Annotated in this window: 59 protein-coding genes and 1 pseudogene (2 of these 60 only partly in view); 27 read left to right on the forward strand and 33 right to left on the reverse strand. The window is 67.7% G+C overall.

From position 1 onward, the window contains the following. Positions 1-665: the 5' portion of an ATP-dependent helicase gene (locus tag RCP37_RS15330; RefSeq protein WP_308483904.1), read on the reverse strand. It extends 2,656 nt beyond the left edge of the window; the window shows 665 of its 3,321 coding nt (coding positions 1-665); its start codon is at positions 663-665; the stop codon falls past the left edge of the window. 58 nt (positions 666-723) lie between these two features. Between RCP37_RS15330 and RCP37_RS15335 the strand changes: the two genes are divergently transcribed. Next, positions 724-1,512 (forward strand): alpha/beta fold hydrolase, encoded by a 789-nt coding sequence (locus RCP37_RS15335; RefSeq protein ID WP_308483905.1) that lies wholly within the window; start codon positions 724-726, stop codon positions 1,510-1,512. Between the two features lie 11 nt (positions 1,513-1,523). Next, on the forward strand, positions 1,524-1,820 hold the full coding sequence (locus RCP37_RS15340; RefSeq protein ID WP_308483906.1) for an MGMT family protein: 297 nt from the start codon (positions 1,524-1,526) through the stop codon (positions 1,818-1,820). A gap of 101 nt (positions 1,821-1,921) precedes the next feature. Here RCP37_RS15340 and RCP37_RS15345 read toward each other — a convergent pair whose 3' ends face one another. The 3 genes from RCP37_RS15345 to RCP37_RS15355 all read right to left on the reverse strand — a co-directional run bounded on the left by RCP37_RS15345 (position 1,922) and on the right by RCP37_RS15355 (position 5,226). After that, positions 1,922-2,776, reverse strand: coding sequence for a TIGR02569 family protein (locus tag RCP37_RS15345; RefSeq protein WP_064887992.1), 855 nt, complete (start codon positions 2,774-2,776; stop codon positions 1,922-1,924). A gap of 122 nt (positions 2,777-2,898) precedes the next feature. Beyond that, entirely contained in the window at positions 2,899-4,092 is a 1,194-nt protein-coding gene (gene moeZ / locus RCP37_RS15350; RefSeq protein ID WP_308483907.1) for an adenylyltransferase/sulfurtransferase MoeZ, read from the reverse strand. 99 nt (positions 4,093-4,191) lie between these two features. Further along, positions 4,192-5,226: a DUF3152 domain-containing protein gene (locus RCP37_RS15355; protein ID WP_308483908.1), complete on the reverse strand. Its 1,035-nt coding sequence runs from the start codon at positions 5,224-5,226 to the stop codon at positions 4,192-4,194. A 204-nt stretch (positions 5,227-5,430) separates the two neighbouring features. Here RCP37_RS15355 and RCP37_RS15360 point away from each other — a divergent pair, with 204 nt between their 5' ends. Next, complete coding sequence (locus RCP37_RS15360; protein ID WP_308483909.1) at positions 5,431-6,117, forward strand: HTH-type transcriptional activator FasR; 687 nt, start codon at positions 5,431-5,433, stop codon at positions 6,115-6,117. Between the two features lie 15 nt (positions 6,118-6,132). On the opposite strand, the gene RCP37_RS15365 is transcribed toward RCP37_RS15360, so the two are convergent. The 4 genes from RCP37_RS15365 to RCP37_RS15380 form a co-directional block, all read right to left on the reverse strand. Then, positions 6,133-6,399 carry a DUF3107 domain-containing protein gene (locus RCP37_RS15365; RefSeq protein ID WP_308483910.1) on the reverse strand — a complete coding sequence of 89 codons (267 nt, stop codon included), beginning with the start codon at positions 6,397-6,399 and terminating at the stop codon, positions 6,133-6,135. A gap of 100 nt (positions 6,400-6,499) precedes the next feature. Next, entirely contained in the window at positions 6,500-6,907 is a 408-nt protein-coding gene (locus RCP37_RS15370) for a VOC family protein (protein WP_308483911.1), read from the reverse strand. Between the two features lie 5 nt (positions 6,908-6,912). After that, positions 6,913-7,356 carry a helix-turn-helix transcriptional regulator gene (locus tag RCP37_RS15375; protein ID WP_308483912.1) on the reverse strand — a complete coding sequence of 148 codons (444 nt, stop codon included), beginning with the start codon at positions 7,354-7,356 and terminating at the stop codon, positions 6,913-6,915. A 25-nt stretch (positions 7,357-7,381) separates the two neighbouring features. Then, entirely contained in the window at positions 7,382-8,077 is a 696-nt protein-coding gene (locus RCP37_RS15380; RefSeq protein WP_046285548.1) for a ferritin-like fold-containing protein, read from the reverse strand. Between the two features lie 255 nt (positions 8,078-8,332). Here RCP37_RS15380 and RCP37_RS15385 point away from each other — a divergent pair, with 255 nt between their 5' ends. Together RCP37_RS15385 and RCP37_RS15390 are read left to right on the forward strand one after the other, a co-directional pair. Continuing rightward, positions 8,333-9,856, forward strand: a complete 1,524-nt coding sequence (locus tag RCP37_RS15385) for a DEAD/DEAH box helicase (protein ID WP_308483913.1) — start codon at positions 8,333-8,335, stop codon at positions 9,854-9,856. A gap of 14 nt (positions 9,857-9,870) precedes the next feature. After that, positions 9,871-11,106 carry an Rv3212 family protein gene (locus tag RCP37_RS15390; protein ID WP_308483914.1) on the forward strand — a complete coding sequence of 412 codons (1,236 nt, stop codon included), beginning with the start codon at positions 9,871-9,873 and terminating at the stop codon, positions 11,104-11,106. Between the two features lie 7 nt (positions 11,107-11,113). Here the strand turns inward: RCP37_RS15390 and RCP37_RS15395 are convergent, their stop codons facing one another. Then, complete coding sequence (locus RCP37_RS15395; protein ID WP_373693191.1) at positions 11,114-11,905, reverse strand: ParA family protein; 792 nt, start codon at positions 11,903-11,905, stop codon at positions 11,114-11,116. Positions 11,906-11,992: 87 nt separating this feature from the next. Here RCP37_RS15395 and RCP37_RS15400 point away from each other — a divergent pair, with 87 nt between their 5' ends. Together RCP37_RS15400 and RCP37_RS15405 are read left to right on the forward strand one after the other, a co-directional pair. Beyond that, a complete protein-coding gene (locus tag RCP37_RS15400; protein WP_308483916.1) occupies positions 11,993-12,598 on the forward strand; it encodes an acid phosphatase in 606 nt (201 codons plus the stop codon). Between the two features lie 59 nt (positions 12,599-12,657). Next, positions 12,658-13,716 (forward strand): isochorismate synthase, encoded by a 1,059-nt coding sequence (locus RCP37_RS15405; protein ID WP_308487105.1) that lies wholly within the window; start codon positions 12,658-12,660, stop codon positions 13,714-13,716. Here the strand turns inward: RCP37_RS15405 and RCP37_RS15410 are convergent. Further along, a complete protein-coding gene (locus RCP37_RS15410) occupies positions 13,676-14,110 on the reverse strand; it encodes a hypothetical protein (protein ID WP_308483917.1) in 435 nt (144 codons plus the stop codon). The genes RCP37_RS15405 and RCP37_RS15410 overlap by 41 nt on opposite strands. A 13-nt stretch (positions 14,111-14,123) precedes the next feature. Between RCP37_RS15410 and RCP37_RS15415 the strand changes: the two genes are divergently transcribed. Both RCP37_RS15415 and RCP37_RS15420 read left to right on the forward strand, forming a co-directional pair. Next, positions 14,124-15,089, forward strand: coding sequence for a diacylglycerol/lipid kinase family protein (locus RCP37_RS15415; RefSeq protein ID WP_308483918.1), 966 nt, complete (start codon positions 14,124-14,126; stop codon positions 15,087-15,089). Between the two features lie 255 nt (positions 15,090-15,344). Further along, positions 15,345-15,599: a WhiB family transcriptional regulator gene (locus tag RCP37_RS15420; RefSeq protein ID WP_024443658.1), complete on the forward strand. Its 255-nt coding sequence runs from the start codon at positions 15,345-15,347 to the stop codon at positions 15,597-15,599. Between the two features lie 67 nt (positions 15,600-15,666). Here RCP37_RS15420 and RCP37_RS15425 read toward each other — a convergent pair whose 3' ends face one another. Both RCP37_RS15425 and RCP37_RS15430 read right to left on the reverse strand, forming a co-directional pair. Next, positions 15,667-17,154 carry a two-component system sensor histidine kinase PdtaS gene (locus tag RCP37_RS15425; RefSeq protein ID WP_308483919.1) on the reverse strand — a complete coding sequence of 496 codons (1,488 nt, stop codon included), beginning with the start codon at positions 17,152-17,154 and terminating at the stop codon, positions 15,667-15,669. Between the two features lie 32 nt (positions 17,155-17,186). Continuing rightward, complete coding sequence (locus tag RCP37_RS15430) at positions 17,187-17,402, reverse strand: biotin/lipoyl-binding carrier protein (RefSeq protein ID WP_308487106.1); 216 nt, start codon at positions 17,400-17,402, stop codon at positions 17,187-17,189. A gap of 263 nt (positions 17,403-17,665) precedes the next feature. On the opposite strand from RCP37_RS15430, the gene RCP37_RS15435 reads away from it, so the two are divergent. Then, positions 17,666-18,163 (forward strand): hypothetical protein, encoded by a 498-nt coding sequence (locus RCP37_RS15435; RefSeq protein ID WP_308483920.1) that lies wholly within the window; start codon positions 17,666-17,668, stop codon positions 18,161-18,163. A 93-nt stretch (positions 18,164-18,256) separates the two neighbouring features. Further along, positions 18,257-18,331: a 50S ribosomal protein bL37 gene (locus RCP37_RS22195; RefSeq protein ID WP_011728008.1), complete on the forward strand. Its 75-nt coding sequence runs from the start codon at positions 18,257-18,259 to the stop codon at positions 18,329-18,331. Between the two features lie 69 nt (positions 18,332-18,400). Here RCP37_RS22195 and rsrA read toward each other — a convergent pair whose 3' ends face one another. Further along, on the reverse strand, positions 18,401-18,700 hold the full coding sequence (rsrA, locus tag RCP37_RS15440; RefSeq protein ID WP_308483921.1) for a mycothiol system anti-sigma-R factor: 300 nt from the start codon (positions 18,698-18,700) through the stop codon (positions 18,401-18,403). Further along, the gene (locus RCP37_RS15445) at positions 18,697-19,365 is read right to left on the reverse strand and encodes a sigma-70 family RNA polymerase sigma factor (RefSeq protein ID WP_373693192.1); all 669 of its coding nucleotides are present in this window, start codon (positions 19,363-19,365) and stop codon (positions 18,697-18,699) included. The genes rsrA and RCP37_RS15445 overlap by 4 nt, the downstream gene beginning before the upstream one ends. 203 nt (positions 19,366-19,568) lie before the next feature. On the opposite strand from RCP37_RS15445, the gene RCP37_RS15450 reads away from it, so the two are divergent. Further along, positions 19,569-20,066 (forward strand): aminoacyl-tRNA deacylase, encoded by a 498-nt coding sequence (locus RCP37_RS15450; RefSeq protein WP_308483923.1) that lies wholly within the window; start codon positions 19,569-19,571, stop codon positions 20,064-20,066. Positions 20,067-20,082: 16 nt separating this feature from the next. On the opposite strand, the gene RCP37_RS15455 is transcribed toward RCP37_RS15450, so the two are convergent. The 3 genes from RCP37_RS15455 to RCP37_RS15465 form a co-directional block, all read right to left on the reverse strand. Continuing rightward, the gene (locus RCP37_RS15455; RefSeq protein WP_308483924.1) at positions 20,083-20,628 is read right to left on the reverse strand and encodes an anti-sigma factor antagonist; all 546 of its coding nucleotides are present in this window, start codon (positions 20,626-20,628) and stop codon (positions 20,083-20,085) included. Positions 20,629-20,780: 152 nt separating this feature from the next. Further along, positions 20,781-20,954, reverse strand: coding sequence for a CsbD family protein (locus RCP37_RS15460; protein WP_308483925.1), 174 nt, complete (start codon positions 20,952-20,954; stop codon positions 20,781-20,783). A gap of 81 nt (positions 20,955-21,035) precedes the next feature. Beyond that, on the reverse strand, positions 21,036-21,728 hold the full coding sequence (locus RCP37_RS15465) for a TetR/AcrR family transcriptional regulator (RefSeq protein WP_308487107.1): 693 nt from the start codon (positions 21,726-21,728) through the stop codon (positions 21,036-21,038). A 177-nt stretch (positions 21,729-21,905) separates the two neighbouring features. Here RCP37_RS15465 and RCP37_RS15470 point away from each other — a divergent pair, with 177 nt between their 5' ends. After that, entirely contained in the window at positions 21,906-22,766 is an 861-nt protein-coding gene (locus RCP37_RS15470; RefSeq protein WP_308483926.1) for an SDR family oxidoreductase, read from the forward strand. Positions 22,767-22,787: 21 nt separating this feature from the next. After that, positions 22,788-23,756 (forward strand): dimethylarginine dimethylaminohydrolase family protein, encoded by a 969-nt coding sequence (locus RCP37_RS15475; protein WP_308483927.1) that lies wholly within the window; start codon positions 22,788-22,790, stop codon positions 23,754-23,756. Here the strand turns inward: RCP37_RS15475 and RCP37_RS15480 are convergent. Further along, a complete protein-coding gene (locus tag RCP37_RS15480) occupies positions 23,753-25,171 on the reverse strand; it encodes a sensor histidine kinase (RefSeq protein WP_308483928.1) in 1,419 nt (472 codons plus the stop codon). The two genes, RCP37_RS15475 and RCP37_RS15480, sit on opposite strands and share 4 nt — an antisense overlap. Further along, positions 25,168-25,890, reverse strand: coding sequence for a response regulator transcription factor (locus tag RCP37_RS15485; RefSeq protein WP_046284925.1), 723 nt, complete (start codon positions 25,888-25,890; stop codon positions 25,168-25,170). The genes RCP37_RS15480 and RCP37_RS15485 overlap by 4 nt, the downstream gene beginning before the upstream one ends. Positions 25,891-26,091: 201 nt before the next feature. Here RCP37_RS15485 and RCP37_RS15490 point away from each other — a divergent pair, with 201 nt between their 5' ends. Next, positions 26,092-27,435 carry a PPE family protein, SVP subgroup gene (locus RCP37_RS15490; protein ID WP_308483929.1) on the forward strand — a complete coding sequence of 448 codons (1,344 nt, stop codon included), beginning with the start codon at positions 26,092-26,094 and terminating at the stop codon, positions 27,433-27,435. Positions 27,436-27,440: 5 nt separating this feature from the next. Then, positions 27,441-28,715 carry a PPE family protein, SVP subgroup gene (locus RCP37_RS15495; RefSeq protein WP_308483930.1) on the forward strand — a complete coding sequence of 425 codons (1,275 nt, stop codon included), beginning with the start codon at positions 27,441-27,443 and terminating at the stop codon, positions 28,713-28,715. Here the strand turns inward: RCP37_RS15495 and RCP37_RS15500 are convergent. After that, complete coding sequence (locus RCP37_RS15500) at positions 28,712-29,530, reverse strand: SOS response-associated peptidase (protein WP_308483931.1); 819 nt, start codon at positions 29,528-29,530, stop codon at positions 28,712-28,714. The genes RCP37_RS15495 and RCP37_RS15500 overlap by 4 nt on opposite strands. Positions 29,531-29,546: 16 nt before the next feature. Then, positions 29,547-30,279, reverse strand: a pseudogene (locus RCP37_RS15505) (class I SAM-dependent methyltransferase). An 85-nt stretch (positions 30,280-30,364) separates the two neighbouring features. Here RCP37_RS15505 and RCP37_RS15510 point away from each other — a divergent pair. The 4 genes from RCP37_RS15510 to RCP37_RS15525 all read left to right on the forward strand — a co-directional run bounded on the left by RCP37_RS15510 (position 30,365) and on the right by RCP37_RS15525 (position 34,374). Continuing rightward, the gene (locus RCP37_RS15510; RefSeq protein WP_308483933.1) at positions 30,365-31,408 is read left to right on the forward strand and encodes an LLM class flavin-dependent oxidoreductase; all 1,044 of its coding nucleotides are present in this window, start codon (positions 30,365-30,367) and stop codon (positions 31,406-31,408) included. A gap of 219 nt (positions 31,409-31,627) precedes the next feature. Next, complete coding sequence (locus RCP37_RS15515) at positions 31,628-31,927, forward strand: PE family protein (RefSeq protein ID WP_308483934.1); 300 nt, start codon at positions 31,628-31,630, stop codon at positions 31,925-31,927. Positions 31,928-31,936: 9 nt separating this feature from the next. Further along, positions 31,937-33,115, forward strand: a complete 1,179-nt coding sequence (locus tag RCP37_RS15520; RefSeq protein ID WP_308483935.1) for a PPE family protein — start codon at positions 31,937-31,939, stop codon at positions 33,113-33,115. 11 nt (positions 33,116-33,126) lie between these two features. Then, the gene (locus RCP37_RS15525; RefSeq protein ID WP_308483936.1) at positions 33,127-34,374 is read left to right on the forward strand and encodes a PPE family protein; all 1,248 of its coding nucleotides are present in this window, start codon (positions 33,127-33,129) and stop codon (positions 34,372-34,374) included. Between the two features lie 12 nt (positions 34,375-34,386). Here RCP37_RS15525 and RCP37_RS15530 read toward each other — a convergent pair whose 3' ends face one another. The 3 genes from RCP37_RS15530 to RCP37_RS15540 form a co-directional block, all read right to left on the reverse strand. Then, a complete protein-coding gene (locus RCP37_RS15530; RefSeq protein ID WP_308483937.1) occupies positions 34,387-35,805 on the reverse strand; it encodes a PE-PPE domain-containing protein in 1,419 nt (472 codons plus the stop codon). 75 nt (positions 35,806-35,880) lie between these two features. After that, positions 35,881-36,045: a hypothetical protein gene (locus RCP37_RS15535; RefSeq protein WP_308483938.1), complete on the reverse strand. Its 165-nt coding sequence runs from the start codon at positions 36,043-36,045 to the stop codon at positions 35,881-35,883. Positions 36,046-36,254: 209 nt separating this feature from the next. After that, positions 36,255-37,838, reverse strand: coding sequence for a serine/threonine-protein kinase (locus RCP37_RS15540; protein ID WP_308483939.1), 1,584 nt, complete (start codon positions 37,836-37,838; stop codon positions 36,255-36,257). Positions 37,839-37,955: 117 nt separating this feature from the next. On the opposite strand from RCP37_RS15540, the gene aroA reads away from it, so the two are divergent. From aroA to RCP37_RS15560, 4 genes are all read left to right on the forward strand, one after another. Beyond that, positions 37,956-39,248: a 3-phosphoshikimate 1-carboxyvinyltransferase gene (gene aroA, locus RCP37_RS15545; protein WP_308483940.1), complete on the forward strand. Its 1,293-nt coding sequence runs from the start codon at positions 37,956-37,958 to the stop codon at positions 39,246-39,248. Continuing rightward, positions 39,245-40,234: a ribosome small subunit-dependent GTPase A gene (gene rsgA, locus RCP37_RS15550; RefSeq protein ID WP_308483941.1), complete on the forward strand. Its 990-nt coding sequence runs from the start codon at positions 39,245-39,247 to the stop codon at positions 40,232-40,234. Before aroA ends, rsgA begins: the two co-directional genes overlap by 4 nt. Before the next feature lie 315 nt (positions 40,235-40,549). Beyond that, positions 40,550-40,855: a PE family protein gene (locus RCP37_RS15555; RefSeq protein WP_308483942.1), complete on the forward strand. Its 306-nt coding sequence runs from the start codon at positions 40,550-40,552 to the stop codon at positions 40,853-40,855. Positions 40,856-40,864: 9 nt separating this feature from the next. Then, positions 40,865-42,097, forward strand: a complete 1,233-nt coding sequence (locus RCP37_RS15560; protein ID WP_308483943.1) for a PPE family protein — start codon at positions 40,865-40,867, stop codon at positions 42,095-42,097. 101 nt (positions 42,098-42,198) lie between these two features. Here the strand turns inward: RCP37_RS15560 and RCP37_RS15565 are convergent, their stop codons facing one another. The 5 genes from RCP37_RS15565 to RCP37_RS15585 all read right to left on the reverse strand — a co-directional run bounded on the left by RCP37_RS15565 (position 42,199) and on the right by RCP37_RS15585 (position 47,502). Further along, positions 42,199-43,458: a fatty acid desaturase family protein gene (locus RCP37_RS15565; protein ID WP_308483944.1), complete on the reverse strand. Its 1,260-nt coding sequence runs from the start codon at positions 43,456-43,458 to the stop codon at positions 42,199-42,201. An 82-nt stretch (positions 43,459-43,540) separates the two neighbouring features. Then, positions 43,541-44,686: a ferredoxin reductase gene (locus tag RCP37_RS15570; RefSeq protein WP_308483945.1), complete on the reverse strand. Its 1,146-nt coding sequence runs from the start codon at positions 44,684-44,686 to the stop codon at positions 43,541-43,543. 67 nt (positions 44,687-44,753) lie between these two features. After that, positions 44,754-45,263, reverse strand: coding sequence for a DUF6912 family protein (locus RCP37_RS15575; RefSeq protein ID WP_308483946.1), 510 nt, complete (start codon positions 45,261-45,263; stop codon positions 44,754-44,756). A gap of 17 nt (positions 45,264-45,280) precedes the next feature. Next, positions 45,281-46,111, reverse strand: coding sequence for a polyphosphate kinase 2 (ppk2, locus tag RCP37_RS15580; RefSeq protein ID WP_308483947.1), 831 nt, complete (start codon positions 46,109-46,111; stop codon positions 45,281-45,283). Beyond that, positions 46,108-47,502 carry a WS/DGAT/MGAT family O-acyltransferase gene (locus tag RCP37_RS15585; RefSeq protein ID WP_308487108.1) on the reverse strand — a complete coding sequence of 465 codons (1,395 nt, stop codon included), beginning with the start codon at positions 47,500-47,502 and terminating at the stop codon, positions 46,108-46,110. The genes ppk2 and RCP37_RS15585 overlap by 4 nt, the downstream gene beginning before the upstream one ends. Before the next feature lie 203 nt (positions 47,503-47,705). On the opposite strand from RCP37_RS15585, the gene RCP37_RS15590 reads away from it, so the two are divergent. Further along, entirely contained in the window at positions 47,706-48,239 is a 534-nt protein-coding gene (locus RCP37_RS15590) for an Rv3235 family protein (RefSeq protein ID WP_308483948.1), read from the forward strand. A gap of 89 nt (positions 48,240-48,328) precedes the next feature. On the opposite strand, the gene secA is transcribed toward RCP37_RS15590, so the two are convergent. The 4 genes from secA to RCP37_RS15610 all read right to left on the reverse strand — a co-directional run bounded on the left by secA (position 48,329) and on the right by RCP37_RS15610 (position 53,401). Beyond that, a complete protein-coding gene (gene secA, locus RCP37_RS15595; RefSeq protein ID WP_308483949.1) occupies positions 48,329-51,103 on the reverse strand; it encodes a preprotein translocase subunit SecA in 2,775 nt (924 codons plus the stop codon). Positions 51,104-51,211: 108 nt separating this feature from the next. Next, positions 51,212-51,913, reverse strand: coding sequence for a ribosome hibernation-promoting factor, HPF/YfiA family (hpf, locus tag RCP37_RS15600; protein ID WP_308483950.1), 702 nt, complete (start codon positions 51,911-51,913; stop codon positions 51,212-51,214). A 120-nt stretch (positions 51,914-52,033) separates the two neighbouring features. After that, entirely contained in the window at positions 52,034-52,681 is a 648-nt protein-coding gene (locus RCP37_RS15605; protein ID WP_308483951.1) for a ComF family protein, read from the reverse strand. A 57-nt stretch (positions 52,682-52,738) separates the two neighbouring features. After that, positions 52,739-53,401: a carboxymuconolactone decarboxylase family protein gene (locus RCP37_RS15610; RefSeq protein WP_308483952.1), complete on the reverse strand. Its 663-nt coding sequence runs from the start codon at positions 53,399-53,401 to the stop codon at positions 52,739-52,741. Between the two features lie 167 nt (positions 53,402-53,568). Between RCP37_RS15610 and RCP37_RS15615 the strand changes: the two genes are divergently transcribed. Together RCP37_RS15615 and RCP37_RS15620 are read left to right on the forward strand one after the other, a co-directional pair. Further along, positions 53,569-55,902 carry a nitric-oxide reductase large subunit gene (locus tag RCP37_RS15615; protein ID WP_308483953.1) on the forward strand — a complete coding sequence of 778 codons (2,334 nt, stop codon included), beginning with the start codon at positions 53,569-53,571 and terminating at the stop codon, positions 55,900-55,902. Positions 55,903-55,904: 2 nt separating this feature from the next. After that, on the forward strand, positions 55,905-56,031 hold the beginning of the coding sequence (locus tag RCP37_RS15620) for a hypothetical protein (RefSeq protein ID WP_308483954.1). It continues 521 nt past the right edge of the window; the window shows 127 of its 648 coding nt (coding positions 1-127); its start codon is at positions 55,905-55,907; the stop codon falls past the right edge of the window.

The raw sequence follows: 56,031 nt of genomic DNA on the forward strand, positions 1-56,031 counted from the left end.
TCCGCCGCGCCTAGCGCCGGGGTGGTCGCCTGGGGTGCCGCCGTGCCGACCGCGGCACGCAGCAGCATCACCTGCTCGTACTGCTGGGCGAACCGGCCCGCGGCCGTCCACTCCGGCCGGCGGCAGCGCTTGCCCAGCTTGGTCAGCTCGGCCGGGTCCACGCCCCGTTCGGCGCAGCGCGCCATCAAGTCCCGCAGTTCGGTGGCGAAGCCGTCGGTGGCCAGGGCGGCGTGCAGCGACGGCGGCCAGGCCCCGGCTCCGTCCCCGGCGAGCAGTTCGCGGATCACGCTGTCCTGTTCGGCGCCGGTGACCAGCCGCGGCGGGGTGGCCTCGGCTCGCCGGGCGGCGCGCTGCAGGACCGCGAAGGCGTAACCGTGCACCGTGCGCACCAGAGGTTCCCGGATCGCCTGGCCGCTGTCGGGCCCGCCGGCGGCCAGCAATGTCGCGGTCAGCGCTCCGCGGTCCGCCGCGGGAAGCCGGCCCGAGCCCGTGAGCAGCAGCACCGAATTCACGTCCACGCCGGCGGCGACGTGGGTGGTGGCCGCCTCCAGCAGCAGGCGAGTCTTGCCGGTGCCGGGTCCTCCGCGCACCTGCAAGACGCCACGCGTACGCGGATCGAGCGCCGCGGCGACCTGCGCGGCGGGCGATCCCCAATCCTGTGGCATGCCGCCTATGAGAGCACTGCCCTCCGACAAGTGTGGGCGCGGCTGGCACCATCGACGGGTGAATCCCGATCATCGACTGCATGTGCACCGCTACGGCCCGGACGGTCCGGTGGGGCTGCTGGCGGTCCACGGGCTGACCGGTCACGGGGCCCGCTGGCGCTACGTGGCCGAGCAGCTGTCCGACATCGCCGTCGCCGCACCGGACCTGATCGGCCACGGGCACTCGTCGTGGGCGGCCCCGTGGAGCATCGATGCCAACGTCGCGGCGCTGGTGGCGCTGCTCGAGGGCACCGCTGACGGCCCGGTTCCGGTGGTCGCGCATTCCTTCGGCGGTGCGATAGCGCTGCATCTGGCCGCGGCACGGCCCGATCTCGTCGACGCGCTGATCCTGCTCGATCCGGCGATCGGCCTGGACGGCGAGTGGATGGCCACGATTGCCGCCGCCATGCTGGCCTCCCCCGACTACCCCGACCCCGCGGAGGCGCGGGCCGAAAAAGAGAACGGCGCCTGGTCCGACGTGGACCCAGGCCTGCTCGACGTCGAACTCGACGAGCATCTGGTCGCGCTGCCCTCGGGCCGCTTCGGTTGGCGTATCAGCGTGCCCGCGGTGATGTCGTACTGGAGCGAGTTGGCCCGCGCTGTGGTGCTGCCGACATCCACGCCGACCACGGTGGTGCGGGCCACCCGCACCTCACCGCCGTATGTGGAAGCGGCGCTCATCGATGGTTTGCGGGATCGACTGGGCGCGAACTTCCAGCTGGTCGACTTCGACTGCAATCACATGGTCGACCAGGCCCGTCCCGCCGAAGCTGCCGCCGTGATCCGCGCGCAGCTGGCCCGGCGCTAGGAGCGCAGTCCGTGGCGGCCGTAACCGACGAACAGGTCGAGCTGGTGCGTGCGCTGATCATCAGCGTGCCCGCCGGCCGGGTCACCACCTATGGCGATGTCGCTTCTGCGGCAGGGCTTTCCAGTCCCCGCATTGTGGGCTGGATTCTGCGGATCGACGGCACGGACCTGCCCTGGCACCGGGTGCTCCCGGCGTCGGGACGGCCGGCGGACCACTTACGCACCGAGCAGCTGGAACGCCTTCGCACCGAAGGAGTCCTGGCCGTAGACGGGAAAGTGGATCTGCGCACGCTGCGACACCGGTTCTGACGGCGGCACATTCGGCGAGCGTGTACTCAGTCCGAATAATTGGCCGAAATCTCGCGCTGAGTACACGTTCGGCGAGATGCGAGCGACGAGAAGCGAGAAAGCTAGAGCGCCAGCCGAACCAATGCGGCGGTGCGGGCCAGCCCGGGGAACGCCTCCTCGGTCGAGCGCGGATGCAGCGCATGTACGGCAAGACGGAACATCAACGCGCGCAGCAACATCTGCGGCCACTCGGGCAGTGTTTCCCAGCGTTCGATCAGCCCGTCGTCGGCATCACCCCACGACAGGGCATCCACCACTACCACCCCGGCAGCCCACGAGGCCGGTCGCCAGTAGGGCGTGATGTCGGTGATACCCGGCGCGGCGGCGCCGGAGAACAGCACCGTGCCGTACAGGTCGCCGTGCACCAACTGGCTGGGACTTTTGGTGGGCTTGCGCAAGGTGGCCAGCTGGTTGATCAGGTCGATCGACCGCTGCCCGTCCACCGACCCCGGGGCCAGCCGTGCACCGGCCTGTAGCGAGGCGAAGGGCCGTTCCTCCCAGGCCGCCCGGTCCGCGGCGATGAACACGTCGACGTCGGCCCACGGCGCCACCGGTGCCTGCGTCAAGAATCGGGGCCGCTCCAACTTGGAGGTGGCTTCGTGCAGCCGAACCGCCGCCGACACCACCTCGTCATGGCGCGGCTCGGGACTGCCGCCGACGAAGGTGTCCGCGCGCCAACCCGACACCACATAGCGCCCGTCGGTGGAGCGCACTGGGCGGGCCAGGCGGATGCCGTCGGCGAACAGGGTCTCGCGTACTTTCGCCGACCACGCGGCCCTGGCATGGTCGGCGACCATCGACAGGACCACTTCCCCGCATTTCCAGCCGTCTTCCCAGCCGGCCCCAAGTGGTGTGGGCGAAACGTTGCGAATACCGAACGTCGCCAGCACATGTTCGGGCGGCGGCTCGATGGTCACGCGATAAGACTAGCCGCGGTGATCGCGAGCACGGCGGAGCCGGGCGCGGCGGGTCACCGCCATTAGTCACCGTGATCGCGAGCACGGCGGAGCCGGGCGCGGCGGGTCACCGCCATAAACGGCTAGTACATGACCATGTCGGGCTGCATCTGCTTGGCCCACGCCACAATTCCCCCCTGCAGGTGGACCGCGTTGGCAAAGCCGGCCTTCTTCAGGGTGGCTAGGGCCTGGGCCGAACGGACCCCGGTCTTGCAGTACAGCACCGACATTCGGTCCTGCGGAAGCATCGCCAGGCCTTCACCGGTGTTGATCATCGACTGCGGGACCAACTGGGCACCCTCAATGCGGTTGATCGCCCACTCTCCCGGCTCGCGCACGTCGATCAGTGCCAGCTGTTGCCCGGAGTCCAGCAGCTCACGCAGCTCGGCGGGAGTGATCGTGGACCCGGCGGCTGCGGCGGTGTCCTCCTCGGCGACCACGCCGCAGAACGCGTCGTAGTCGACCAACTCGGTGATCGCCGGTGTGGCGGGGTCCTTGCGGATCGCAATGGTGCGGTAGCTCATCTCCAAGGCGTCGTAGATCATCAGCCGCCCCAGCAGCGTTTCTCCGATACCGGTGATCAGCTTGATCGCCTCGGTGCCCATCACCGACCCGATCGAGGCGCACAACACCCCGAGCACGCCGCCCTCGGCGCACGACGGCACCATGCCCGGCGGCGGGGGCTCGGGATACAGGTCGCGGTAGTTGAGGCCGCGCTCATTGCCGTCCTCATCGGGTGGCGCGTCCTCCCAGAACACCGACACCTGGCCCTCGAAGCGGTAGATCGAGCCCCAGATGTAGGGCTTGTGCGCCAACACCGCCGCGTCGTTGACCAGGTAGCGGGTGGCGAAGTTGTCGGTGCCGTCCAGGATCAGGTCGTACTGCGCGAACAGTTCGACGGCGTTGGACGCCTCCAGCCGCACCTGGTGCAGCTGCACCCGTACCAGCGGGTTGACCTCCGCAATCGAGTCCCGGGCGCTTTCGGCTTTGGTGCGGCCGATATCGGAGACCCCGTGGATGACCTGGCGCTGCAAGTTCGACTCTTCGACGATGTCGAAGTCGACGATCCCGAGGGTGCCGACGCCGGCGGCGGCCAGATACAGCAGAGTCGGCGCGCCGAGTCCGCCGGCGCCGATCACCAGCACGCGGGCGTTCTTGAGTCGCTTCTGCCCCTGCACGCCGACGTCGGGAATGATCAAGTGGCGGCTGTAGCGCGCCACTTCATCCCTGGTCAGCTCGCCGGCCGGCTCCACCAGCGGCGGCAGTGATATCGGCACCGGGCAATCTCCTCAACGTCGCGTCCGCCAAACCATCACAGCAGTTGGTGGGGGCAACGACAAACCGCGGTTCAAGCTTCCCGAAAAGAGCTGACCGGCTCAGGCAATCGGAGACGGCCAAGGGTTGAATCGGCAGGTCTTCCCGTCGGGCTTGACCCAGTCCGGGTCGAACTTCGCCGCGTCGTCGTTGGAGGTGCCGAACGTCTGCTGCATCATCACCGGCGCCAGCCCGTCCTGCTTATCGCACGGTTCGTGGTGCTGGTAGCCGATGGCGTGGCCGACCTCGTGGTTGATCAGGTACTGCCGGTAGGACCCGATGTCACCCTGGAATGGCACGGCACCGCGAACCCAGCGGGCTTCGTTGACGAACACCCGCGGCTCCGACTTGGCCCCGTAGGACGGGTTGTAGCAGGACGCCTCCAGCGGAATCTCGTAGCCGCAACCCTCCCGGACGGTGATCGGCGAGGTCAACGAGATACGAAAATCAGGAGTAATCGGACTCGCACCGTCGATCCGTACGAACCCGATCTGCGGGGTGTGCGTCCATCCCTTGGGGTTACGCAGGGTCTGGTCGACCATCCGGGCGAACGCCTCGTCGCCGCCGAAGGCGGTGGTGTCGATGCCGTTCTCCACCTCGATGGTGTAGGCGAAGACCTTCTCGGTGCCCTGACCGAACTCCGGCTCCGTGCCCGGTATGACGCGCCAGGTCATGTCGCCGGCTTCGGTGAACGGGCCGCCGTTGGGCAGCACCCCGGTCGGCAGGTTGACGTCGAACTCGGTGAGGCCGCGCGGTGGTGCGCCGATGATCGAGGTGCCCGCCGATCCGATCGTCGGCGGCCCTTGGACGGTGTCGTCGGCGGCCTGGGTGCGCACTCCGGTGCCGGTCACGGTCTGATACACCACGATGACGGTCAGAGCCATGAGGACCGGCAGCGCATAGGCGCGCCAACCGTAGGTGGACACGAACCTGCCCAGCCAGCTCTGCTTGCGCCACTGGCGGTGCACATCACGGTCCGACCGCAGCCGCCCAGCACCGGCCGCAAGCGGGTCACGCTGGGCGCGCAGCGGCTCGCGGAAGCGATCCCGCAGCACCGGGGCTCGACCGCCGCCGCTCCGCCCCGGGTCGTAGGTCACGGTCCCAGAATGGCACAAGGTCTGCGAGCTGGGACTCTGCGGCACGCCAGGAGGTGTGCTGCGATGAGTTCGAAAAGGCGATCGGCAGCCGATTGCCGGATGTCGCTGGTGGAAGTGACGGGTGCAGCGCGTAGTCTCGCTCTCACGTATCGGCCGTCGTGGACCCAGGTCCCAGGCGTCCGGCCGGACCAGATTGAGGAGTCGATGAGCAAACCGACCGACACGGCAGAGCGGGACGGCGCCCAGCCCACTGGCCGTCGCTCGAGCGGCGCCAAGGCGTCGACTACGGGCGGCCGTCGGGGCAGCCGGCTCCCCCGCGACGAGCGCCGGGGTCAGCTGCTGATCGCCGCCAGTGATGTATTCGTCGATCGCGGTTACCACGCGGCCGGCATGGATGAGATCGCCGAGCGGGCCGGGGTCAGCAAACCGATCCTCTACCAGCACTTCGCGTCCAAACTGGAGCTGTACCTGGCGGTATTGGCCCGGCACGTGGAGAACCTGGTCTCCGGTGTCCGTCAGGCATTGCGGACCACCACCGACAACCGGCAGCGGCTGCGGTCGGCGGTGCAGGCTTTCTTCGACTTCATCGAGCACGACAGCCAGGGCTATCGGCTGATCTTCGAGAACGACAACGTTGCCGAGCCGCAGGTCGCGGTCCAGGTGCGCGTGGCCACCGAGTCGTGCATCGACGCGATTTTCGACCTGGTCAGCCACGACTCCGGCCTGGACCCGCACCGCGCCCGGATGGTCGCGGTGGGGTTGGTCGCGATCAGCGTCGACTGCGCCCGGTACTGGCTGGACAGTGACCGCCCGATCGCCAAGGACGACGCCGTCGACGGGACGGTGGCGTTCGCCTGGGGCGGGCTGTCACACGTGCCCCTCACTCGCTAAGAGGCACTAGCCCCGTTAAGAGGAACTGGCCCCGGCAGCGGCGTCAGCACCGATCCCGAAACCGACCCGTCGGCTGTCGGCAACACCGATCTCCACGTAGGCGATCTTGGCGGCCTGCACCAGGAAGCGGCGGCCCTTCTCGTCGGTGAGGGCGAGCAATCCAGCCGCGTCTGCACCCTTGCCCAACGCGGCGCCGACCAGCTTCTCGACCTCATCGGGCGTCTGCGCACTGTTGATAACCAGTTCGCGCGCGCTATCGGTGACCCCGATCTTGACCTCCACGCCGGCCCCTTTCGTTTGCGTTGGGCGTTGCTAAGCAGGCTAGTGGACGGGGGCCCGGTTGGTGCGCACCGGCCGTTCGCCCTCGGCGATATCGGGCTTCTCAGCGCTGTTGAATACGGACCATATTGCCGGCGGGATCACGGAACGCGCAGTCCCGCACGCCATATGGCTGTTGCGTGGGCTCTTGGACCACTTCGGCGTCCGTCGCCTGCAGCCGGTCAAACGTGCCGTCAAGATCGTCGGAGGCCAGCAGAAGCGTGCCGTAGGTCCCTTTGGCCATCATTTCGGCGATGACGCGGCGCTCAGCGTCGGTGACCCCGGGGTTGGCCGCCGGCGGGCACAGAACGATCGAGGTATCGGGCTGATTGGGGGGACCGACCGTGATCCAGCGCATTTTGCCTTTTCCAACGTCCAGGCGGACTTCGAAATCCAGCGCGTCGCGGTAGAAGGCGAGGGAGGCTTCCGGGTCGTCGTGCGGCAGGAAACTCGAATGAATGGTGATATCCATAGCGGTCACGGTAGGTGCAGCGCGCCGGCTGGGGCTTCTCGATTCCTGATCGGTCTGGTGACCTGTTTTTCCAGGCACGACGGGATGCCCTCAGTGAGGTGCATGGTCTCCGCCCGATAGCGGCTGGGCGGGATTCCGACGAGTTCGGTGAAGCGCGTGCTGAAGGTGCCCAGCGATGAGCAGCCCACCTCGAAACAGACCTCGGTGACGCTCATGTCGCCGCGCCGCAGCAGTGCCATCGCGCGTTCGATTCGCCGGGTCATCAGGTAGGAGTAGGGCGATTCGCCGTAGGCGAGCTTGAATTGTCGCGACAAGTGGCCCGTGGACAGGTGCACGTCGCGCGCGAGTGTGTCCAGATTCAGCGGTTGGGCGTAGTCGCGGTCGATCCGGTCCCGGACGCGCCGCAGCCTCGCCAGGTCGCGCAGATCCTGGGCTTGCCCGCCGGTCACGCGCTAACGCTATCGCGACGACCCGCTAGGCCAGCCCCAGCTCGCGCATGCGTTCGTCGTGGGTGTGCTGGAGGCGATCGAAGAACCCGGCCAGCTGAGCCAGCCCGGCCGCCCCAGACACCACCAGATCGACCAATTCGTCGCGGTCGGCCAATACGTACTGGGCCTGGGTGATCGCCTCACCGAGCAGGCGACGCGACCACAACGCCAGTCGGCTGCGTTGTTTGGCGCTGGCGGTGACCGCGCCGCGCACCTCGTCGACGACGAACTGCGAATGCTTGGTCTCGGCGAGCACCGCGCGCACCACATCGCCCACCTCGTCGGGCAGCCCGTCGGCGATCTGCAGGTAGAAGTCGGCGGCCATCGCGTCGCCGATGTAGGTCTTGACCAATGCCTCCAGCCAGGTGCTGGGCATCGTCAGCCGATGGTAATTGTCAAGGGCGGTAGCGTATTTCGACATCGCCGCGACCACGTCGACACCGCGGCACTCAAGCGCTTCGCGGAGCAGTTCGAAGTGGCCCATCTCCGCAGCGGCCATCGCCGCCATCGAGATCCGGCCGCGCAGATCGGGCGCCATCCGGGCTTCGTCGGTGAGCCGGTAGAACGCGGCCACCTCGCCGTAGGCCAGTACCGCGAAAAGCTCGTTGACGCCGGGATGATCGGCGGACAGCCGCGGCGGGGAAGACTGCGCTTCCGCGTCGGCGGAGGGAACCGAATTCATCACCACACTGTATGCGTTCCGCGGCAATGGACCGATGCCCGGCCCGACCAGGTAGTATGAGCCCCAGGCAGTGCCTATTCGGCGCTGCCGCGCAATGTGCGTACACGTGGTTGGCCCGCCTCCTCGGCGAGTGCAGGGCCCCCGGCGGTGCCTTCGAAAATGGGCAAAGTATCGACCGTCTCCAGTGTGTGCGCCCCGACCCGCACCGCGATCGACTGACATACCGCGCCGACTTCGAAAGGCATCTGCCCGCGCATGACCCCACTGATCTCTACCACCGTTCCCACTACCCCTCCGAGCTTCGCCGAACTGGGCGTTCGCGACGAGATCGTCCGCGCACTTGCCGAGGACGGTATCGAGCACGCTTTCGCGATCCAGGAGCTGACGCTGCCGCTGGCCCTGGCCGGCGACGACCTGATCGGCCAGGCCCGCACCGGCATGGGCAAGACCTACGGTTTCGGCATCCCGCTGCTGCAGCGGGTCACCACCAGCCCGGACCGGCCGCTGACCGGCGCACCCCGAGCGTTGGTCGTGGTGCCCACCCGTGAGCTGTGCATCCAGGTCTCCGGCGACCTGGCCGACGCGGCCAAGTACCTGACCGCCGGGGATCGTCCCCTCTCGGTGCAGGCCATCTACGGCGGCCGGCCCTACGAACCGCAGATCGAGGCGCTGAAGGCAGGCGCCGACGTGGTGGTGGGCACCCCGGGCCGCCTACTCGACCTGGCCCAGCAGGGACACCTGCAGCTGGGCGGCTTGTCGGTGCTGGTCCTCGACGAGGCCGACGAGATGCTGGACCTGGGCTTCTTGCCCGACATCGAGCGCATCTTGTCCCGCATCCCCGACGACCGGCAGTCGATGCTGTTCTCGGCCACCATGCCCGGCCCGATCATCACGCTGGCCCGCAGCTTCATGAACCAGCCCACCCACATCCGCGCCGAGGCGCCGCACTCTTCGGCGGTGCACGACGCCACCGAGCAGTTCGTCTACCGGGCCCACGCCCTGGACAAGGCCGAACTGGTGGCGCGGGTGCTGCAGGCCCGTGGCCGCGGCGCCACGATGATCTTCACCCGCACCAAGCGGACCGCGCAGAAGGTCGCCGACGACCTCAACGAGCGTGGGTTCAAGGTGGGCGCGGTGCACGGCGACCTCAATCAGGTAGCCCGCGAGAAGGCGCTCAAGGCGTTCCGCACCGGCGACATCGATGTCCTGGTAGCCACCGATGTGGCCGCCCGCGGCATCGACATCGACGATGTCACGCACGTCATCAACTACCAGTGCCCCGACGATGAGAAGACCTACGTGCACCGCATCGGCCGCACCGGACGCGCCGGAAAGACCGGTGTCGCCGTCACCCTGGTCGACTGGGACGAGCTGGCCCGCTGGACGCTGATCGACAAAGCCCTCAACCTGTGCTGCCCGGACCCGGCGGAGACCTACTCGAGCTCACCGCACCTTTTCACCGAGCTGAACATTCCCACCGATGCCAGCGGCTCCATCGGGCAGGTGCGCCGGTCGCCGGCCAAGCGGTCCGAGGACGAAACCCGCGAGACCGCAGCGGACCGCCAGCGTGCGCCCCGCAACCCGACCCGGTCTCGCCGGCGCACCCGCGGTGGCGGTCAGGCGAACGCCACCGACGGCGCCCCGCAGAGCGTCGAAACGGGTGAGACCGGCACCGCTACGACCTCCAAGACCTCCGAGGCCACCGGGCCCAGTGCGCCGCGGCGTCGTCGCCGCCGTCGCCCGAACAAGACCGCGGCCGCTGCCGCGAACGGCAGCTGAGCTAGGCCGCTGAGATGGTGCGACCCGAGCGCCGCACCTCCGGTGATCTGGTCGCGGCGGCCCTGATCGCGGTCGTGATCGTCGTCGTCGGAGTGGTCATCTGGTGGACCAGCGATGCGCGCGCCACGATCAGCCGGCCGGCAGCGGACTCGGCGACCAATCCCCCGTCGGCGGCGATGGTACCCGCGGCGCTGTCGCAGCTGTGGACAACGGCCAGCCCGGCAACTTGGGCGCCGGTGCTGGTCTCCGGCACGGTGATCACCGGCGACGGCCCGCGGATGAGCGGGCGCGACCCGGTCACCGGGGAGGAGCGCTGGAGCTACTCCCGCGACGTCAACCTATGCGCGGTGTCCTGGATCTACCGTTACGCCGTCGCGGTCTATCCCGATTCCCGCGGGTGCGGCCAGGTCAGCGCGGTCGTCGCCGCCGACGGCCAGCGTGGACCGGCCCGCACCAGCTACGCCGACCGGGCCGTGCGGGTCTCCTCCGAGGGCAGCGCGGTGCTCTCGGCCGGCCCCACCCGCCTGGAGCTGTGGCGTTCGGACCTGGTCCGAGTGATGTCGTACGGGGAAATCGACGCCCGGGTGAAACCCTCGGCGCGCGGCCGCGGGCAGGGCTGCACCCTGGTCTCGGCAGCGGCGGCCTCCTCGGCGGTCTCGGTGCTGGAGTCCTGCGCGGGCCAGTCCGATCTGCAGCTGACCTTGCTGCGCGCGGGCAAGGAAGAAGACGAGCCGGAGACCCAGCGCATCGCCGAACGCGGAGTGACCGCGGACTCCGGCGCCCGGGTGCTTGCGGTGACCGACTCCGACGCCGGCGCCAACACCGCGGTCTATCTGCCCACCCCGCAGCCGCGGATCGAGGTCGTCGACCAGACCGGCACCACGATCGCTAAGACCATGCTGCCGGCCAAACCCACCGCCGCCAGCGCCGCACTGCCGGTATCGCGGCCCACCGGGTTGATCTGCTGGTGGACCGGCGACGCCGTGATGGTGTTCGACTCTGGAACCCTGACCTACCGCTACACCATTCCGGCATCGGGCGCCGCGGTTCCGTTGGGGCCGGCGGCGCGGATGGCCGATCGCCTCCTGATCCCGGTGACCGACGGGGTCGGCGTCTTCGATCAGAACACCGGCGCGCCTGAGCGCGTCATCCCGGTCAGCCGCCCGCCCGGGGTCTCGACGGTGTTTCCGGCGGTATCGGGCCCAACGGTGTTGGAGCAGCGCGGCGACACCGTGGTTGCGCTGGGTTGATAGCCCGCTAGACCTCGGGGGTGAACGTGGGCAGCGTCTTGCCGCTCTTCCAGTACTTGAGCAACGCCTCGGCCAGCTGCCGGTAGGCCTGCGCGCCCTTGTTCTTGCGTCCGGCGATCACCGAGGCGCCGGATGCGCTGGCCTCGGCGAAACGCACCGTCCGCGGGATCGGCGGCGCCAATACCGGCAGGTCGTAGCGGTCGGCGATGTCGAGCAAGACGTCGCGACTGTGGGTGGTGCGCGAGTCGTAGAGCGTCGGCAGGGCCCCCAGCAGGCGCAGCTTAGGGTTGGTGATCTGCTGGACGTCGGAGACGGTGCGCAGGAATTGGCCGACGCCTCGATGCGCCAGGGTCTCGCATTGCAGGGGCACGATCACCTCGCCGGCAGCGGTCAGACCGTTGAGGGTCAGCACGCCCAAGGACGGCGGGCAGTCGATGACCACCGCGTCGAACTCGTCTTCCAGCTTGGCCAGCGCCCGCGCCAGGACATACTCGCGGCCGGCCCGCATCAGCAGCATCGCCTCGGCGCCGGCCAGGTCGATGTTGGCCGGCAGCAGGGTCATCCCCTCGTCGGTAGGCACCAACGCCGTGTTGGGCTCCACCTCGCCCAGCAACACTTCGTGCACCGACACCGGCAGCTTGTCGGGGTCGTGGCCCAGGGAGAAAGTCAGGCAGCCCTGCGGGTCGAGGTCGACCAACAACACCCGCCGACCCAGCTCGGCCATCGCCGCACCCAGCGAAGCCACCGTCGTGGTCTTGGCCACGCCGCCTTTCTGGTTGGCAACCGCCAAGATCCGCATCCCCGTCACACCGACATACTGGCACGGCTTGGCTCCCCGGAGCACCAAACGTGGGTCGGTGTCCGCCGTCGGGCAGAATCGACGGGCGTGGGGATCGAGGAGCACCGACTGCTGCTGCTGCGCCACGGGGAAACCGAGTGGTCCCAAAGCGGTCGGCACACCGGGCGCACCGATCTGGAGTTGACCGAGGTGGGCCGCCGCCAAGCCGTCGCCGCCCGAACAACACTGACCAAGCTGGCGCTGGAGAACCCACTGGTGATCTGCAGCCCGCGCCGCCGCGCCCAGCTGACAGCCGAGCTGGCCGGACTGCACGTCGATGAGATCTCCGACGACCTCGCCGAGTGGGACTACGGCCGCTACGAAGGGCTGACCACCGCGCAGATCCGCGAATCCGACACCGACTGGCTGATCTGGACACACGGCAGTTCCGGCGGCGAGACGGTGGCGCAGGTCAGCGACCGCGCCGACCGCATGGTTGCGTTGGCGCTGCGGCAGCTCCCCTCGCGGGATGTGGTGTTCGTCGGACACGGCCACTTCTCCCGGGCGGTGATCACGCGGTGGCTGGAGCTGCCGTTGGCCGACGGAGCGCGATTCGCGATGGCCGCGGCCTCGATGGCCGTGTGCGGCTTCGAGCACGGGGTGCGCCAGCTCGTCGCACTCGGGTTGACCGGACCTCAGGCCGCAGGGCTGTGACAACACTGCCACCGACGTTCGTGCTTTCCGGGCCCTCCGGGACGCTGTCGGCCGACGCGATGACAGCCGGGTTTGCCGACGTTGCCGCCGCCCAGGCTGCATTGTCCTGTGGGCAAGCACCAATAGTGGTGGGGGCGTTACCTTTCCGCCCTAATGCTGCCGCAGCCCTGTTCGTCCCGCGCGAGGTGCGACACGACGAGGCGCTGGCGCTCGCAGGCGGCGCAGCACTGCCGGCCGTCCACGTCGTCGCGCAGATTCCGCAGCCCGACGAGCATCGATCCCGGATCCGCCGGGCCCTGGAAGAGCTGACCGCACCGCACAGCGCCCTGCACAAGGTGGTGTTGGCCCGCGGGCTGCGCCTGGCCGCCGACGCCCCACTAGATGCCGGCACCCTCCTGCGCCGGTTGGTCGCCGCCGATCCGAGCGGCTACGGCTATCTGGTCGACCTGAGCGCGGCCGGACAGGCCTACGCCGGCACGGTCCTGGTCGGCGCCAGCCCCGAACTGTTGGTTGCCCGCGAAGGCGACCGGGTCACCTGCCGGCCCTTCGCCGGCTCGGCGCCGCGCTCCCCCGACGCGCAGGTCGATGCAGCCAACGGAGTCGCGCTGGCCGCGTCCGGCAAGAACCGCCACGAGCATCAGTTGGTCGTCGATCAGCTGCGTGCGGCCCTCGGGCCACTGTGCGCCGAACTCGACGTCGCACCGGAGCCACAGCTCAGCAGGACCGCCGCGGTGTGGCACCTGAACACCCCGATCACCGGCCGGCTGCGCGACTCCTCCACCACCGCACTGGATTTGGCGCTGGCACTGCATCCGACGGCCGCCGTCGGTGGGGTTCCGACCGCCGCTGCGGTCGACCTCATCACCGAGCTGGAGGGCGACCGGGGTTTTTACGCCGGCGCGGTCGGGTGGTGCGACGCCGACGGCGACGGCCGCTGGGTGGTCTCGATCCGCTGCGCGCAACTGTCCGCCGACCGTCGATCCGCGCTGGCCCATGCCGGCGGCGGAATCGTCGCCGAGTCTGACCCGGACGAGGAACTGGCCGAAACCGTGACGAAGTTCGGCACGATCCTGGCAGCTATGGGCGTCGTTCCGCCCAGCGCAGTGCCGCCGGACTGAATAACGCCGCCAGCACCGCCACGGCCGCCACACCGACCACCACGCCGTAACCCCAGCGATGTGAGCCCACCCCCAGATACCAGGCGACCGGCAGCAGGAGCAGATTGGCGAACACCGCTACGCCGCGCCCGACCCGCCGACCCCGCAGCAGCGCCCACCCCGCCGCCGACACGGCAACACCGACGAAGGCGAACCATGCGGCAGTGCCGTAGCCATTGGCGTCATGCTGATCCGCGCCTGCCAAGGCTCGCAGCACCAGCACCACCGCGACAATCAGCGCGGCCGCGCCCTGCACAGCGACAATCAGGCCCGCGCCCAGTACAGCGCGCGGTGAGTCAGCGACGGCTTTCACGCCGCCAGCGTAACCACCCGGTCCATCTCGTCCGATGCCCATAGACTCGTATCCCGTGCGTGCCGTGCTGATCGTGAACCCCAATGCCACATCCACTACGCCGGCGGGGCGCGACCTGCTTGCCCACGCGCTCAAGAGCCGCCTGGACCTGACGGTGGTGCACACCGACTATCGCGGCCATGCCATCGAGATCAGCCAGGCCGCCTCCAGGGACGGCATCGACCTGGTCATCGCGCACGGCGGCGACGGGACCGTGCACGGCGTGGTCAACGGCCTGCTCGGGGCACCCGGTTCACCGCCACCGGCGCACCTGCCCGCGGTGGCGGTGGTGCCCGGCGGATCGGCGAACGTGTTCGCGCGTTCGCTGGGCATCGCGGCAGACCCGATCGCTGCCACCAACCAGCTCATCGAGTTGATCAATCACCCAGCGGGCCGTCCCGCGTGGCGCCGGATCGGTCTCATCGACTGCGGAGAGCGGTGGTCGGTGCTCAACGCCGGCATGGGAGTCGACGGCGAGGTGGTGGCCGCGGTGGAAGCCGAACGCGAGAAGGGCCACGCCGTCACCCCGCTGCGTTATATCCGCGCGGCGGTCCCCGCGGTGCTGGCCACCACCCGCCGTGCGCCGACGTTGACACTGCAACTGGGCGACGACGAGCCGGTCGAAGGGGTGCACTTCGTGTTCGTCTCGAACTGCGCTCCGTGGACCTATGCCGACGAGCGGTGCGTGTGGACCAACCCCGACACCACCTTCGAGTCGGGAATGGGCGTGTTCGCGACCACCAGCATGAAAGTTCTACCCACGCTGAGGCTAGTTCGGCAGATGCTGTCGAAGCGGCCCAAGTTGCAGGCCAAACAGCTCATCCGCGACGACGACGTGGTCGCGTTGCGGGTGGATGCCGGCGACACACCGATAGCGACTCAGATCGATGGCGAATATCTCGGGCTGCGTACCACGATGACATTCCGGGCGGTTCCCGACGCACTGGACGTCGTCGCCCCTCCGGTAGAGAAAGCCCGCTGACCTGCGGAGATGGCGCTCAATTCGCTCCATGAGCGCACAGTTAAGCCCACTGTAGTACACCTGCGCAGGGACGCTGGCAGCAGCCCCTCGCAAACGTGACCTTGACCACGTGATAAAGCGCACCCTTGACATCTGTCCAGGCTGTGAAACGATCGAGCGATCGGATGCAAGCCGTAATCATTTCTTGCGCCGCTTATACACAGTCGAAAAGCAATAGCGCACCCCGCTGCGCCCAAAGTAAGGAGTTGGAGACCTATGGATTGGCGCCACAAGGCGGTCTGTCGCGACGAGGACCCGGAGCTGTTCTTCCCGGTGGGAAACAGCGGGCCGGCTCTCGCCCAGATTGCTTCCGCTAAGCAGGTCTGCACCCGTTGCTCGGTGGTCACCGAGTGCCTGACCTGGGCGCTGGAGACCGGCCAGGACGCCGGCGTGTGGGGCGGCATGAGCGAGGACGAGCGGCGTGCGCTCAAGCGCCGCAACGCTCGGACCCGGGCGCGCAGCGGGGTCTGACCTCAGACAAACAACGACGCGGCCCCGACATAGTCGGGGCCGCGTCGTTTTTGTGTCGGGACCTGCCTCACAACGCCTGACGGAGCCGGCGACCGCCGACCGGAATGCGCAGCACCATCTCGGTCCCGCCGCCTGGCGCGTCTTGCGCGGTCAGCGAGCCGTTGAGCTCGGCTGAGACCAGCGTGTTGACGATCTGCAGGCCGAGCCGGTCGGAGGTTTCCAGCCGGAATCCGTCGGGAAGCCCGTGGCCGTCGTCGTGGACCACGACGTCGAGCCACCGTGCCGAACGTTCGGCCCGGATTGTCACCGCCCGTCGATCCGCCTCCGCTTCGAAGGCGTGCTCGATCGCGTTCTGCACCAGTTCGGTGATCACCATGATCAACGCGGTCGCCCGATCTGCGTCCAGTGACCCGATCGACCCGATCCGGGCGACATGAATCGGGATATCCACACTGGCAACGTCATTCATCATCGGGAGGATGCGGTCGATCACCTTGTCGAGGTTCACCACCTCGTCGACCGACATCGACAGCGCCTCGTGGACCAGTGCGATCGACGACACCCGCCGTACCGACTCCAGCAGCGCCTCGCGGCCTTCAGTACTGGCTGTGCGGCGGGCCTGCAGACGCAGCAGCGCCGCCACGGTCTGCAGGTTGTTCTTCACCCGATGATGGATCTCTCGAATGGTCGCGTCCTTGGAGAGCAGCGCGCGGTCGCGGCGCTTCACCTCGGTGACGTCGCGAACCAGCACCGCCGCCCCCGCCGGCTGGCCGTGCACGATCAGCGGCAGGGTGCGCAACAGCACCACCGCTCCGGCCGCGTCGACCTCGAACCGCATGCTCGATCCACCGGACAGTGACTCACGCACATGTTCGGCCAGTTCGTGCGCCTCGAACGGGTCGGAGATCAGCGGCCGGGTGATGGCGACCAGGTCGTGACCGGCCAGCTCGGCGGCCAGCCCCATGCGGTGGTACGCCGACACCGCGTTCGGACTGGCGTAACGGACCGTGCCGTCGACGGCCAGCCGGATGAAGCCATCGCCCACTCGCGGACTCGAGCGCGACACCGCGATGTCGCCGACGTCGGGGAAGGTGCCCTCGGAGAGCATGTGCACCAGATCCGCCGCGCAGTCCAAGTAGGCCGCCTCCAAACGGCTGGACTCCCGGGCGCCCGTCAACGCGGTCTGGTGGGTCAGCACGGCCACAACCCGGTCGCCGTGCCGCACCGGCACCGCTTCCATATTGCGTTGTCCGGCAATACCTTCTCGCCCGATGACGCCCGATTCGAATGCCGCGACCGCCAGCGGCATCCGCTCCGGTACCACGATGGTGCCGACGGCGTCGCTCAGCAGCACCGTGGGCGCGGTGTTGGGCCGGCATTGCGCCACGCACACCAGCGCACCGTCGGCGTCGGGGTCGCGGCGCACCCACATCAGATAGTCGGCGAACGACAGGTCCGCCAGCAGCTGCCACTCGCCGACCACGGCATGCAGGTGGTCCACCGCACTGCCGGGCAAAACGGTGTGTTCGGCGAGCAGGTCCCCGAGGGTGGACATCGGCTAGCCTGCGCCGGTCACAGCCGCAGCGATCAGCTGATCACGGCGATCAGGTCGCCGGCCTGAATCACGTCACCGACCTGCACGGCCACTTTGCTGACGGTGCCCGCGATCTCGGCCAGCACCGGGATCTCCATCTTCATCGACTCCAGCAGCACCACGGTGTCGCCCTCGTTGATCTGGTCGCCCTCGTGGACCACGACCTCGAGCACGCTGGCCACGATCTCCGCGCGAACGTCCTCGGCCATCTTCACCTCGTTCATCACCCAGTCAACGATTGCGTACATCAAAAAAGCTAGGCCCTATCGAACCACAACCCCCTCAGCCCGTCGGGCAGGGCGCTCGGGTAAGCGAACTCCAAGATAAATAAGAGGACTTAGAGAGTTCGATCCGTGATCGTGTCGTGTTTCTCCTGTGACAATTGCATAGCACCGTTACTCGAGTGTTTTGAACGCGTGACGAAATCGCCGTGACGCGGCACGAGTCGCCATCGAACTTGAGGAGTAGCGCGTTGTCTGTAAACCGTCTTGCCCGGCCGCGAGTGCGGCTGACATTGATCTGCGCCGGCGCCATGACGCTGGCCACGCTGGGATTCGGTGTCGCGTCCGCCAAAGCGGCCCCGACACTGGTCGATGACCCTATGCCGATTCCGACTCCCCTCGGCACCCCTAGCCCCCTCGGCACCCCCAGCCCCCTCGGCGTGCCCAGCCCCCTCGGCGTGCCCAACGCGCTGGGTACCCCCAGCCCGCTCGGCATGCCCGGACCGGCTGCAGGAAGCTCAGCAGCCGGCGTGAACGCCGCGAACTCCTTCTTGCAGGTCCTCAACGGCATGCTCAACAAGGTGGTGCCGGGGGTGGGCTCGATCATGCCGACCGATGTCAGTTCGCTGACGCCGCCCGGTGCCCCCATGTCAGCGGTGCCCGCGCTCGAAACCCCGCCGGCTCCGCCGACCCCGCCGGCACTCGTGCCGCAGACCCTGGCGGGTGCTCGGAACTTCTCGGTGCACTAAGGCGGTGGCAGGGCCCACTCAAGCCCCGCCACCACGCCATAACCGGCGGTGTGAGAGACTATCGAGCTGGAATACCTGCTAGGAGGGCCAATCATGGCAAAGCGTGGCCGCAAGAAGCGTGACCGCAAGCACAGCAAAGCCAACCACGGCAAGCGACCCAACGCCTAGAGCGTTAGCGAGCTAGCTGACCGCAAGCCCGGCCTTAGGCCGGGCTTGCTGCGTTTAGGGCCTACAGGCCTAACCCTCGCGGCGGATGATCGTGGTCCGGCTGATCTCCAACCGCACGCGTTCGTAGAGACGCCGCGGGGCCTTGTCACCACTGCACTTGTGGGCGATCAGCGTCTTGATCCGTTCCTCGACCCCGTAGTGCCGCAGGCACCCCGGGCATTCCTCAAGGTGCTGCCGCAATTTGGCCTTGGTCTCGGCCGTGCATTCGCCGTCGAGCAGCGTCCATACTTCGGCGATCACCTCAGAGCAGTTGGCGTCCGATCCACCGGCATCTGCCGGCGTGTTGCAGTCCCGCGAGTGTTCGGTCACGACGACACCTCCTCGGAAGCCTGGCCGCCGCGAATGAATCCACGGTCGCGCGCCACGTCGGCCAGCAGACTGCGCAACTGTCGCCTGCCGCGGTGCAATCGCGACATCACCGTGCCGATCGGCGTGTCCATGATCTCGGCGATCTCCTTGTACGGGAATCCTTCGACGTCGGCGTAGTACACCGCCATCCGGAACTCTTCGGGAAGCTGCTGCAGCGCCTCTTTGATCTCGGTGTCAGGCAGCGACTCCAGCGCTTCCACCTCCGCCGAGCGCAGTCCCGTCGAAGTGTGTTCGGCGGTGGCTGCCAGCTGCCAGTCGGTGATCTCGTCGGTCGGGTACTCGGCCGGGGTGCGTTGCTTCTTGCGGTAGCTGTTGATGTAGGTGTTGGTCAGGATGCGGTACAGCCACGCCTTGAGGTTGGTGCCCTCCCGAAACGAGCGGAACCCGGCATAGGCCTTGACCATGGTCTCCTGCAGCAGGTCCTCGGCATCGGCGGGATTGCGCGTCATGCGCAGCGCACCGCCGTAGAGCTGATCGAGCATGGGGATCGCGTCGCGTTCGAACCGAGCGGTCAGCTGCTCGTCGGTCTCATCGGAACGCACCGGCGCCTTGGCTTCTGTCGAAGCTTCGGTTCCGGTACCGGGCGCACTCTCGCCATCAGCCATCTCGATCGCTGCTGTCCCTTCTGTCGCAGTGCCCACAACCAGCCCAGCCGATAGATCGCGTTCCAGCAGACCGATCGCCGTTGACATCGGCGACTCCTTTCCGATCCTAGGGCCGTGATCGACGGCTTGACGCAGCGACCACACGAACTGCCTTACTCAACAGCGTCGGCCATGGTGCTATTTCCGGCCCGTATCCTGGCGCGGTGAGTCGCGCGGCAACCCGAGCTATCGCGGCCCTGATCGCCGCACAGGTGCCCCATGAGGTGCTGCGTTACCACCATGCGCCGGACCAGCGCGCTTTCGGAGCCGAAGCCGTCGAGCAGCTCGCACGAGAGGGGCCCGACGGTGTGCGGCCCGAGCAGATCTTCAAAACGCTCGTGGTCGCGATCCCACACGGCCTGGCGGTCGCGGTGCTGCCGGTGCCGGCGAAGCTGTCACTGAAGGCGGTCGCCGCCGCACTGGGTGCGTCCAAGGCCACCATGGCCGACCCGGCGGCGGCGCAACGGGCGACCGGTTACGTGCTAGGCGGCATCTCGCCACTCGGACAGCGCAAAGCGTTGCCGACGGTGCTGGACACCTCGGCGCTGGGCTTTGACCGGCTGCTGTGCAGCGCGGGCCAACGCGGCTGGGACGTGGCGGTGGCACCCGCGGATCTGATCCGGTTGACCGGTGCGATCACCGCGGACATTCAGGCGCAGTGAGCGCGGTGATCGCCGTTTAGCCGTCCAGGACCGGACCGGGGTCGTCGCTCGGTGCATCACCGAGCACGTCGTCGACGGTTTGGGCGAATGACAGTTCGGTATCGATACCCGCAGCGTCCACCACCCGGGCGGTGAGCTGTTGGTCGCTGACCAGGTGCAGCCGGATGCCACGCCGGCGGCATCTGGCCGATTCGTCGACCAGCACCGCGAATGCGCAGATTCCCATGAATTCGAGTCCGCTGGTGTCGATGATCAGCGGTCCGGGAGCTGTGGCCACCTCCGCGGCTTCGGCGACCAGGCGCCGCCAGACGGCGATGTTGGACGCATCGACGCTGCCACCGGCGTGAACCAGCAGCGCTGAACCGCGACGCTCCACCAGGACGTGCAGCTCTTCTTCGGCAGGGATCTCCGAGGCTCCGAACGCCTCGCCGCCGCACGCCTGGGCAATGACGCCATCGACCGTCATCGCGGCGGTCGGAATCGCTTCCGCGCGCTCCGTTCCGGTCCCGTTGCGGCGCCACACGGCGCAGCGGCTGAGTTTACGGCGTAAACCGAACTGCATGCGGTTGAAGCTACGCCGGATTGTTTACGTTGTAAACCTATCCGCGGGGGCTTCTTGGGCCGTCGCGACGCCTCGCCGCAACCCGCTCCGACACCCGAACGCGCCACCGCCCCGCGCGCCGTAAGCGGCGCGCGGGGCGGTGTTCTCGCTTGCTAGTCCTTGAAGGCGTCCTTGACGTTCTCGCCGGCCTTCTTCAGGCTCGACTTCCCCTGGTCAGCCTTACCCTCGTTCCGAAGGTCGTCATCACCGGTCACCTTGCCGGCGGCTTCTTTGGCCTTGCCCGCGACATCCTGTGCGGCATTCTTGGCCTTGTCTGCCAATCCCATCGTGAGCCCCTCCTCGTGTGGCGTTGCAACACGAGCGATACCCAGGATGTTTACAACGTAAACCCCTACGGGGCCATTACCTCAGCGCCGGGCGAGCAGCAGCTCGAGCCGGTCCAACATGGCCTCCAGCGCCTCCTCGAACTCCGCGGTGCTGCGGTCCTGCGACAACATCGGCTGCAAGCGCAGCAGGTGCGGGTAATCGGTCAGATCGCGTGCGGACCACTCGCCCCTGTCATCGAGGAGGGCCTCATCGGGGTGCAGTTCAGCGCCGCGTGCCGACACTTCCAACAGCAGGTGACCGATCAGGAACGTGGTGTAGGAGCGGTAAGCCGCCACCGCGGCGGCGTCGTCGAATCCATAGGCGATCAGTGTGTCGAGGAAGCTTTCCATCCAGCGCAAGCTGCGCAGCGGCGGCCGAACCCAGGGCGCCTCCGGTGCCTGGGTGGCCACCAGCGGAAAGACCTCCGGATGGTCGAGTGCGATCTGGCGTACACCGTGCGCCAGCCGCATGAGGTAGTCCTGCCAGCCGTCTTCCTGCCGCCGCGCCGCGAGTTGATCGGCGTAGAGCCGGTCGATGATGTGGTCAACGACGCCGCTGAGCAGGTCGCCACGGCCGTGCACGTAGCGGTAGAGCGCCATCGCCTCGACTCCGCAGGCCCCACCCAGCGCACGCATCGTCAACTTCGACAGGCCCTGGCGGTCTATGAAGTCGATGGCCATTTCCAGGATCCCGTCGCGGCTCAACTGCGACGACGAGCGCAAGCCGTCGCCCATGGCCGCAGCGTCCACCCCGCCATCCACCAGACCGCACCCTTCGTCTCCGTGGCGATTGGTGCCTGAAGTTTACGTCGTAAGCCGGCCGCCAGGCGAGAAAGCGCCGGGTCGACGCGATCGGGCCCGCGTAGATCGCCGGTCAGGCACAACGGGCCGCCGCGGCATAGGCTGACAGCCATGCCCAACTCAGGCCCTCTCTCCGGCAAAACCATGTTCATTTCCGGTGCCAGCCGTGGCATCGGCCTGGCGATCGCCAAGCGCGCCGCCCGCGACGGCGCCAACGTCGCGCTGATCGCCAAGACCGCCGAACCGCATCCCAAGCTCGACGGCACGATCTTCACCGCGGCCGCCGAGATCGAAGAGGCCGGCGGGCAGGCACTACCGATCGTCGGTGACATCCGTGACGGAGACTCCGTGGCAGAGGCCGTGGCCACCACCGTAGAACGGTTCGGCGGCATCGACATCTGCGTGAACAACGCTTCGGCGATCAACCTCGGCTCGATTCTCGAAGTGCCGCTGAAGCGCTTCGATCTGATGAACGGCATAGAGGTGCGCGGTACCTACGCGGTGTCGCAGGCCTGCATTCCGCACATGATCGGCCGCGACAATCCGCACATCCTGACGCTGTCTCCGCCGATCCGGCTGGAGCCCCAATGGCTCAAGCCCACCGCCTACATGATGGCCAAGTTCGGGATGACGCTGTGCGCGCTCGGTATGGCCGAGGAACTGCGCGGGCACGGGATCGCCTCCAACACGCTGTGGCCGCGCACCATGATCGCGACCGCCGCGGTACAGAACCTGCTCGGCGGAGACGAGGCGATGGCGCGCTCTCGCACCCCCGACATCTACGCAGACGCCGCGTACGCCATCGTGACCAAGCCCGCCCGCGAATACACCGGCAACTCCCTGCTGTGCGAGGACGTGCTGGTGGACTCCGGCGTCACCGATCTGTCGGTCTATGACTGTGTGCCCGGCAGCGACCTGGGCGTGGACCTGTGGGTCGACACCGTCAACCCGCCGGGATACGTGCAGTCCTAGCACCGCGAGGCGAGGCGAGGCGTGACCGAAATCTTCGTCGAAAGCGAGTTCGCGCCGCTGCGCACTGTGGTGCTCGCCCAGTCCGAACTGGCGCTGCCGGAAGATATCCCGGATTCCGACCTGGAATTCCTTACCGCCAGCTCGGCCGAAAACGTCGCCGCTGGACAGGACTTCGCCATCGCTTGCCCGCAACGACAGCAACAGTGGCTGCAGGAAAGGCGCAACCTAGAGGCGGTGTTGCACCGGCACGGTGTCGAAGTACTGCGGCCGCGGTTGTTGACTGCGGCAGAGAAGGCCACGGCAGGATCAGACGGGTACGCCAATTTCTTTGTCCGCGACCCGTTTTTCACCGTCGGAGATGTCGTGATCGAGGGCTCCCTGCGGTTTCGGCATCGCCGTCGCGAGGTCTTGCCGGTCCGCGACATTCTGCTCGAGCGGGTTTATCCCGCCCCGTGTGACTATGTCGCCGTCCCGGCTCCCGAGATCGCCGCCGACGACGACACGACGCTGGGGCCCGGTCCGTTCTTAGAGGGCGGCGATGTCCTGGTCCTCGGCCGGCAGGTTTTCGTGGGGACATCGGGTCTTGCCTCGAACGCACTCGGCGCACGCTGGTTGGCCAAGCTGCTCGCTACGCGGGGTTACACCGTTGAGGTGGTCCGTTTGGTCCCCGACATCCTGCACCTGGACTGTGCACTCGGATTGATCCGCGACGGCCTGCTGGTCGTGTGTGAAGACGCACTGCTCGACGGGGTTCCCGCCGCGCTCAAGTCCTGGGACCGGATACCGGTTTCACTGGCGCAGGCCAAGGAATTGGCTACCAACGGATTGCCGATCTCCCCCGACGTCTACGTCACCGATCCCGCCTTTGGTTGGGTCGCTGAGCAATTGGAACGCCGCGGCGTCACGGTCGAGTACATCGAGTTCGGTATCAGCCGGTCACTGGGCGGCGCGTTCCGGTGCAGTACTCAGCCCTTGCTGCGGCGCAGCTAACCGACCGACTGCGGCTCGACCCCCGGGATGACCAGCCTGAAGCAGGCGCCCCCATCGTGGGCGACGCACGTCAGCGTCCCGCCGTGCGCGACGGCCAGCGCCCGGGCGATCGGCAGCCCCAGTCCCGCACCGCCGTGGTCACGGCCGCGGGCACTGTCCAGGCGCACCAGCCGATCGAAGATCCGCTCGGCATCCTCGGCACGCACACCGACGCCGGTGTCGGTGACGACCACCGCGATCCCACCGCTGTCTTCACCGACCTCGACGGTGATCTGCCCACCGGGCGGGGTGTAGCGGCGCGCGTTGTCGAGCAGGTTGGACAGAATCTGCGCGACTCGCGTGGGGTCGACCCAGGCGGTCACCGAGTCCAGGCCTGTACGCGCGACCCGCAGTTGCGGGGCAAGTAGCGCCGCCCGATCCAATTGGGTATCGACGATCCCGACCAGGTCGATCTCTTTGAGTTCCAACGGCAGTCCGGCATCGATATAGCTCAGGTCCAGCATGTCGGTGACCAATCGGGTAGCCCGTCGCGCTTCGGTCAGCAGCAGGCTGGCGCGACGATGCTGACGAAGAACCTCGGGCTCGATGGCGTCCTCATTGGTGGATTGGCCGACATGCACGCTGACGTTTCCCGCGATCTGCTCCGCGGCCGCCTGCATTCCCGCTATCGGGGTGCGCAGCTCATGGGCAGCGTCGGCGAGAAAACGCCGTACCGCCGCCTCTGCTCGCTGCGCCCCCTGCGCGGCGCGCTGCGCCCGTTTCTCGGAGTCCTCCAATTCGTCGAGCATGTCGTCGAAAGCTTCTGCAGCCCGGCCCAGTTCGGTCTTGGGACGGTCGGGGCGCAGGCGCCGGCCCCGGTCCCCGGTGGTGATGTCGCGGGCGAGGTCGGTGAGACGGTCCAGCGGCGCGAGCAGGGCACGACTCGCACCGGCCAGCAGGGTCGACGCCAGCAGCAAGGTCCCCAGACCTGCCTCGATCATCAAGCGCCGCAATCTGCGCAGCGTCTCATCGGACTCCGTGGTGTCGGCGACCAGGATCACCCGGTCGCCGTTGGCCAAGGGATGCACCAGCACTGTCGCGGTGTCGTCGGGTTCCAGCGGCGGGGCCGGAATCTTCGATCCGGTGGTCGCATCGGGTTCAATCGCGGGGTCGCCGTAGCTGGTGCCGTCGGCGGTGACCACCAGTGCGGCGATGATGCCGCCGTTGAGTTGTTCCGACATCTGTTCAGCCGAGATACCCAGTGCTACCAAGGAATCCGCGCGCGTGGTTGCCGCTGCCAGTCGTTCATGCACGCTGCGCGTTGCCAGCGCGGTCAGGGTGGCGTTGATCACCAGTCCCATCGCCAGCATCAGCATGACCAGCAGCGCCAGCACCATAACCGTCAGCCGGCGGCGCAGCGAGGGGGTGGCGGTCATGAACCCGCAAGTTCCAGCCGGTAACCGATCCCGCGCACCGTATGCAGGATTCGTGGTCCGTGTGCCTCGAGCTTCTGCCGCAACCCGCTGATGTGGACCTGCACCAGGTTGGGGTCGTAAGCCTCATAGCCCCACACCGCGTTGAGGATCTGCGCGCTGCTGACGATGCGGCCGCGTTGTTCGACAAGGTAGACCAAGACGCGCAGCTCGGTGGCGGTCAAACCCAGCGGGGTGCCCGAGCGGGAGGCCACTCCGGCGTCGACATCGACCATCAGATCGCCGAACTGCACGGCAGCCGGCAACCGGCCGCGTCGGCGGAGCACCGCACCGACCCGCGACACCAGTTCGGCCAGCTCGAACGGCTTGACCACGTAGTCGTCGGCGCCGCCGTCCAGACCGCGCAGCCGGTCGGGTAAGCCGTCACGCGCGGTGAGCAGCACCACGCCCACCTCGCCCCAGCGCAGGATCACGTCCATCAGCGCGAAGCCGTCGCGTCCCGGCAGCATGACGTCGAGGACCACCAGATCCGGCCGGAATCCGTCCAGCACCTCCTCCAGGCCGTGGCCGTCGGGCTGGGTGTCGGTGAGGTAGCCGGCGTCGGCCAGCGCCTCGCTGACCATCTCGCGGATGGTCTCGGAGTCCTCGACAACCAGAACCCGCGGCGTTCCCACGCTGAAGGGAGTACCGCCGCGACGGTCGGCGGACCGGGAATCGGCCATGGTCCATTGATAACACCGTCACGCCACGATGGGGAGAGCCGACCGGCGCGGCTTACGCCCGCCGCCGCGTTCTTCAGGTTCACTTCAAGTTGACTGTCTACGGTCACGGGGTCCGAGTGCGCCCGGCTACCCCTCGCAGCGGCGCGAACCGGGAAATTCAGGAGGCACCATGACGCCTACTACCAACAGGACTGTCTGACAATGGATTTCGCGATGCTGCCGCCAGAGGTCAACTCGAGCCGGATGTATTCGGGGGCGGGGGCACAACCCTTGCTGGCCGCTGCTGCCGCCTGGAGCGCTCTGGCCGCCGAACTGAACAGCGCGGGTGTGGCCTACGACTCGGTGATCAACGAGCTGTCCGCCGACTGGGCCGGACCCAGCGCCGCAGCGATGGCCGCCGCCGCAGCACCGTATGCCCAGTGGATGCACGCCACCGCCGCCCAGGCCGAACACACCGCGTCGTCGACCCGAACGGCCGCCGCCGCCTACGACGCAGCGTTCGCCATGACCGTGCCTCCCCCGGCGGTCACCGCCAACCGCACTCAGATGATGTCGCTGCTTGCCACCAACTATCTGGGTCAGAACACCGCCGCCATCGCGGCCACCGACGCCCAGTACTACGAAATGTGGGCCCAGGACGCCGCCGCCATGTACGGCTACGCCACCGGCTCCGCGGCCGCCACCAGGCTGGTCCCGTTCACCGAGCCCCCGAGCACCACCAATCCCACTGGGACCGCGAATCAGGCCGGTGCGGTCGGCCAGGCCACCGCCACCGCGGCGGGCAGCCACGCCGACACCGCGGTTTCCGCGATCACCCAGGCCCTGCAGGGCCTCAGCGCGCCGGGATCGGCGGCAGCAGGATCGAATGCGGCGCTGACGGGTTCGATCGGATCGGCGGCGGCAATGGAGCCTGGGCTGGCGGCCTCCTACTTGGCGTTGGCCTCCAGCCTGTTCGGCACCTTCGTCATCGACTCGGCCGGTACCTTCGGCGTGGACGCGGCCGGCACCTTCGGGATCGACCTGATCGGCGTCGGCGAGATCGAGAGCGAACTGCTGCCGGAGATGGCCCTGGCCAGCGCGATCACGCCGGTGAGCGCCGAACTGGGCGAAGCGGCCACACTCAGCGGGCTGTCGGTGCCACAGGCCTGGGCCACCGCGGCGCCTACGACCACCGTGATCCAGCAGGTCGGCGGCGCATTGCCGACTGCCGCGCAAGCTGCGCTCCCCGCCGCCTCGGCGGGGGCCTCGGCATTGCCGCTGGCCGCCATCGGCGCAGCCGGGCTGGCCGGCCGGGCCACCGCGGGCGTAGGGCGGGGCCGCGTGACGGCCACCGCGAACGCGAAAGCCACCCCCAAACGGGCGCCGCGCGCCCTGGTCAAACAGCGCGACCAAGCCGAGAAGCCGGAGCGGCCGCCGGTACGGCCGTTGAACGGACCAATCACGCGGATCTCCGGTGAGCTGCGGGAACTGGCCGATCTGCGCGATGCCGGCATCCTCACCGAAGAAGAGTTCACCCAGGAAAAGCAGCGCCTCCTCGGCCGGTAGCACCCATGGATTTCGCACTGTTGCCACCGGAGGTGAACTCCGGCCGGATGTATTCCGGCGCGGGCGCCGGGCCCTTGCTGGCCGCGGCGTCGTCCTGGGATGCGCTGGGCGCCGAGCTACACAGCGCGGGACTCGCCTACACCTCGGTGCTCACCGAACTGGGCTCCGACTGGGCGGGCCCCAGTGCGCAGGCGATGGCCGCCGCCGCAGCGCCGTACGCCCAATGGCTGCACACCGCCGCGATCCAGGCCGAGGAGACCGCCATCGCGGCCCGCGCCGCCACCGCCGCCTACGAGTCCGCCTTCGCCATGACCGTGCCGCCACCGGTCATCGCCGCCAACCGCAGCCTGCTGATGACCCTGGTAGCAACCAATTTCCTGGGCCAGAACACACCCGCGATCGCGGCCACCGAGGCCCACTACTACGAGATGTGGGCCCAGGACGCCACTGCCATGTACGGCTATGCCGCCGGTGCCGCGACCGCCGGCAGGCTGAGCCCGTTCCGGCAGGCACCGCGCACCACCAACTCCGTAGGTACGTCGGCGCAGTCAGCGGCCGTCATGCATGCGGCCGCCACCACCTCCGAGGGCCACGGTGAGGGCGTTATCACCACGCTCACCCATGCGCTGGAGTCCTCGTCGGCCGTGGCCGAGGCCATCGGCGCCGACGCACTCTTGATCAGCGAACCCGCAATGGAGGTCGGGATCGCCGGTGTCGAGCTGGCCGTCGACTCGATGGGAACGTTCGGCATCGACGCGCTCGGCACCTTCCTGTTCGACGCGATGGGCGCCGCCGAGGTGGGCCAGGAATTGCTGCGGGCCGCCATGGCCGGTGCGCTGCCGATCTCGGCGAACTTCGCCTCGGCAACCTCGATCAGCGGGCTGTCGGTGCCGCTGGCCTGGGCATCGGCGGCGCCCGCGGCGGTCGCTCCGCAGATCGGCATGTCGTTGGTGTCGGTCGGTACCGCCGCTGCCACATCGGCTGTGCCGGCTGTGGCAGCCGGTGAGACGGTGATCCCCGCGGTGGGGATGGCCGCGGCCGGCGTGGCCGGACGGGCCGGGGCGGGAGCCACCCGGGGGCACCGCATCCCGACGGCCGGTACCGTCGCCCCGCCGCCGGTACCGCGACCCGGCGAGCTGCCGGAGGTGCCTGCGTCCTCGGCCTTCGGCCTGCTGATGGGTGCCGACATCGAGCTGCGTGAGCTGGCTGAACTGCGCAACGCCGGGATTCTCACCGACGAGGAGTACGCGTTGGAGAAGCGCAGCCTGGTCGGACGTTAGAGCAGGTAGGCCTGCTCGGGCTGCGGCTCGGCCGGTGCGATCAGCTCCGGTGAGTTGTTGCGCACACTGTTGACCAACGTCGAGACCTCACGCACCGCGATCCCGGCCACCTCCGGTGGACGGGCCAGCAGCTTGGTGTCGACCCCAGCGTCGGGGTCCAGCCAAGTGTCCCAATGATCTTCGGGCAGCAGCAGCGGCATCCGGTCGTGAATCCCGGCCAGCTCCCCGACGGCCGCGGTGGTGATGATCGCGACGCTGAGCACCGCGTCGGACAGTCTGTTGGGGCGCCAGACCGACCACAGGCCGGCCGCATACAGCATCGCGCCGTCACCGTGGATGTAGAACGGTGTCTTGCGGGCCCCGCGTCCGGTTCCAGGCCCCGCGGCGCGCCATTCGTAGTAGCCGTCCATCGGCACCAGGCAGCGCCGCCGCTCGGCGGAGGCGGAGAATGCCGGTGAGGTGGTGACCTTGTCGGCACGGGCGTTGATCAGCAACGGGCCGCCGGACGCCGGCGCCCCGTTCGGGCCGGCCTTGGTCCATGACGGCACCAGCCCCCAGCGCATCAGCCGCAGCCGCCGCGTCGGCTGGTCGCCGGGCCGATGCGGCAGTTCCAGCTTCGCCTCTCCTCCGTCGAGCCTCGCTGAACCGCCGGGTTTATCCGGCTCGGCGTGCCGGCTGACCAGGGTCGCGACGCCGTCGGTAGGTGCCACGTTGTAGTTCGGGCCCACGTCGGCGTCGGCCGGTATCTCGTTGATCGCATCGATACGCGCGGCCAGCAACGCCGGATCGGTGGTTACCGCGAAACGCCCGCACATACCTTCATGGTGACAGCTAATCGATCCGGGTGGCCGCGACCGCCCAGAACGGCATGTGCACCAGGTTGTCTTCGAGCAGCGGTTGCAGATACGCGAACCGCTCGGCCAGCGCGCGGACACCTGCCACCAGGTCCTCGCGGCCCATCGACTGCATCACCGCGATCATGTCGGTAAAGGCAGCGGGATCGAACGTGCCCTGATAGGTGGTGGTCCCGATGTGGTCGATACGCCATCCGGCGGATTCGAGCAGCGGACCGAAGCGTTCGGGCGACAACCCGTCCAGCTGCCAACCGTTGACGTTGTGGCGGCCGGCTTCGAACATGAACAGCCGGGCTTGGGCCTTGGTCGCCCGGTGCAGGTTGCGCGCGTAGCGCAATTGAGTTTCTTCATCGTCCTGGAACAGGTGATAGAACGCGCTGTCGACCACGGTGTCGAACCGGCCGTCGAACCCGGCCAGGTCAACCGCGTCGGCCACCTGGAAATCCACCGTCACACCGGCTTGCGCGGCGTTACGCTGCGCAACCGCGATGGCGGCCGGAGAATGGTCGAGCCCTGTTGTCGAATATCCATGGGCCGCATAGTGAATCGCGTGGTGACCCGACCCGGTTCCGGGATCGAGCACTTCCCCGCGCAGAGCTCCGCACGCCACCAATTGCTGCACCACCGGCTGCGGACGGCCGATCTCCCACGGTTCGGGAGGGCTTGCCGGGGGCGCACCGCCGAGCTCGGTATCGCTGTTCATCGCCCATAACTGTGCGTGAGTCTGGTTAACGAAAACCGAACGCGCGGTGTACGAACGGCGACAGTCACCCCGGTGATGGCAAGATCGCCGCTGTGCGCCTCTCCGTCCTCGATCTCACGCCGGTCCGCACCGACCAGTCCACCTCGAATGCCCTGGCAGCGACGATGCGACTCGCGAAGGTCGCCGACGAGCTCGCCTACACCCGGTACTGGGTCGCCGAGCACCACAACATACCGTCGGTAGCCGCCACCAGCCCGGCGGTGCTGACCGCGATGATCGCTGCCGCCACCTCGCGTATCCGCGTGGGCTCGGGCGGGGTGATGCTGCCCAACCACGCGCCCCTTGCAGTGGCCGAGCAGTTCGCGCTGCTGGAGGCCGCCCATCCCGGCCGCATCGACCTGGGCATCGGGCGTGCCTCCGGCGCCGATCCGGTGGCATCAGCGGTGTTGCGCGGAGCAACCGGCCGCGGTGACCGCGACATTGACGATTTCCCGGACAATCTCGCCGACTTGATCGCCCTGCTGACTACGGCGGGAGTGTCCGTGCAACTGGCAGATCGCAGCTATGTACTGAGGTCGACTCCGCACGCGGTGACAAGACCGCGGGTGTTCGTGCTGGGCTCCTCTATGCAGTCGGCTCAAGTCGCTGCGGCCCAGGGCCTGCCCTACGTATTCGGCCATCACCTGTTCGGCGAGCACACTGACGAGGCACTGACGTACTACCGGTCACAGTTCGTCCCGAGCGAGCTTGCCGCCGAGCCGGCCGCGTTCCTGACCGTCAACACCGCGGTAGCCGAAACACACGACGAGGCAACGGCTTTGATCCTTCCCTATCTGCGGCTGCAAGCCCAGACGGCGACCGGACAACCACCTGGCCGCCTGGAACTGGTCGAGGACGCCGAGCAGGCGGCCCTGACCCCGCAGCAACACCGCGTCGCGCAGGGGGAACTCTCGCGCGCGGTGGTCGGCACGCCGGCGGAGGCGCTCACCCAACTGCGGGAACTGGCCGACCGGTTCGGCGTGGACGAGTTGATGCTCAACCCGGTCGCATCCGCCCGCCGGGGCACCGACCCGGCCAGCACACCGGGACGCGAATCCACCCTGCGACTGTTAGCTGACGCAGCCTCGGCAAAGTGAACAATAGGTGAAGGCAAACCAACGCCAGAGGGCTGCTCGGTGAATGTTTCGGGTGCCTTTTCCAACTGTCAATGAACAACTGCTGACAGTCTCCGAAAAGTGCCCTTCGCGGCTGTGTGTCGCGCGTCAGATCGCATAGCGTCGGGTCTGCGCTCAAGGGCGTACGCGATCCGCAATGTGGCGATCGCGGAACTGAAAAGACTTCTACGAGGAGCCTTCATGTCGTTCGTCACTACGCAGCCAGAAGCGTTGCTGGCCGCGGTCGCGAACTTGCGAACCATCGGTTCGTCGCTGGCCGCGCACAGTGCCGCGGCCGCGGCGCCCACCACCAGCGTGGTGCCGGCCGCCGCCGACGAGGTTTCCGCGCTGACCGCCGCCCAGTTCGCCGCCCACGCCCAGGCCTACCAGACCGTGAGCGCGCAGGCAGTGGCCGTCCACGAGATGTTCGTGAACGCCCTGAGCAGCGGTGCCAACGCGTACGCCGCAACCGAGGCTGCTAACGCAGCAGCGGCCGGTTAGGTCACCGCGATGAACTACTTGTCGTTGCCGCCTGAGGTGACTTCCACCATGATCTACTCCGGGCCTGGCTCGGAGCCCATGGTCGTGGCAGCGTCGGCGTGGAGTGCGCTGGCCGCTGAACTGAAATCCGCTGCGGCCGAGTACCGGGCCGTCATCAACCAGCTGACCTCCGAGGAATGGCTCGGGACCGCCTCGGCGTCGATGGCGACCGCGGCCGCTCCCTACATCAACTGGATGGAACTCACCGCAGCGCAGGCCGAGCAGGCCGCCACGCAGGGCCGTTCCGCCGCCGCCGCCTACGAGACGGCACACGCCCAGACGGTGCCGCCGGTTGCGGTCACCGCGAACCGCGAACTCCTGCAGCAGCTGGTCGCCACCAACATCCTCGGGCAGAACACCCCGTCGATCGCGGCCACCGAGACCGAGCACAACGAGATGTGGGCCCAGGACACGATGGCGATGGTCGGCTACCACAGCCAGTCCAGCGCCGCGACCCAGCTCAATGAGTTCACCTCGCCGCCCAACCCGACCAACCCGAGTGGCGACGCCGCGAACGCCAACGCGGTCGCCGCCGCGAACGGTACGGCCACGGCCACCAAGGCGTCGAGCACGTTGCAGAACCTGCTGACCCCTAACGCCGCCCCGAGCACGGGCAACCCGGCGCAGGACATCCTCAACGACCCGAACTACAACCTGACCAACCAGCTGATGAACCAGGTGGTGACCAACTCCAACCTGCAGTCGAACAACGTCTGTGCGGTCTGGCGTGGTGTCAGCGGTGTGCTCGGCCTGCAGAAGCTGTTCGCCGATGGCGCCAAGGCGGCGGCACCGGCCGCGGCCTCCGCAGCCAGTGGCGCAGCCTCCGGTGCGGCGAGCGCGGCCTCCGGTGCCGCCGGCGCGGTCGGTGGCCTCTCGGTCCCGGCAGCGTGGGTTCCCCCCATGGCGGCAGCCTCCGCGTTGGGCCCGGTCTCGGGCGGTTCCTGGGTGCCGGTCGGTCCCGCTGCCGCGGCGGCGCTGCCGTCCGCGGGCGGAATCCTGGGTGGGGCTCCGATTGCTCCGCCGACGGGAATGCCTGGTATGCCTGGTATCCCGGCCGCGGGTGCGGCCGGCGCCGGCTTCCGCGGCTTCGGCGGTCCGCGCTACGGGACCGCGTTGACCGTCATGCCACGCCGCCCCTTCGGCGGATAGCACCCAACGGGATGATCGACTACGGGGCACTGCCTCCGGAGGTCAATTCCACGCGGATGTATGCGGGAGTCGGCTCCGGTCCGATGTTGGCAGCAGCGGGGGCCTGGGATGTCTTGGCCCAAGAGTTGAGCGTGACCGCGGCCGCGGTGGACATGACCATCGCGGACCTGACCAGCGGTCCGTGGCGCGGACCGTCGGCGACCGCCATGGCCGCCGCGGCACTGCCGTTCACCACCTGGTTCAAGGCGACGGCCGCGCAAGCCGAGCAGGCGGCAATGCAGGCCAAGGCCGCGGCGGCCGCCTTTGAAGCCGCGTTCGCGATGACGGTGCCGCCACAGATGGTGTTCGCCAACCGGGCCCAGTTGATGATGTTGGTCGCCACCAACTTCTTCGGCCAGAACACCCCGGCCATCGCGGCGACCGAAGCCCACTACGCGGCGATGTGGGCCCAAGACGCCGCCGCCATGTACGCCTACGCAGGTGGTTCCCTGGCGGCGTCGCAGCTGTCGGAGTTCACCTCGCCGCCGCAGACCACCAATCCTGCGGCGCAGGCGGGACAGGCCACCGCGACGACCCAGGCCGTCAGCAACTCGGCGGCGTCACAGGTCACCTCCCAGGCGACCTCGCAGACATTGAGCTCGCTGCAGTCGCTCGCTCAGTCGGGCGCCGCCACCGGGGCGCCCTCAGTTCCGGCTGCGGGTACAGGTACCGCACCAACCACCGGCTCGGCGGCGTGGACTGCGTTTCTGCAACAGATCGTCACGCCGCTCCAGACACTCACCGGCTACACCAACTCCAACCTGGGCCCGTTCCGGCTCGTCGACATGGTCGGGCAAGGCCTTAACGGCGAAGAGGTCTCTGGTCAGGCGGTGGCGGATGCCAGGGCATTCTTCACCGACCTGGCGAAGGTGGCCGACGTCGCGAAGGCCGGAACCGCAGCCTCCTACACCCCGGGCTTTGGCGCCGCGTCACCGTCGGTCGCCGTGGGTCGTGGCATCCAGGTCGGGTTGTTGTCGGTGCCGCAGAGCTGGCCGATGGCTCCTACTTCAGCCAATCAGGCTGCGGCGACACTGGTTTCCAGCCGGGTGGCCGCTGCCGAGGCCGGCGCGATGCCGCGCGGCGGAATGGCAGGGCTCGCCGGTATGGCGGGTCTGCCCGGGGCCAGTGCCGCCGCCAACGGCGGGCCTACCGGTTTCCGGTTCGTTCCCCGGTACGGCTACCGCCACCGGGTGATGAACCGGCCGCCCAGCGCCGGGTAGGCGCTGGGCGGGTCAGATCAGCGCGCCCAGCAACGCGAGCGGCAGTATTCCCAGGTCAACGGCGAGCGGGAGACCGATTGCGTTGAGGAGATCGCCGTCAGCCAACTCCGAGGCGAAGATGTCGTAGTTGACCTGCGGCAAGGTGAACAACAGCGCGGTGCCCACATCCAGGAACGGGATGCCGGTGTGCGGCGGGAAGGTCCCGAACAGGTCTTCCAGCGTGGGGAACGTCGACCCGAACTCCGCCATCTGTGTGTCGGAGATCGCGTTGATGAAGCCTTCCATCTCGGCCATGAAGGCCGGCGGGGTGTTGGTCGGGTGGAAGATCTCGTCGACGAAGTCCGAGACGCCCTGCTGCCAGGCGTTGCTCAGCGCCTGCGGCAACTCCTGCATGAGCGCCGCCAGCGTCGCCGAATCCGGCAGGAACCCCAACGGCGTCGCCACGTCGGCGGGACCTTGACTCCAGCCGTGCTCGATATTGCCGTAGCCCAGATTCACCAGGATGCGCGTGACCGGCTCGAACAGGTCATAGAGCGCCTGTCCCCCGCTCCCGAAGAACAGCAGCGGATACAGCAGCGGCAGCCCCTCGGTCGGAATCATGTAGTAGTTGGTCAGCGAGTCCGGCGATGCGTTCGGCAGCAGGATCGCGTCATTGATCTGATCGGCCGTCAGCCCCAGATAGGTGGTGTGCTGGAAGGCAATTCCGAAGATCGCGTTGAGAACCGACAAGAAGTTGATCGGGTATTGCGGGAAGTCGGCGAAACCATCGTATTCACGGTTGTAGACCTCGGCCGGGTATAGGCCAGAGGGTGCGGCGCCACTGAATGTGAGACCGATGCTCGGAAGAGTGGGAAACGCATTGTCCGGCAGATTGAAACGCTCGAGCATGCCGCCGTTCGGTGAACTGACGTTGCCGATCATCACGAAATGCACGTAGTCACTGGGCACACCCGCACTCGCGAGCTGGTATTGCAACATCGACTCGATGACCGCGCCCTGCGACCAGCCGAACACCACCGCGGGGTTCTCGGCGCTTAGGTCTCCGTTCTGGTACTGAGCCATGATGGCCTCGTAGAGGTTCTGCTGCCCCTGTGCCACGGACTCATCGAGTGTCCCGCCGAAGGGACCCAAGAACGGGTAGAGCTGTTCCGGGGTCGTGACAACCTGCGTCGTGCCGGTGAAGCCGAGCGGCTCCAGATACAGCGACATAGCGGCGTCCACGTAGGACGGACCGGGCGTGGCCAGGCCACTGCCGCCGATGATGAACGCCGTGCCGCCTCCCAGCGGCAGGGTCGCACTGTCATTGGCGGCCAGGCGTAATCCGGGAATCTGCAGCGCAGTTGACGGCGCAGCCGCCGCAGCGGGTGCGACCAAGCCGGCACCTACGACGGCAATGGCAACAGCGCCCAAGGGGCCGCGTACGTAATTCACTGGGGTTCTCCTTCGGGCAGCCCGGTCAGGCTTTTGGGGTGGTAGGCGATAGACAAAGTGGGCACCGGGGTCAAATCACCGCACGAACCGATAGAGCTGTTCGGACGCAGTCACGGCCTGCGTAGTGCCGGTAAGGCCATGCACCGCCCACGGTGTTGCCGGTGCCGCGGCCAGCAGGCCGGTGCTAACGATGACGACGTCGAGGGCCGGGGACGCGGACGCGGGACGTGTCCGCTGCATGGCCTGCGCTCCTTTGCCGTGCCCGACGAGGCGGACTCTGCACCCGCTGCTCGACCATGCGAAGACTGTCGAGCAACCTTGAATTACTCGAAAGTAACATAGAGATAGAGCGTGCAATAGGGCGCACTCTAATCTTTTAGTGCGGCAAAGTCGGGCGCTTCAGCCCTGCCCCGGATGTGCCGAGCAGGCGATGGCCGAACAGGCGAGGATCAGGCCGGCTTGGCCGGCTTGGCCATCTCGACGGACGGGTTAATGCCCGCGGGAACATCACCGAATCGGCTGGCTACCACCGGAACCCAGATCTGGGCTCCGCGCTGACCGCACTCGTTGCTCTCCACGGTGGCCACCATCGCGCCGTGAAGGACGCCCGGAATGGTCGGCTCCAGCGTGAGCACCTGGGTGGTCGTCTGACTGTCCTGTCGTCCGTCGACACCGATACACGGCGTGTGCACGGTCTGTGGCTGTGACCGCCAGGTGTCGCCGGTGAATTCCATGGCCAATTCATTGCCGCCTGAGGGCGTCTTCACCGTCTTCCGGTGGTCCTTGGCGTCGAGCATCGTCGCCGACGCCGTGCACGCCGAGGCGTCACAGGATGACTTGACGGCCCACCAAGTGCTCACGTTGGGCGGCTCGGGGTTGGGGACGCCGTTGTACTTCTCCCCTGCCCGGTTGGCGTCGACGCGGTAGGTTCCTCCGAACGCGGGCGCCTTGGGCGGCGGCGCCACGGCTGCCGCGGGTACGCCACCGGCGGCGATCGCCGCCGTGTCGGCCGGCTCCTCGGCCAGCAGGCGCGGGACAAGGGCCGCCACCGACCCCACCACCGCGAGACCAAGTGGCACCAGGACCGCAGGTCGGGCCAGTTTCGACAGCCGGCTCGGCGGAGGTGCCGGGAGGGCCCGCGGAACCCCCCGCACGACGGTCTTGGCGGAGTCGGACTCGTCATCGGAGTCCGGATCGGCCAGCTGCTCGGCCAGGGCTGCCACGAAGTCCGAGCAGTCCCGGAAACGCTCGGCGGGGTCTTTGGCCAGCGCAGCGGCGAGCACGTCGTCGAACTGCTGCAGCTCGGGACGCCGGTCGCTGAGCAGCGGCGGCGGTGTGTTCAGGTGGTGGCTGATCACCGTCACCGGGTTCTCGTGCTGATACGGCGGCGCTCCGGTCAGCATCTGGAAGGTGGTGGCGGCCAAGGCGTACTGGTCAGCGCGTTCCAGGCCTTCGGCACCCATTAGTTGTTCGGGTGCGGCATAGGCGATAGTGCCGATGGCCAGATTGCTCGCGGTCAACCCGGTGGGGCCGCTCAGTTGCCGGGCGATGCCGAAGTCAGCCAGCACGGCGGTCAGCACTTCGTCGCCGTCTTCGGTCACCAGGATGTTGCTGGGTTTGACGTCGCGGTGCACCACGCCCTGCCCATGCGCGTAGTCCAGGGCGTCGGCAATGCTCGCGACGATCGGGATGACGATCTGAGCCGGCATCCCGGCCGGGAACTTGCGCGTGATGAGCTCGCCGAGCGTCTCACCCTCGATGTAGTCCATCGACAGCCACAGCCGGCCGCGATACTCGCCGCGGTCATGTACGCGCACGATGTTGGGGTGCACCAGCACGGCGGCGGCCTCGGCCTCCCGCCGAAACCGCTCCTCGTACTCGTCGTCGGCGCTCAACGACCGACGCAGAATCTTCAGCGCTTCGCGTCGGGGCAGCCGGGGGTGCTGCGCAAGGTAAACCTTGCCCATCCCGCCAGCACCCAACAGTTTCAAGATGGTGTACTCAGCAAAAATCGAGCCCGACGCCAGAGCCATGCCGCAGACACTAATGATCCTGGGTAAACAGTTGGGTGATACCAGGCAGCCAGGCGGCAAAGAACCTTACGAACCGCCGATACCAGCTCTGGAGCCGGGCGCTGGCAGGATGAAACCGTGACGACTTGGCCGGCACCGATGCCCACCGCCCCCATCGACGCGACGGTGACCGTGCCCGGCTCGAAGTCGCAGACCAATCGGGCGCTGGTGCTGGCCGCGCTGGCCGCAGGACGCGGTGGCGGTGTCTCCACCCTCTCGGGCGCGCTGCGCAGCCGCGACACCGACCTGATGCTCGACGCCCTGCGAGCCCTGGGCCTGCGGGTCGAGGCAGTTGCCCACCACGTGACGGTCAGCGGCAAGATCGACCCCGAACCGAACATCCGGCTGAACTGTGGCCTCGCCGGCACGGTGCTGCGGTTCGTGCCGCCGCTGGCCGCGCTGGGCACCGTCACCGTCACGTTCGACGGGGATGAGCAGGCCCGGGCCCGGCCGATCGCCCCGCTACTGGAGGCGATGCGCAGCCTGGGCATCGACGTCGAAGGCGACGGCCTGCCTTTCGGAATCCACGGATCCGGTTCCGTCGCCGGCGGCACCGTCGGGATCGATGCCTCCGCGTCGTCGCAGTTCGTGTCCGGACTGCTGCTGGCCGCCGCGGCGTTCGATGAGGGGCTGACCGTGCTGCACACCGGGGCCACGCTGCCGTCCGGCCCACACATCGCGATGACGGTCGCAATGCTGCGCCAGGCTGGAATCGATGTCGATGACGCCGTTCCGAACCGCTGGCGGGTCACACCGGCGACGGCCGCAGCCCGCAACTGGGAGATCGAACCGGACCTGTCCAACGCCACCCCGTTTCTAGCAGCCGCGGTGGTCACCGGAGGCCGCGTGCGAATCGCCGGTTGGCCGGCCGTCGGCGTACAGCCCTCCGACGCCATCATCGAGATCTTCGGCGCGACCGGAGCGCGGGTGAGCCACGCCGATGCGCACCTAGAAGTCGAGGGCCCGGGCAGCTACGGCGGCTTCGACGTGGATCTGCGCGCCGTCGGCGAGCTCACCCCGACGGTGGCGGCGCTGGCTGCGCTGGCCGCCCCGGGCTCGGTGTCGCGACTAAGCGGCATCGCGCATCTGCGCGGGCACGAGACTGACCGGCTGGCGGCGCTGACGGCCGAGATCAACCGGTTGGGCGGCGACAGCGTCGAGACCCCTGACGGCCTGTTGATCACCGCGACCCCGTTGCACGGCGGAATCTGGCATTCCTACGCCGACCACCGGATGGCCACCGCCGGTGCGATCATCGGGCTTCGGGTCCCCGGTGTGGAGGTCGAGGACATCGAGACCACCGGCAAGACGCTGCCCGCATTCCCCCGAATGTGGACCGACATGCTGGCCGACGCGGGGGCCGGCGCTTGAAACCGGAGGACTACGACGAATCCGACGTCAAAGTCCGCTCCGGCCGCGGCTCGCGGCCGCGCACCAAAATTCGTCCCGGGCACGCCGACGCCCAGTCGGCCATGGTGGTCAGCGTCGATCGCGGCCGCTGGGGCTGTGTCCTCGACGGCCCAGACGGCCCGGCCGATCTGCAGGTGACCGCGATGCGTGCCCGCGAGTTGGGGCGCACCCCGATCGTCGTCGGCGATCGCGTCGATGTGGTTGGCGATCTCTCCGGCCGGCCCGACACCCTGGCCCGCATCGTCCGGCGCAGACCTCGGCGAACCGTGTTGCGGCGCACCGCCGATGACACCGACCCCACCGAGCGGGTGGTGGTCGCCAACGCCGATCAGCTGCTGATCGTGGTCGCGCTCGCCGATCCCCCGCCGCGGACCGGTCTGGTCGACCGGACGCTGATCGCCGCCTACGCCGGAGGCCTGGCGCCGATTCTGTGCCTGACAAAGACGGACCTGGCGGACCCGGCCCCCTTCGCCGGCCAGTTCGCCGACCTGGACCTCACGATCGTCACCGCGGGCCGCGACGACCCGCTCGACGCCGTCGCTCCCCTTTTGGAATCGCAAGTGACGGTGCTGTTGGGGCACTCCGGCGTCGGCAAATCGACTTTGGTGAATCGCCTTGTCCCCGAAGCTGATCGGGCCGTCGGGCGGGTCACTGACATTGGCCGGGGGCGGCATACGTCCACCCAGTCGGTGGCACTACGACTAGAGGGCTCGGGCTGGGTGATCGACACCCCGGGCATCCGCTCGTTCGGCCTGGCCCACATCGCGCCCGACGACGTTCTGCTGGCGTTCTCCGACCTCGCCGAGACCATCGACGACTGTCCACGCGGCTGTGGCCACCTGGGCCCGCCGGCCGATCCCGAATGCGCACTGGACAATCTGACCGGCGCGGCGCAGCGCCGGGTCGAAGCAGCGCGCCGACTACTGACGGCACTGCGCGAGGGCTGATCCCGCGTCTCCACAAGGCCGAAAGTGAATCTCGCGACGCCTTGACGGCGAGTCTCGTCGTGAGATTCAGGCTCGCGACCACCGCCATCAACCAGGCAACGACGCGCGCCCAAAGTGAACGGCAGGCGTCAGGCAATTAACGCCCCCGTCTGGTCGATGAACACTGACTACGCATCGGAGAAAGACGAGCGTAAGCGTCGGTGAACAACAAGTGTCAGCGCTTTTCAGGCCGACACGTCGCTCCCTAGTCTGGCAATGTCCTGGAAGGTTCCTGCCAAGTTCCTGTACGTGTTTACAGATGAAGAGGAGATAGACGTGTCGACCGTTTTTACCCAGCCGGAGGTACTGGCCGCGAGCGCCCGAGAGCTGCAGGCCATTACCTCGGACATGGAAGCCGGAAACGCAGCGGCAGCTGCCCCCACGACCCAGATCACCCCTGCGGGCACCGACCCGGTGTCGCTTCTGACAGCCACCACCTTCGCCGCGCACGCCGCCCTGTACCAGCAGGTCAGCGCCCAAGCCGTCGCCATGCGGCAGATGCTGGAGACGGTGTTGAACATCAGCGCCGGTTCGTACGACGCCACGGAAGCCGCCAACGCGGCTGCGGTCTCCTCGAGCTAGGCCGACGCCATGGACTTCGGCACGTTGCCGCCCGAGATCAACTCTGCCCTGATGTACTCCGGCGCCGGCTCGGCGCCACTATGGGCCGCCGCTCGCGCCTGGGAAACCCTCGGCGCCGATATTTACACCACGACTGCCAGCTACGCGACTGTGCTGGCCGACTTGACCGCGCACTGGCAAGGGCCGGCTGCGGCAGCGATGACAAAGGCGTTCGAACCGCACCTGGAGTGGCTCAGCCGGGCCGCCGCGCAGGCTGAGCACGTCGCGGCACAAGCCGGTACTGCAGCCGCCGCTCACGATGCGGCCTTCGCTGCCACGGTTCCACCGGCGGTGGTCGAGGCCAACCGCCAGACGCTGATGTCGTTGATGGCGACAAATGTCCTGGGACAGAACACGCCGGCGATCGCGGCAACCGAAGCCGCCTACGGCGAGATGTGGGTGCAAGACGCAACCACCATGTACGGCTATGCCGGACAGTCGGCGGCCGCATCGCAGTTGACGCCGTTCACGGCCCCGGCCCCCACCGTCAACCCGGCTGGAGTGGCAGCCCAGGAGGCCGCTGTTGCCGTTGCCGTAGGAGCAGCGACCGCGACCGACGCCGACTCCCTCGCCACCCTGACCTCGGCGCTGCCCGGTCAGCTGGGAAACCTCGCCGGGCCAGCCGCATCCAACCTGATCGATGATCTGCTGAATCCCATCACCTGGAACGGATCGACCATCACGTTCAACGGCATCTACGGGGACCTGATCCGGGGCCTGACCGGGTCGACCACCCTAAGTGCGTCCAGCCCGTTCGACATGTTCATCCGGATGGTTTCCCCCGCCCGGCTTTTCACCACTGCGTTCAAGGACCTGGACGGCCTTTCGCATTCGCTGGTCCCAGCAACCAAAGCTGTCGAAAAGGTCGCCGAGGGTGCCGCTAAAGCAGCTGAAGGTGCCGCCAAGAGCGTCGGTGCGGGAATCGCCGGAACCATCGGGCATGCCTCGCTGGTCGGCCCACTTTCGGTGCCGCCGACCTGGGCCGCCGCCATACCGGCGGGCGCCATCCACTCCGCCCCGGTCAGCCTGGCCAGCTACACCAGCTCCGCCGGGACCGTCGCCGGCGAGGCCGGCCACAGCGCCCTAGGCGGGATGCCGATGGCGGGCGCCGGTGGTGCCGGCCGCGGCGGGCTCGGCGCCTTTGGCACCCCCCGCTACGGATTCCGACCGATGATGGTCGGCCGGCCACCGGCCGGCGGCTGAGGCCCACGGACCGGTTGGTCTACCGCACTCGCCCTATGCCGCGCCATGATCCGCTCTGGCGCGGCATAGGCGATGCGGGATCGAGCCAGGCGACAGTGACCTCAGGCGGCCAGGTCGACCTTCTTATCGCGACGCCAGCCCCGCACCGTGGAGATGGCGCTCTTGAGCCCACGGCGACGACCGGTCACCGGGTCGACGCGCGTAAATTCCGGCCCCAGCTCAGCGAACATCTTCTCGCTGCGGGTCTCCGGTGCGTCATCGGCGGTGTCGCGCAGAAAGCGGTCCGGCAGTGACAGTTTGGCGATGGTTCGCCAGGTCTTGCCGTACTGCACCAGGAAAGGCCCGGAGGTATAGGGCAGGTCGTACTTCTCGCACACCGCACGCACTCGCACCGCGATCTCGGGGTAGCGGTTGCTCGGCAGGTCGGGGAACAGGTGATGTTCGATCTGATGCGACAGGCTGCCGCTCATGAACCGCATCGGCTGCCCGGCATCGATGTTGGCGCTGCCCAGCAGCTGCCGCAGATACCACTGCCCCTGCGACTCGCCGACCATGTCGGTCTTGGTGAATTTCTCTGCGCCGTCTGGGAAGTGACCGCAGAAGATGATCGCGTTGGCCCACAGGTTGCGGATCACGTTGGCGATCGCGTTGGCCTTCACCGTCGAGGCGAACGTCGCGCCGGGCGACAGCGAAGTCAGGGCCGGAAACGCCACGTAGTCCTTGAACAGCTGCCGGCCGGCTTTGCCGCCGAACTCGCGTATCCGCACCATGGTCGCCTGGCGACTATCGCGGCCTTTGAAGATCTTGCCGATCTCCAAGTGCTGCAACGCGACTCCCCACTCGAACCCGATCGCCAACATGGCGTTGTAGAACAGGTTGAGCAGGTTGAAGCGCTGCCAGCGAGTATCGCGAGTGACCCGGATTACGCCGTAACCCACGTCGTCGTCCATGCCCAGGATGTTGGTGTACTTGTGGTGGGCAAAGTTGTGGGTGAAGCGCCAGTGCTTGGAGACACCGGCCATATCCCACTCCCAGCCGGTGGAGTGGATCTCTGGATCGTTCATCCAGTCCCACTGACCGTGCATGACGTTGTGGCCGATCTCCATGTTCTCGACGATCTTGGCCACGCCCAGGGTGGCGGTTCCGGCCCAGCGCGCCCAGCGCCGGTTACCGGCCGCCAGCAGCACCCGTCCGGTCACCTCGAGCGCCCGCTGAGCGGCGATGGTGCGGTGGATGTAGCGGGCGTCGCGCTCACCGCGACTGGCCTCGATGTCCCGGCGGATGGCGTCCAGTTCTGCGGCGAGATTCGCCACATCGGCGTCACTGAGGTGCGCAAACACCTCGACGTCGGTTACCGCCATCAGACCGCCCTTCGGAAGTTCATCACCATTTATACCTACGTTATCGTAACCTACGTTCCCGTAGGTTACCAGCGGGTAATCATCAGACGTCTAGTTCGCAATCGCCGGCTGCCGTGCTGACACAGGTCTGCACCCGGGTGCCCGGCTCGTGATCGGCACCGCTGCGCAGATCGCGAACGTGTCCACCCACCAGCGTCACCACGCACGACTGGCAGATACCCATCCGGCACCCGAACGGCATCGCTACCCCGACGCTCTCACCGGCCTCGAGCAGCGTCGTCGCCGCATCCGCCGTCACGCTCTTGCCGCTGGCCGCGAAGGTGACGGTGCCACCGCCCTCGGCCGAAGCGGTGCGCGCCACCGCGAACCGCTCGACGTGCAGTTGGTCGGCGATCCCGGCTGCAGCCCAGACACGTTCGGCGTCGCCGAGCATCGCCGCCGGCCCACACGCCCAGGTCTGACGCTCGCGCCAGTCGGGCACCTCGGCATCGAGGGTCTCAGGCCCCCGCAGCTCCAGCCGGCCCTGGTCTCGAGTGGTGCGCAACAGCAACCGGTAACCAGGGTGATCACGGGCCAGCGCCGCCAGCTCATCGGCGAACAGCGTGTCGGCCGCCGTGGGCGCCGAATGCAGGTGGACGACATCGGCGATGGGTCCGCGGCGGGCCAATGACCGCAACATCGCCATGACCGGCGTGATCCCGGATCCGGCAGTGACGAACAACACTGCCGCCGGCGCCGGGTCGGGCAACACGAACTCCCCCTGCGGCGCGGCCAACCGCACCACGGTTCCCGGGGCCACGCCGTCCACCAGGTGACTGGACAGAAAGCCCTCCGGCATCGCCTTGACCGTGATGGAGACGGTGCGCGCTCCGGTCACCGGCGCGGAGGTCAGCGAGTAGGAACGCCAGCGCCAGCGTCCGTCGACCAGCAGACCGATGCCGATGTACTGACCGGCCCGGTAGTCGAATTGAAAACCCCAGCCGGGCTTGATGGTCAGCGTCGCCGAATCCGCGGTCTCCCGCCGGACCTCCACCACCCGTCCACGCAGTTCGCGGGCCGACCACAGCGGGTTGGCCAAGCGCAGATAGTCGTCCGGCAGTAGCGGGGTGGTGATCTGTGTTGCGATGCGGCGCACAGCATTCCAGACCGGGTGACGGTCGGCCCCGGCGGCGGTCGGCCGCTTGGTGTCGCCGATGTGGGCAACGATCGCCGAATGCTTCTTGCTCACGAAAACTTCCCTGCTTGTTACCGGCGGTTTGATAAACCTACGGTACCGTAACCTCGCCTGGACGGCATCAGAGCAGGTCGAGCAGGAACGGCAGCTCCTGGGTGGCGTACCAGGCCAGGTCGTGGTCCTGGGCGTCACCGACGGTCAGCTCGGCGTCCTCATCTCCGAGGTCGGCGTCATCGATCACCGCCAATGCCGCGAGCACGGCGGGCTCAGCCGCAGCGTTATCTACGTACGCCGCGACCACGTCACTCATCGCGACCGGCCCCGCCAACCGGACCACGGCGACGTCCAGATCGGGGCGAACGGCGGCGCCCTCGACCTCGGCAACGAGCACCGCCCGGCGGGTGGGCAACTTCTCACCGGCCGAATCGGCGTTCGCACCGGCCAGTAGCCGCAGCGAAGCCAGCGCCGCCTCTCCGATTGCGACTTCGGCCAGCTCGTCGTCGTCGCCGTGGGCGTAGGACTCCCGCAGCGCCGGGGTCACCGCGAACGCCGTCCCGCTGACCGGACGCAATGAACCGTCGGCGACAAGTTGGGCCAGCATGGCCAGCGTCGCTGGGATGTATACCCGCATGAGCCAGACCTTAGCCGTTACGCGTCGCCCAGCAGCGTGGCGGCGTAATCGTCGACGTAGCGGTAGAGATTGCGGTCGGGCCGCTTGTAAAAACCGGTGACGATTGGCTTCTTGGGCAAGTCCACGCGCTGGCGCTCCACCTCGCGATAGGGAATCGACTCCAGAAGGTGCGCCATCATGTTCAGCCGGGCGTGTGTCTTGACTTCTGACTCGACCACATACCAGGGGCTCGACGCGGTATCGGTGCGGGCCATCATCTCGTCGCGGGCCCGCGAGTAATCCTCCCAGCGGTGCAGTGCCTCGAGGTCCATCGGCGACAGCTTCCACTGCCGCAGCGGATCGTTGCGCCGCTTACGGAATCGGCGCAGCTGCTCTTCCTGGGATACCGAGAACCAGTACTTGCGCAACAGGATTCCGTCGTCGATCAGCAGCTGCTCGAAAACCGGCGCCTGCTTGAGGAATTGCTCATGCTCTTCGGGCGTACAGAAGCCCATCACCTTCTCCACCCCGGCCCGGTTGTACCAGGATCGGTCGAAGAGCGTGATCTCACCGCGCGCCGGCAAGTGCGCGATATACCGCTGGAAGTACCACTGGCCACGTTCACGTTCGGTAGGTGCCGGCAGCGCCGCGATCCGCACCGTGCGCGGGCTCAGATATTCGGTGACGCGCTTGATGACACCGCCCTTACCGGCGGCGTCTCGGCCCTCGAATATCACCACCACCCGGGTGCCGGTGTCGCGGACCCACTCCTGGAGTTTGACGAATTCGCTTTGCAGACCCAGCAATTCCTTCTCGTACACATCGTCGGCGAGCCGTTTCTTGGCGGCTTCGAATTCGTCGTCGCTCACTGTGCTGCCTCCAGTAGTTCGGCCAGCGCCTCGTCCAGCAGCGCTGAGACCATTCCTACGTCACTCATCGCCTTGCGATCGGCATTGACACCGAAATAGAGCGTGCCGTTGTAGGACGTCACCCCGATCGTCAGTGCCTTGTTGGGCAACAACGGGGGCACACTGTAGGTCTCGAGCAGCTTGGCGCCGCAGATGTAGAGCTGCCGCTGAGTGCCCGGCGCATTGGTGATCAGCAGGTTGAACACCCGCCCGGAGAATCCGGCGAACGCGGTCGCCACCCGAACACCCATCGCGTGCAGGGTTGGCGGGGCGAAGCCCGCCACGGTCAAAATGGTGCGGGCATCCACCAGTCCGGTCGAGGTGGGATGCGATTCGGTGGCATAGGCGATCTGGGAAAGCCGGACTACCGGATTCGGTTCGCCGACAGGAAGATCCACCAGGAACGGCGTCACCGCACCGATCGGCTGACCCGCAGAGTCGAATTCGTGGTCGGGATACACCGACAACGGCGCCAACGCCCGTACCGTGCGCGTCGACCCGACCGGCTCGCCGCGGGCCAGCAGCCAGTTCCGCAGCGCACCGGTGATCACGGCGAGCACCACGTCGTTAATGGCGCAGTCGTAGCGGGCCCGCACCGTTCGGTAATCCTCGAGCGAACCGCTCGCCACCGTGAACAGGCGGTTCTGCGAGACCTGGGTGTTGAGCGGACTCTGCGGGGCCGCGCCGCGCGCGATGGCCCGGACGGCGTCGAACGCCTTGCGGCCCGCCCAGGTCAACGGGCTGCCGACCGTCGACCCGACCGCCTGTAGTTGGGTCCGCGGCGCCGCCACCCAGTCCCCGACCGCTCCCAGGACCAACTCGACGGCGCCGGGCTCGTCGCGCGGCACCCAGATGTCTTCATCGAAAGGCGGCGGCCGCTGCGTCCGGTCGACCAGGACGTGGCCCAACGCCGGCGCCGCCATGCCGTGGACCAACGCTTGATGGGACTTGATGTAGATGGCGATCCGGTTGTCGGCCAGCCCCTCGATCAGGTAGGTCGCCCACAACGGCCGGGAGCGATCCAGCGGTTGTTGACTCAACCGCGCGACCAGCTCGTGCAGCTGGCGTTCGCTGCCGGGGGAAGGTACCGCGAGATGCCTTACGTGGTAGGTGATGTCGAACTCGTGGTCGTCCACCCAGACCGGGCGGGCCAGGCTCATGGTGACTTCGCGGATCTTCTGCCGGTAGCGCGGGATCTGGGGCAACCGCTGCTCGATGGTCTCCAGCAGCTTGTCATAGCCCAGCCCACCCCGCGGGTTGCGCAGAATGAACAGCGACTGCACATACATCGGCGTCGTGGTGTTCTCCAGCCGGTAGAAAGAGGCTTCCGACGCCGATAGCCGGTTCACCATCGTGGCCCGTCCTCCCTGCTGGCTCGATCCGGCCGGGCACTGCACCAGCGCCGGATCGGAGAAAAACACTGCCGCTCACGGTAGCCCGCCGCTGGGCGGCGCCGCACGCGGATACGCCGCAGCCGCGATTGTGCGATGATCGCCGCACACGCCCTGCCACTCTCCAGCAGGCCCGCCGCCCGGACCGACCTTGGAGAGCTGCCGTGCCCATCGATCCCACTTCGCCCCCGCGCTCGGCCGTCGCGCCGATGCTCGACTACGAACCGCCTGCTCGCCCGGCCATGCCGAGTCGGCCCGCGCATCCGCCCGCGTCGGTGCCGTCGGTCCGGCCCCGCCCTGGGCATCCCCCGAGGACGCGACCCGATCGACCCGTACGCAAGGTGTTACCGGCACCGCTGCGGTCGGCCGCGGTGTTCGCCGACGCCGCACTGCGGCGGGTGCTGGAAGTGGTGGACGGGCGCCGACCGTCGACGCATCTGCATCCGCTGCTTGCCACTGGACTGGCCGACTCGGTGGTATCGGCTCGCCCGGCTGCGCCGGCGGGCCGGGTCGAGCCGGCCACCTTGCAGCGCGTACGCGTGCAGCCCGCAGGTTCGGGCGAACCGGCCAGCGCGGTGGAGGTTTTCGGCACCTACCGGCGCGGACGGCGCACGCATGCCCTGGCCTGCCGCGTCGAGTCCATCCCGCGGACGGGAAATGGCGCAGCTTGGCGGATCGTCGCCCTGCACATCGGCTAGCGCCTGGTCGGCGCCATCGGCTGCGCCGATCGCAAGCGCGGCGAAGCCACGCGCAGCGGGTCGGCGCCATCGACTGAGCGCGTCAGACCTCAGCTCTTGCGCGGCACCTTCGGCAACCGGGGCCCGCGGCCTTCGCGGCGGGCAGCTTCGCGCCGCTCTCGGCGCGATGTCGCTCCCGCGGGTTGCAGGTCGCGCGAGCGCTGCACCTGCGCGGAGCCGTCCTCGTCGGGGCCCGAATAGGTCAGGCCCGCGGTACCGTCCGCACCGTCAGCCCCGTTGGCGCCGTCGATTCCCTTGGCGCGCAACCCGAACTCCGCCAACCCCTCGGGTGCGTCCACCGGTGCCACCGTCTGCTTCGGCACGGCCTCGACGGCGACATTGAACAGGAAGCCGACCGACTCCTCCTTGAGCCCGTCGAGCATGCCGCGGAACATGTCGAAACCTTCCCGCTGGTACTCGACCAGTGGGTCACGCTGCGCCATCGCCCGCAGACCGATGCCCTCCTTGAGGTAGTCCATCTCGTAGAGGTGCTCGCGCCACTTGCGGTCCAGAACGCTCAGCAGCACCCCGCGTTCCAGCTCTCGCATGGCGCCGGCCCCAGCGGTCTCGTCGACCTTGGCCTCACGGGCCGCGTAGGAGTTCTCGGCGTCGGCGAGCAGCGCCTCGAGCAGTTCCTCGCGGGTCAGGTCGTCGGCCTCGCCGATGTCGTCGGCGTGTAGCAGTTCGTGATAGTCGATCCCGACCGGGTACAGGGTCTTCAGCGCCGTCCACAGCTGCTCGAGGTCCCAGTCTTCGGCGTAGCCCTCGGCGGTGGCACCGTCGACGTAGGCGGTGATCACGTCGACGAGCATGTCGTGGGCCTGCTCGGCCAGATTCTCGCCGTCGAGGATGCGGCGACGTTCGGCGTAGATCACCTTGCGCTGCTGATTCATCACCTCGTCGTACTTCAGAACGTTCTTGCGGATCTCGAAGTTCTGCTGCTCGACCTGGGTCTGGGCGCTCTTGATCGCCCGGGTGACCATCTTGGCCTCGATCGGCACATCGTCGGGCAGGTTCAGCCGGGTCAGCAGCGACTCCAGTGCCGCGCCGTTGAACCGTCGCATCAGCTCGTCACCCAGCGACAGGTAGAACCGCGACTCGCCCGGGTCACCTTGGCGGCCGGACCGGCCGCGCAGCTGGTTGTCGATACGCCGCGACTCGTGCCGCTCGGTGCCCAGCACGTACAGGCCGCCGGCCTCGATCACTTCCTCGGCCTCGGCGGCTGCCTCCGCCTTGATCGCGTTGAGCGCTTCGTCCCAGGCGGCCTCGTACTCATCCGGGGTCTCTACCGGGTCCAGGCCCTGCCCACGCAGCCGCTGGTCGGCGAGGAAGTCGACGTTGCCGCCGAGCACGATGTCGGTGCCGCGGCCGGCCATGTTGGTGGCAACCGTGACAGCGCCGCGCCGGCCCGCCTCGGCGATGATGTGCGCCTCACGCTCATGCTGCTTGGCGTTGAGCACGTTGTGCGGGACGCGCCGCTTGGTCAGCTGCTTGGACAGATACTCCGAGCGCTCGACGCTGGTGGTGCCGATCAGTACCGGCTGGCCCTTCTCGTAGCGCTCGGCGACGTCGTCGACGACCGCGAGGAACTTGGCCTCCTCGGTCTTGTAGATGAGGTCGATCTGGTCCAGGCGCGCCATCGGCTTGTTGGTCGGGATCGGCACCACGCCCAGCTTGTAGATCTCGTGCAGCTCGGCAGCTTCGGTCTCGGCGGTGCCGGTCATACCGGCGAGCTTGCCGTAGAGCCGGAAGTAGTTCTGCAGCGTGATGGTGGCCAGAGTCTGATTCTCGGCCTTGATCTCCACCCGCTCCTTGGCCTCGATGGCCTGGTGCATGCCCTCGTTGTATCGCCGGCCCACCAACACGCGGCCGGTGAACTCGTCGACGATGAAGACCTCGCCGTTGCGGACGATGTAGTCCTTGTCGCGGTTGAACAGCTCCTTGGCCTTCAGGGCGTTGTTCAGGTAGCTGACCAGCGGGGAGTTGGCGGCCTCATAGAGGTTCTCGATACCGAGCTGGTCCTCGACGAACTCCACCCCGAGCTCGTGCACACCGATGGTGCGCTTGCGCAGATCCACTTCGTAGTGGACATCTTTCTCCATCAGCGGCACGATCCGGGCGAACTCCGAGTACCAGTTGGAGCTGCCGTCGGCAGGCCCGGAGATGATCAGCGGGGTACGGGCCTCGTCGATCAGGATGGAGTCGACCTCGTCGACGATGGCGAAGTTGTGCGGGCGCTGCACCAGCTGTTCGAGCGAATGCGCCATGTTGTCGCGCAGGTAGTCGAAGCCGAACTCGTTGTTGGTGCCGTAGGTGACATCGGCGTTGTAGGCAACGCGCCGCTCGTCCGGGGTCATCTGCGACAAGATCACCCCGACCTCCAGGCCGAGGAAGCGGTGCACGCGGCCCATCCACTCACTGTCGCGCTTGGCCAGGTAGTCGTTGACGGTGACGACGTGCACGCCCTTGCCGGAGATCGCGTTGAGGTACGCCGGAAGCACACAGGTCAGGGTCTTGCCCTCACCGGTCTTCATCTCGGCGACGTTGCCGTAGTGCAGCGCCGCACCACCCATCAGCTGCACGTGGAACGGCCGCTGCGACAGCACCCGCCACGCCGCCTCACGGGCCACCGCGAATGCCTCGGGCAGCAGGTCGTCGAGGGATTCGCCGTCGGCGTGCCGCTGACGGAATTCGTCGGTCTTGGCCCGCAGCTCCGCGTCGGTGAGCGCTTCGACGTCCCCGGAGAGGGTGTCGATGTAGTCCGCGACCTTCCGGAGCCGTTTGACCATGCGGCCTTCACCAAAACGCAGCAACTTGGACAGCACGGCTATGTCCCCTACTCAGTCTTCGGCATTACGAGCGTCACCCATGGTAGGTGACACCGTTGCCAAGGGCGGCAATGCGCCGCCAACGCAGCTCCGCCAAGGCCGTGCTCAGACCAAACGAATCAAGCCGTAGTCGTAGGCGTGCCGTCGGTAGACCACCGATGCCTGGTCGGTCTCCTTGTCCTGGAACAGGAAGAAATCGTGGCCGACGAGCTCCATCTCGTAGAGCGCGTCGTCGACCGACATGGGCGTCGCGGTGTGTTCTTTGGTGCGCACGATCTGACCGGGCTCATGCTCGTGACCGTCGCTGTGCCCGGCCGCCTCGCGGTGGTCCGGTTCGGCGGTGCCGTCCCGATTGAATGCGGCGGCGAGGAACTCCGGCTCCAAGTTGGTGACACCGGTGGCCTCCGCCACCGACACTGGCGTCTTGTCGCCGTAGGAGACATTGCGGCGGCCCTTGTCGCGGCGCAACCGGCTCTCCAGTCGATCGATCGCGGCCTCGAACGCGGCATAGAAACTGTCGGCGCGGGCTTCCCCGCGGACCACCGGACCGCGGCCGTGCGCGGTGATGTCGATCTGCTGGCAGGATTTTCGCTGGCGTCGATTATTGGCGTGCTTGAGCTCGACATCGAACAGGCGAATCGAGCGGTCCAATCGCTCCACGCGGGCCAACTTCTGCGCGACGTAAACCCGGAAATGGTCTGGAATTTCGACGTTACGCCCCTTGACCACGATCTCCGCCCCCGACTGATCGGGCCGCTCGTCCACGTCAACTGACGCCGCGCTGGTTTCCACAAATTGATTTGCCATGCTCGACACTCTCCTGTCGTCTCGACCACGTTCTCTAAAGGTCCCCCGGCCCTTGATGACGACCGTAGCCATGCCGCCCGATACATGCCACCGCTTTGGCGCACCCATTTGACACCCGTCTCATACCGAAGCGATCACAAGCGCGGCAGATACCCGCACACCGGTCTGATTTAGCACCCGAACCGACTCGGCCAGGGTGGCCCCGGTGGTCACGACGTCGTCGACGACCAGGACATCACCCAGTGCGGAGAAACCCGCCAGCCCGCCCCTGCGTAGCAGGACTCGGCCGGCTATGTTGCGTTCCCGGGCGCTGCTGCCCAGACCGACCGAGTCGCGGGTCAGCGCCCGCATCCGCAACGCCGGCGCCACCGTCACGCCGACCTGGCCCGCCGCGACCGCCGCGGCGATCCGCGTGACCGGGTCACCCCCGCGCTGTCGAGCGGCGCTGCGCCGGGTGGGCGCCGGGATGATCGTCAGGGGCAGGTCCACCAGCTGCCAGCACAGCAGCCGCTGCAGCGCCGCCCCCACCGCCGCTGCCAGGGGCGCGACGAGGTCGCTGCGTCCGCGTTCTTTGACCGCGACAATCGCTCGCCGGCGAGCCCCGGCATAGCGGCCCAGGGCGAACACCGGGACCTGCGGATCCAGCCGCGGGGCGATCACCCGCGGTTCGTCCGGCCCGACCGCCAGCTGCGCGGCGCAGACCGCGCACCATCGGGTTCCGGGGGCACCGCAGCCCCCGCACTGCAGGGGAAGCACCGCGTCAAGCACAGATCGATGCTGCCCCCGCGGTGTGACAAGGAGGGCCCGGCCGGTTCCAGGCCGGGCCTAGTCCCCGGCCAGATCTGCCGACAGGTCGGCCACCGCGACCCCCTCGGGCACCTGGACCTCCACGATCGGCTCGGCGCGGTCGTCGAACTCCAGCCGCAGCGCACGGCAGATGGTGGCGTGCATGTCATACATGCAGGTGATGTAGGTCAGCTCCATGATCTCGCGATCCGACAGGTGCGCCTGCAGCACCGCGAAGATCTCGTCGGCCACCCGGCCCCCGTCGTAGACCAGGGCATCGGTGTAGGCCAGCACCGCGCGCTCGAGCCCGGAGAAGGCGTCACTGACCTGCCAGGACGGCAACGCGGCGATCTTCTCCTCGGACATCCCCAGCGAACGCATCTGTTTGCAGTGCTGGGAGAAGACGAACTGGCTGCCGCGGGCATAGCCGGCGCGGGCCTGGCCGAGCTCGCGCAACAACGGGTCCAGCGAGGCTTTGCGATACAGGGCGAAACCGCGCACGGCATGAGAGAACACCTGCGGCGCCTGGGCGAAAACCGTCCACCAGTCCCCCGGTGTCCCGTGGATGGTGCGGTGGCCGGCGGGAGCTTCGGCGTCTAGGGGGTCCAGGGGATCTACGCCCGCGCCGAACAGTCGGTCGTAGAAGAACAAGATCTGCTCGTCGGTCACTTCGGCGCGCGGGATCTCGCGGAGTCGGGGCATGGCGGTGTCCTTTCCGGTCCGCACAGCGGACCGCTGCTACTACGGTATGTCGTACCTTGGCGTCAAGGGGCATTTAGTCAACAGAGAAACTAACGCCAGACCCCAAATTCGTGAGGGCACTAACAGTTTCGCGAATTTTCATCCTCGATACTGTTAGCGTCCCGTCCATGAGCACCGATGCGACACAAGTGGGCCCGCCCACCACCGAATCCGGCCGTGCCGGGGCGCTGGTCGGCAAGGGCTGGGCGCAGGGCGTTGCCCTGGTCATGATCTTCGGTTTCCTGGTGATGGGCATCCTGGCCTATCGCACGTACACGGCGTCAATGCCGATGCCGGACAAGGTCGTTACCGAATCCGGCCAGCAACTTTTCTCCGGTGTCGACATCACCCGCGGCCAGCAGCTCTTTCAGGCCCGCGGCCTCATGCAGTACGGCTCGGTGCTGGGCCACGGCGCCTATCTGGGCCCGGACTACACCGCCGAATATCTGCGGCTGGCCACCGAAGACGTCGCCGATCAGTTCAAGGCGCAGGGCGTGACGAACCCGCACGACGACGTGGTCGCCGAGTTCCGGACCAACCGCTATAACGCGGACACCAAGACACTGGTGTTCACCGACAAACAGGTTCAGGCGTTCAACGACATCGAGGAGCACTACGCCGGCTACTTCGGCGAAGCCTCCACCAAGTACGGCCTGCTGCCGCACATGATCACCGAGCCCAGCGAGATCCGCGATCTGACCTCGTTCTTCGCCTGGACCGCGTGGGCGGCCGCCGCTGATCGCCCCGGCCACAACTACAGCTACACCAACAACTGGCCCTCGGAGCCCCGTGTCGACAACGGGCCTACCGGATCGGTGGTGGTCTGGTCGGTGCTTTCGCTGATCATGCTGTTGGGCGGCATCGGCATCATGTTCACCGTCTACGGCCGCTGGAGCCAGAACATCGGCTGGCACGGCACCGAGATGACCAAGCTGCACTTTCGCCAGCCCGGCGAGGTGCCGCTGACCCGTTCGCAGCGTGCCGCGATCTGGATCTTCGCGGTGGTCGCGGTGCTGTTCTTGGCCCAAGTCCTGCTCGGCGGCGCCGTCGAGCACTACCGGGCGGATCTGTCGGAGTTCTACGGGATCGACCTCGCGAAGATCCTCCCCTACAACCTGGCCCGAACCTGGCACCTGCAGCTGTCACTGTTCTGGACCGCGGCGGCGTTCTTGGCCGGTGGAATCTTCTTGGTGCCCTTCATCACCCGCCGCGAACCCGGCAAGCAGTCAGTCCTGGTGTACGGATTGCTCGGCGCGCTGGCCGTGGTGGTCTTCGGTTCGCTGGCCTTCGAGGCGCTGTCGATCTTCGGGGTGATCAAGCCGGGCACCTTGTTCTCCCAGCAGTGGGAGTTCCTGGACCTGCCGCGACTGTTCCAGGTGCTGCTGATCGTCGGGCTGTTCTTGTGGATCATCATCATCTGGCGTGGCATGCGCGCGAAGCTGGCCACCACCTCGAAGATGAACCTGCCCTGGATGTTCTTCTTCACCGGCCTGGCCATCCCCACGTTCTATGCGGCCAGCCTGCTGGCCGGCAGTGAGACGCACTTCTCGGTCGCAGACTTCTGGCGGTTCTGGATGGTGCACCTGTGGGTGGAGGACTTCCTGGAGCTGTTCACCACCGCGATGGTGGCCTACATCTTCGTCCAGCTCGGGGTGGTGCGTGAGCGCGTCGCGCTGCTGGTCATCTTCCTCGACATCATCTTGTACTCCGCCGGCGGCGTGATCGGCACCATGCACCACCTGTACTTCTCCGGCACACCGGTGGAGCACATGGCATTGGGCGCGTTCTTCTCGGCCGCCGAGGTCATCCCCCTGACATTCCTGACCGTGGAGGCCTGGGCCTTCCTGCAACTGGGCGCCCGTCAGGAAGCCGGTGAGCAGAACAACTTCCCGGCCCGCTGGGCGGTGATGTTCCTGGTCGCCGTGGGATTCTGGAACTTCTTGGGCGCAGGCATCTTCGGCTTCCTGATCAACCTGCCGGTGGTGTCCTACTACGAGATCGGCACGGCACTGACCGCCAACCACGCACACGCCGCGATGTTCGGGGTCTACGGCATGCTTGCGGTCGCCCTGGCGATGTTCGCCTTCCGCTACGTGATCCCGGCGGACAAGTGGCCGAACAAGTTGGCCCGGATCTCGTTCTGGGGCATGAACATCGGACTGGCCTGGATGGTGTTCGTCACCCTGTTGCCGCTGGGGGTGCTGCAATTGTTCCACTCGGTCAACGCCGGCTACTTCGAGGCGCGTTCGCTGGGTTACATCACCCAGCCCGGCAACGCACTGCTGGAATGGATGCGCCTGCCCGGTGACGCGATCCTGATCGGTGCCGGTGTGGTGCCGTTCGTCTGGATCTCCTTGATTGCGCTGCGCAACTTCCGCTCCGGCGAGACTGTCGACGAACTGCCGGAGAACCCGCTCTACGTCGAGGTGCCGGCGGACTCCGCGGCCGCAGGTAAGGACTGAGCATGACCGGGCCGGTGACATGGGTGTGGCTGGTTGCCGGCTACGCGCTGCTGTTGCTGGCTTTCGCCTGGGGTTTCGACCGGATGGCCCAACGGACCTCCGAACGCGCCGCGCAGTGGCGCACCGGCA

It is taken from the genome of Mycolicibacter sp. MU0102 (genome assembly GCF_963378105.1).
GTDB classification, from domain to species: domain Bacteria; phylum Actinomycetota; class Actinomycetes; order Mycobacteriales; family Mycobacteriaceae; genus Mycobacterium; species Mycobacterium holstebronense.

Excerpts from the sequence above, each read along its gene's own strand:
- RCP37_RS15360 (WP_308483909.1), top strand. The coding sequence starts at position 5,431 with ATGAGCAAACCGACCGACACGGCAGAGCGGGACGGCGCCCAGCCCACT.
- RCP37_RS15370 (WP_308483911.1), bottom strand. The coding sequence starts at position 6,907 with ATGGATATCACCATTCATTCGAGTTTCCTGCCGCACGACGACCCGGAA.
- RCP37_RS15380 (WP_046285548.1), bottom strand. The coding sequence starts at position 8,077 with ATGAATTCGGTTCCCTCCGCCGACGCGGAAGCGCAGTCTTCCCCGCCG.
- RCP37_RS15385 (WP_308483913.1), top strand. The coding sequence starts at position 8,333 with ATGACCCCACTGATCTCTACCACCGTTCCCACTACCCCTCCGAGCTTC.
- RCP37_RS15390 (WP_308483914.1), top strand. The coding sequence starts at position 9,871 with ATGGTGCGACCCGAGCGCCGCACCTCCGGTGATCTGGTCGCGGCGGCC.
- RCP37_RS15395 (WP_373693191.1), bottom strand. The coding sequence starts at position 11,905 with ATGCGGATCTTGGCGGTTGCCAACCAGAAAGGCGGCGTGGCCAAGACC.
- RCP37_RS15405 (WP_308487105.1), top strand. The coding sequence starts at position 12,658 with ATGACAGCCGGGTTTGCCGACGTTGCCGCCGCCCAGGCTGCATTGTCC.
- RCP37_RS15410 (WP_308483917.1), bottom strand. The coding sequence starts at position 14,110 with ATGGGCATCGGACGAGATGGACCGGGTGGTTACGCTGGCGGCGTGAAA.
- RCP37_RS15420 (WP_024443658.1), top strand. The coding sequence starts at position 15,345 with ATGGATTGGCGCCACAAGGCGGTCTGTCGCGACGAGGACCCGGAGCTG.
- RCP37_RS15425 (WP_308483919.1), bottom strand. The coding sequence starts at position 17,154 with ATGTCCACCCTCGGGGACCTGCTCGCCGAACACACCGTTTTGCCCGGC.
- RCP37_RS15430 (WP_308487106.1), bottom strand. The coding sequence starts at position 17,402 with ATGGCCGAGGACGTTCGCGCGGAGATCGTGGCCAGCGTGCTCGAGGTC.
- RCP37_RS15445 (WP_373693192.1), bottom strand. The coding sequence starts at position 19,365 with ATGGCTGATGGCGAGAGTGCGCCCGGTACCGGAACCGAAGCTTCGACA.
- RCP37_RS15455 (WP_308483924.1), bottom strand. The coding sequence starts at position 20,628 with ATGCAGTTCGGTTTACGCCGTAAACTCAGCCGCTGCGCCGTGTGGCGC.
- RCP37_RS15460 (WP_308483925.1), bottom strand. The coding sequence starts at position 20,954 with ATGGGATTGGCAGACAAGGCCAAGAATGCCGCACAGGATGTCGCGGGC.
- RCP37_RS15465 (WP_308487107.1), bottom strand. The coding sequence starts at position 21,728 with ATGGGCGACGGCTTGCGCTCGTCGTCGCAGTTGAGCCGCGACGGGATC.
- RCP37_RS15470 (WP_308483926.1), top strand. The coding sequence starts at position 21,906 with ATGCCCAACTCAGGCCCTCTCTCCGGCAAAACCATGTTCATTTCCGGT.
- RCP37_RS15480 (WP_308483928.1), bottom strand. The coding sequence starts at position 25,171 with ATGACCGCCACCCCCTCGCTGCGCCGCCGGCTGACGGTTATGGTGCTG.
- RCP37_RS15485 (WP_046284925.1), bottom strand. The coding sequence starts at position 25,890 with ATGGCCGATTCCCGGTCCGCCGACCGTCGCGGCGGTACTCCCTTCAGC.
- RCP37_RS15490 (WP_308483929.1), top strand. The coding sequence starts at position 26,092 with ATGGATTTCGCGATGCTGCCGCCAGAGGTCAACTCGAGCCGGATGTAT.
- RCP37_RS15495 (WP_308483930.1), top strand. The coding sequence starts at position 27,441 with ATGGATTTCGCACTGTTGCCACCGGAGGTGAACTCCGGCCGGATGTAT.
- RCP37_RS15500 (WP_308483931.1), bottom strand. The coding sequence starts at position 29,530 with ATGTGCGGGCGTTTCGCGGTAACCACCGATCCGGCGTTGCTGGCCGCG.
- RCP37_RS15515 (WP_308483934.1), top strand. The coding sequence starts at position 31,628 with ATGTCGTTCGTCACTACGCAGCCAGAAGCGTTGCTGGCCGCGGTCGCG.
- RCP37_RS15520 (WP_308483935.1), top strand. The coding sequence starts at position 31,937 with ATGAACTACTTGTCGTTGCCGCCTGAGGTGACTTCCACCATGATCTAC.
- RCP37_RS15525 (WP_308483936.1), top strand. The coding sequence starts at position 33,127 with ATGATCGACTACGGGGCACTGCCTCCGGAGGTCAATTCCACGCGGATG.
- RCP37_RS15535 (WP_308483938.1), bottom strand. The coding sequence starts at position 36,045 with ATGCAGCGGACACGTCCCGCGTCCGCGTCCCCGGCCCTCGACGTCGTC.
- RCP37_RS15540 (WP_308483939.1), bottom strand. The coding sequence starts at position 37,838 with ATGGCTCTGGCGTCGGGCTCGATTTTTGCTGAGTACACCATCTTGAAA.
- RCP37_RS15560 (WP_308483943.1), top strand. The coding sequence starts at position 40,865 with ATGGACTTCGGCACGTTGCCGCCCGAGATCAACTCTGCCCTGATGTAC.
- RCP37_RS15565 (WP_308483944.1), bottom strand. The coding sequence starts at position 43,458 with ATGGCGGTAACCGACGTCGAGGTGTTTGCGCACCTCAGTGACGCCGAT.
- RCP37_RS15575 (WP_308483946.1), bottom strand. The coding sequence starts at position 45,263 with ATGCGGGTATACATCCCAGCGACGCTGGCCATGCTGGCCCAACTTGTC.
- RCP37_RS15585 (WP_308487108.1), bottom strand. The coding sequence starts at position 47,502 with ATGGTGAACCGGCTATCGGCGTCGGAAGCCTCTTTCTACCGGCTGGAG.
- hpf (WP_308483950.1), bottom strand. The coding sequence starts at position 51,913 with ATGGCAAATCAATTTGTGGAAACCAGCGCGGCGTCAGTTGACGTGGAC.
- RCP37_RS15610 (WP_308483952.1), bottom strand. The coding sequence starts at position 53,401 with ATGCCCCGACTCCGCGAGATCCCGCGCGCCGAAGTGACCGACGAGCAG.
- RCP37_RS15615 (WP_308483953.1), top strand. The coding sequence starts at position 53,569 with ATGAGCACCGATGCGACACAAGTGGGCCCGCCCACCACCGAATCCGGC.